Annotated in this window: 53 protein-coding genes (2 of these 53 cut by a window edge); 31 read left to right on the forward strand and 22 right to left on the reverse strand. The window is 57.2% G+C overall.

The window, feature by feature from the left end; translation table 11 throughout:
• From hisD to AC2FLG_RS03350, 9 genes are all read left to right on the forward strand, one after another.
• Positions 1-940 carry the 3' portion of a histidinol dehydrogenase gene (hisD, locus tag AC2FLG_RS03310; RefSeq protein WP_496704988.1) on the forward strand. The gene continues 401 nt to the left of window position 1, outside the view, so the window shows 940 of its 1,341 coding nt (coding positions 402-1,341); the start codon falls outside the window, past its left edge; its stop codon occupies positions 938-940.
• Between the two features lie 79 nt (positions 941-1,019).
• On the forward strand, positions 1,020-2,084 hold the full coding sequence (locus AC2FLG_RS03315) for an ester cyclase (protein WP_496704989.1): 1,065 nt from the start codon (positions 1,020-1,022) through the stop codon (positions 2,082-2,084).
• A gap of 1 nt (position 2,085) precedes the next feature.
• Positions 2,086-2,853: an SDR family NAD(P)-dependent oxidoreductase gene (locus AC2FLG_RS03320; RefSeq protein ID WP_496702207.1), complete on the forward strand. Its 768-nt coding sequence runs from the start codon at positions 2,086-2,088 to the stop codon at positions 2,851-2,853.
• Positions 2,853-3,872 carry a LacI family DNA-binding transcriptional regulator gene (locus tag AC2FLG_RS03325; RefSeq protein WP_496689182.1) on the forward strand — a complete coding sequence of 340 codons (1,020 nt, stop codon included), beginning with the start codon at positions 2,853-2,855 and terminating at the stop codon, positions 3,870-3,872. Before AC2FLG_RS03320 ends, AC2FLG_RS03325 begins: the two co-directional genes overlap by 1 nt.
• Positions 3,869-4,843: a nuclear transport factor 2 family protein gene (locus AC2FLG_RS03330; RefSeq protein ID WP_496704992.1), complete on the forward strand. Its 975-nt coding sequence runs from the start codon at positions 3,869-3,871 to the stop codon at positions 4,841-4,843. The genes AC2FLG_RS03325 and AC2FLG_RS03330 overlap by 4 nt, the downstream gene beginning before the upstream one ends.
• Before the next feature lie 150 nt (positions 4,844-4,993).
• Complete coding sequence (locus AC2FLG_RS03335; RefSeq protein ID WP_496691516.1) at positions 4,994-5,956, forward strand: cupin domain-containing protein; 963 nt, start codon at positions 4,994-4,996, stop codon at positions 5,954-5,956.
• Between the two features lie 58 nt (positions 5,957-6,014).
• Positions 6,015-7,139: a cobalamin-independent methionine synthase II family protein gene (locus tag AC2FLG_RS03340; protein ID WP_496704993.1), complete on the forward strand. Its 1,125-nt coding sequence runs from the start codon at positions 6,015-6,017 to the stop codon at positions 7,137-7,139.
• Positions 7,136-7,831 (forward strand): alpha/beta fold hydrolase, encoded by a 696-nt coding sequence (locus AC2FLG_RS03345; RefSeq protein WP_496704995.1) that lies wholly within the window; start codon positions 7,136-7,138, stop codon positions 7,829-7,831. Before AC2FLG_RS03340 ends, AC2FLG_RS03345 begins: the two co-directional genes overlap by 4 nt.
• Positions 7,828-8,523, forward strand: coding sequence for an RraA family protein (locus tag AC2FLG_RS03350; RefSeq protein ID WP_496702200.1), 696 nt, complete (start codon positions 7,828-7,830; stop codon positions 8,521-8,523). Before AC2FLG_RS03345 ends, AC2FLG_RS03350 begins: the two co-directional genes overlap by 4 nt.
• 110 nt (positions 8,524-8,633) lie before the next feature.
• On the opposite strand, the gene AC2FLG_RS03355 is transcribed toward AC2FLG_RS03350, so the two are convergent.
• The 5 genes from AC2FLG_RS03355 to ugpB are packed head-to-tail and all read right to left on the reverse strand — an operon-like array spanning position 8,634 to position 13,734.
• Positions 8,634-9,569 carry a glycerophosphodiester phosphodiesterase family protein gene (locus AC2FLG_RS03355; protein WP_496702637.1) on the reverse strand — a complete coding sequence of 312 codons (936 nt, stop codon included), beginning with the start codon at positions 9,567-9,569 and terminating at the stop codon, positions 8,634-8,636.
• The gene (gene ugpC, locus AC2FLG_RS03360) at positions 9,569-10,624 is read right to left on the reverse strand and encodes a sn-glycerol-3-phosphate ABC transporter ATP-binding protein UgpC (protein WP_496702639.1); all 1,056 of its coding nucleotides are present in this window, start codon (positions 10,622-10,624) and stop codon (positions 9,569-9,571) included. Before ugpC ends, AC2FLG_RS03355 begins: the two co-directional genes overlap by 1 nt.
• 3 nt (positions 10,625-10,627) lie before the next feature.
• On the reverse strand, positions 10,628-11,464 hold the full coding sequence (ugpE, locus tag AC2FLG_RS03365) for a sn-glycerol-3-phosphate ABC transporter permease UgpE (protein ID WP_496702423.1): 837 nt from the start codon (positions 11,462-11,464) through the stop codon (positions 10,628-10,630).
• Between the two features lie 20 nt (positions 11,465-11,484).
• A complete protein-coding gene (gene ugpA, locus AC2FLG_RS03370; protein ID WP_142639899.1) occupies positions 11,485-12,366 on the reverse strand; it encodes a sn-glycerol-3-phosphate ABC transporter permease UgpA in 882 nt (293 codons plus the stop codon).
• Between the two features lie 57 nt (positions 12,367-12,423).
• A complete protein-coding gene (gene ugpB / locus AC2FLG_RS03375) occupies positions 12,424-13,734 on the reverse strand; it encodes a sn-glycerol-3-phosphate ABC transporter substrate-binding protein UgpB (RefSeq protein WP_271949090.1) in 1,311 nt (436 codons plus the stop codon).
• Positions 13,735-13,915: 181 nt separating this feature from the next.
• Here ugpB and AC2FLG_RS03380 point away from each other — a divergent pair, with 181 nt between their 5' ends.
• Both AC2FLG_RS03380 and AC2FLG_RS03385 read left to right on the forward strand, forming a co-directional pair.
• Positions 13,916-14,821 (forward strand): LysR substrate-binding domain-containing protein, encoded by a 906-nt coding sequence (locus AC2FLG_RS03380; protein ID WP_496704998.1) that lies wholly within the window; start codon positions 13,916-13,918, stop codon positions 14,819-14,821.
• Between the two features lie 239 nt (positions 14,822-15,060).
• On the forward strand, positions 15,061-17,040 hold the full coding sequence (locus AC2FLG_RS03385) for a bifunctional 2',3'-cyclic-nucleotide 2'-phosphodiesterase/3'-nucleotidase (RefSeq protein ID WP_496705000.1): 1,980 nt from the start codon (positions 15,061-15,063) through the stop codon (positions 17,038-17,040).
• A 117-nt stretch (positions 17,041-17,157) separates the two neighbouring features.
• Here AC2FLG_RS03385 and AC2FLG_RS03390 read toward each other — a convergent pair whose 3' ends face one another.
• From AC2FLG_RS03390 to paaG, 4 genes are read right to left on the reverse strand one after another with little or no spacing between them, the layout of a single operon-like run.
• Positions 17,158-17,754 carry a TetR/AcrR family transcriptional regulator gene (locus tag AC2FLG_RS03390; protein ID WP_496698294.1) on the reverse strand — a complete coding sequence of 199 codons (597 nt, stop codon included), beginning with the start codon at positions 17,752-17,754 and terminating at the stop codon, positions 17,158-17,160.
• 3 nt (positions 17,755-17,757) lie between these two features.
• Positions 17,758-19,068 (reverse strand): phenylacetate--CoA ligase PaaK, encoded by a 1,311-nt coding sequence (paaK, locus tag AC2FLG_RS03395; RefSeq protein ID WP_496705002.1) that lies wholly within the window; start codon positions 19,066-19,068, stop codon positions 17,758-17,760.
• Between the two features lie 24 nt (positions 19,069-19,092).
• Positions 19,093-19,518 (reverse strand): hydroxyphenylacetyl-CoA thioesterase PaaI, encoded by a 426-nt coding sequence (paaI, locus tag AC2FLG_RS03400; protein ID WP_496705360.1) that lies wholly within the window; start codon positions 19,516-19,518, stop codon positions 19,093-19,095.
• Between the two features lie 2 nt (positions 19,519-19,520).
• Positions 19,521-20,306, reverse strand: coding sequence for a 2-(1,2-epoxy-1,2-dihydrophenyl)acetyl-CoA isomerase PaaG (gene paaG, locus AC2FLG_RS03405; protein ID WP_496705004.1), 786 nt, complete (start codon positions 20,304-20,306; stop codon positions 19,521-19,523).
• A gap of 103 nt (positions 20,307-20,409) precedes the next feature.
• On the opposite strand from paaG, the gene AC2FLG_RS03410 reads away from it, so the two are divergent.
• The 14 genes from AC2FLG_RS03410 (at position 20,410) to AC2FLG_RS03475 (ending at position 35,429) form a co-directional block, all read left to right on the forward strand.
• A complete protein-coding gene (locus AC2FLG_RS03410; RefSeq protein ID WP_496705006.1) occupies positions 20,410-22,443 on the forward strand; it encodes an FAD-dependent oxidoreductase in 2,034 nt (677 codons plus the stop codon).
• 69 nt (positions 22,444-22,512) lie between these two features.
• Complete coding sequence (locus AC2FLG_RS03415) at positions 22,513-23,532, forward strand: TRAP transporter substrate-binding protein (protein WP_271949076.1); 1,020 nt, start codon at positions 22,513-22,515, stop codon at positions 23,530-23,532.
• 57 nt (positions 23,533-23,589) lie between these two features.
• A complete protein-coding gene (locus AC2FLG_RS03420) occupies positions 23,590-24,096 on the forward strand; it encodes a TRAP transporter small permease (protein WP_496691527.1) in 507 nt (168 codons plus the stop codon).
• On the forward strand, positions 24,093-25,445 hold the full coding sequence (locus AC2FLG_RS03425; RefSeq protein WP_496691528.1) for a TRAP transporter large permease: 1,353 nt from the start codon (positions 24,093-24,095) through the stop codon (positions 25,443-25,445). Before AC2FLG_RS03420 ends, AC2FLG_RS03425 begins: the two co-directional genes overlap by 4 nt.
• Positions 25,445-26,632, forward strand: coding sequence for a cytochrome P450 (locus AC2FLG_RS03430; RefSeq protein ID WP_496705008.1), 1,188 nt, complete (start codon positions 25,445-25,447; stop codon positions 26,630-26,632). The genes AC2FLG_RS03425 and AC2FLG_RS03430 overlap by 1 nt, the downstream gene beginning before the upstream one ends.
• A 107-nt stretch (positions 26,633-26,739) precedes the next feature.
• Positions 26,740-28,770 (forward strand): phenylacetic acid degradation bifunctional protein PaaZ, encoded by a 2,031-nt coding sequence (gene paaZ / locus AC2FLG_RS03435; protein WP_496705011.1) that lies wholly within the window; start codon positions 26,740-26,742, stop codon positions 28,768-28,770.
• A gap of 49 nt (positions 28,771-28,819) precedes the next feature.
• The gene (locus AC2FLG_RS03440; RefSeq protein WP_496705013.1) at positions 28,820-29,635 is read left to right on the forward strand and encodes a PaaX family transcriptional regulator C-terminal domain-containing protein; all 816 of its coding nucleotides are present in this window, start codon (positions 28,820-28,822) and stop codon (positions 29,633-29,635) included.
• A gap of 203 nt (positions 29,636-29,838) precedes the next feature.
• Complete coding sequence (gene pcaF, locus AC2FLG_RS03445; RefSeq protein ID WP_496705014.1) at positions 29,839-31,041, forward strand: 3-oxoadipyl-CoA thiolase; 1,203 nt, start codon at positions 29,839-29,841, stop codon at positions 31,039-31,041.
• A gap of 15 nt (positions 31,042-31,056) precedes the next feature.
• A complete protein-coding gene (paaA, locus tag AC2FLG_RS03450) occupies positions 31,057-32,034 on the forward strand; it encodes a 1,2-phenylacetyl-CoA epoxidase subunit PaaA (RefSeq protein ID WP_496698310.1) in 978 nt (325 codons plus the stop codon).
• A 23-nt stretch (positions 32,035-32,057) separates the two neighbouring features.
• The gene (paaB, locus tag AC2FLG_RS03455) at positions 32,058-32,342 is read left to right on the forward strand and encodes a 1,2-phenylacetyl-CoA epoxidase subunit PaaB (RefSeq protein ID WP_142639870.1); all 285 of its coding nucleotides are present in this window, start codon (positions 32,058-32,060) and stop codon (positions 32,340-32,342) included.
• Entirely contained in the window at positions 32,342-33,100 is a 759-nt protein-coding gene (paaC, locus tag AC2FLG_RS03460; RefSeq protein WP_496705017.1) for a 1,2-phenylacetyl-CoA epoxidase subunit PaaC, read from the forward strand. Before paaB ends, paaC begins: the two co-directional genes overlap by 1 nt.
• Positions 33,101-33,105: 5 nt before the next feature.
• On the forward strand, positions 33,106-33,567 hold the full coding sequence (paaD, locus tag AC2FLG_RS03465; RefSeq protein ID WP_142639942.1) for a 1,2-phenylacetyl-CoA epoxidase subunit PaaD: 462 nt from the start codon (positions 33,106-33,108) through the stop codon (positions 33,565-33,567).
• Positions 33,568-33,580: 13 nt separating this feature from the next.
• The gene (locus AC2FLG_RS03470; RefSeq protein ID WP_496705019.1) at positions 33,581-34,654 is read left to right on the forward strand and encodes a 2Fe-2S iron-sulfur cluster-binding protein; all 1,074 of its coding nucleotides are present in this window, start codon (positions 33,581-33,583) and stop codon (positions 34,652-34,654) included.
• A gap of 13 nt (positions 34,655-34,667) precedes the next feature.
• Complete coding sequence (locus tag AC2FLG_RS03475; RefSeq protein ID WP_496705021.1) at positions 34,668-35,429, forward strand: Phenylacetic acid catabolic protein; 762 nt, start codon at positions 34,668-34,670, stop codon at positions 35,427-35,429.
• A gap of 33 nt (positions 35,430-35,462) precedes the next feature.
• On the opposite strand, the gene AC2FLG_RS03480 is transcribed toward AC2FLG_RS03475, so the two are convergent.
• The 4 genes from AC2FLG_RS03480 to AC2FLG_RS03495 form a co-directional block, all read right to left on the reverse strand.
• The gene (locus AC2FLG_RS03480; RefSeq protein WP_496705022.1) at positions 35,463-36,203 is read right to left on the reverse strand and encodes a maleate cis-trans isomerase family protein; all 741 of its coding nucleotides are present in this window, start codon (positions 36,201-36,203) and stop codon (positions 35,463-35,465) included.
• A gap of 8 nt (positions 36,204-36,211) precedes the next feature.
• Positions 36,212-37,375 (reverse strand): M24 family metallopeptidase, encoded by a 1,164-nt coding sequence (locus AC2FLG_RS03485; RefSeq protein ID WP_496705024.1) that lies wholly within the window; start codon positions 37,373-37,375, stop codon positions 36,212-36,214.
• The gene (locus AC2FLG_RS03490) at positions 37,372-38,526 is read right to left on the reverse strand and encodes an amidohydrolase (RefSeq protein WP_496705026.1); all 1,155 of its coding nucleotides are present in this window, start codon (positions 38,524-38,526) and stop codon (positions 37,372-37,374) included. Before AC2FLG_RS03490 ends, AC2FLG_RS03485 begins: the two co-directional genes overlap by 4 nt.
• 105 nt (positions 38,527-38,631) lie before the next feature.
• Entirely contained in the window at positions 38,632-39,096 is a 465-nt protein-coding gene (locus AC2FLG_RS03495) for an Lrp/AsnC family transcriptional regulator (RefSeq protein WP_271949042.1), read from the reverse strand.
• Between the two features lie 124 nt (positions 39,097-39,220).
• Here AC2FLG_RS03495 and AC2FLG_RS03500 point away from each other — a divergent pair, with 124 nt between their 5' ends.
• From AC2FLG_RS03500 to AC2FLG_RS03515, 4 genes are all read left to right on the forward strand, one after another.
• A complete protein-coding gene (locus AC2FLG_RS03500; protein ID WP_496705028.1) occupies positions 39,221-40,270 on the forward strand; it encodes a pyridoxal-phosphate dependent enzyme in 1,050 nt (349 codons plus the stop codon).
• A gap of 23 nt (positions 40,271-40,293) precedes the next feature.
• Entirely contained in the window at positions 40,294-41,346 is a 1,053-nt protein-coding gene (locus AC2FLG_RS03505; RefSeq protein WP_496698322.1) for a TRAP transporter substrate-binding protein, read from the forward strand.
• A 92-nt stretch (positions 41,347-41,438) separates the two neighbouring features.
• A complete protein-coding gene (locus AC2FLG_RS03510) occupies positions 41,439-41,975 on the forward strand; it encodes a TRAP transporter small permease (RefSeq protein ID WP_496705030.1) in 537 nt (178 codons plus the stop codon).
• 61 nt (positions 41,976-42,036) lie between these two features.
• Positions 42,037-43,320 carry a TRAP transporter large permease gene (locus AC2FLG_RS03515; RefSeq protein WP_416383921.1) on the forward strand — a complete coding sequence of 428 codons (1,284 nt, stop codon included), beginning with the start codon at positions 42,037-42,039 and terminating at the stop codon, positions 43,318-43,320.
• Between the two features lie 59 nt (positions 43,321-43,379).
• On the opposite strand, the gene AC2FLG_RS03520 is transcribed toward AC2FLG_RS03515, so the two are convergent.
• Entirely contained in the window at positions 43,380-44,684 is a 1,305-nt protein-coding gene (locus AC2FLG_RS03520) for a UDP-glucose dehydrogenase family protein (RefSeq protein ID WP_142639848.1), read from the reverse strand.
• A 160-nt stretch (positions 44,685-44,844) separates the two neighbouring features.
• Between AC2FLG_RS03520 and gmd the strand changes: the two genes are divergently transcribed.
• Together gmd and fcl are read left to right on the forward strand one after the other, a co-directional pair.
• Positions 44,845-45,969: a GDP-mannose 4,6-dehydratase gene (gene gmd, locus AC2FLG_RS03525; protein WP_142639846.1), complete on the forward strand. Its 1,125-nt coding sequence runs from the start codon at positions 44,845-44,847 to the stop codon at positions 45,967-45,969.
• Between the two features lie 10 nt (positions 45,970-45,979).
• Complete coding sequence (gene fcl, locus AC2FLG_RS03530; RefSeq protein ID WP_496702161.1) at positions 45,980-46,957, forward strand: GDP-L-fucose synthase; 978 nt, start codon at positions 45,980-45,982, stop codon at positions 46,955-46,957.
• Positions 46,958-46,989: 32 nt separating this feature from the next.
• Here fcl and AC2FLG_RS03535 read toward each other — a convergent pair whose 3' ends face one another.
• From AC2FLG_RS03535 to AC2FLG_RS03570, 8 genes are all read right to left on the reverse strand, one after another.
• Entirely contained in the window at positions 46,990-48,066 is a 1,077-nt protein-coding gene (locus AC2FLG_RS03535) for a DUF2793 domain-containing protein (protein ID WP_496705032.1), read from the reverse strand.
• Positions 48,067-48,273: 207 nt separating this feature from the next.
• Complete coding sequence (locus AC2FLG_RS03540; RefSeq protein ID WP_496691544.1) at positions 48,274-49,710, reverse strand: mannose-1-phosphate guanylyltransferase/mannose-6-phosphate isomerase; 1,437 nt, start codon at positions 49,708-49,710, stop codon at positions 48,274-48,276.
• 66 nt (positions 49,711-49,776) lie between these two features.
• Complete coding sequence (gene galU, locus AC2FLG_RS03545) at positions 49,777-50,670, reverse strand: UTP--glucose-1-phosphate uridylyltransferase GalU (protein WP_281995135.1); 894 nt, start codon at positions 50,668-50,670, stop codon at positions 49,777-49,779.
• Positions 50,671-50,981: 311 nt separating this feature from the next.
• Complete coding sequence (locus AC2FLG_RS03550) at positions 50,982-52,787, reverse strand: ABC transporter ATP-binding protein (protein ID WP_496705033.1); 1,806 nt, start codon at positions 52,785-52,787, stop codon at positions 50,982-50,984.
• A 1-nt stretch (position 52,788) separates the two neighbouring features.
• Positions 52,789-53,718 carry an ABC transporter permease subunit gene (locus AC2FLG_RS03555; RefSeq protein WP_142639834.1) on the reverse strand — a complete coding sequence of 310 codons (930 nt, stop codon included), beginning with the start codon at positions 53,716-53,718 and terminating at the stop codon, positions 52,789-52,791.
• 10 nt (positions 53,719-53,728) lie between these two features.
• Entirely contained in the window at positions 53,729-54,652 is a 924-nt protein-coding gene (oppB, locus tag AC2FLG_RS03560; protein WP_142639832.1) for an oligopeptide ABC transporter permease OppB, read from the reverse strand.
• Between the two features lie 65 nt (positions 54,653-54,717).
• Positions 54,718-56,346 (reverse strand): peptide ABC transporter substrate-binding protein, encoded by a 1,629-nt coding sequence (locus AC2FLG_RS03565; protein WP_496676879.1) that lies wholly within the window; start codon positions 56,344-56,346, stop codon positions 54,718-54,720.
• Between the two features lie 401 nt (positions 56,347-56,747).
• Positions 56,748-57,671 carry the 3' portion of a lytic murein transglycosylase gene (locus AC2FLG_RS03570; protein WP_496705035.1) on the reverse strand. It continues 312 nt past the right edge of the window, so the window shows 924 of its 1,236 coding nt (coding positions 313-1,236); its start codon lies off the right edge, out of view; the stop codon is at positions 56,748-56,750.

Below are 57,671 nucleotides of genomic sequence, written 5' to 3' on the forward strand. Positions count from 1 at the left end.
GCATATGTCGGTTGCGACCGCTAAAGTCGCGGGTGTGCCTCGCATCATCGCCTGCACGCCGCCGTTTCAGGGCAAGCCCAATGCGGCCGTGATCGCTGCCATGTATCTGGGTGGGGCGCATGAGATCTATGTCATGGGTGGTATCCAAGCGATTGGTGCCATGGCGATCGGTACGGAAACCATTGATCCGGTCCACATGCTGGTCGGCCCCGGGAACGCCTTTGTGGCAGAAGCCAAACGGCAGCTCTTTGGTCGCGTTGGCATCGACCTTTTTGCGGGCCCGACCGAGACCATGGTCATTGCCGACGAAACCGCTGCCGATGCCGAACTTTGTGCGACCGACTTGTTGGGGCAGGCCGAGCATGGCTACAACAGCCCGTGTGTTCTGGTCACCAACTCGCGCAAGCTGGCCGAAGAAACGCTGAGCGAGATCGACCGTATCCTCGGTATCCTGCCTACCGCCGGAACCGCAAAAGTCAGCTGGGAGGAGTATGGGGAAGTCATTGTCTGCGACACTTATGACGAAATGCTGCAAGTTGCCGATGATATCGCCTCTGAACATGTGCAGGTGATGACCGACCGTGACGACTGGTTCCTGGAAAACATGACCAGCTATGGCGCGCTGTTTCTTGGGGCGCGGACCAATGTTGCAAACGGTGACAAGGTGATCGGCACGAACCACACGCTGCCGACCAAAAAGGCTGGACGTTATACCGGCGGTTTGTGGGTCGGCAAGTTCCTGAAAACTCACAGCTACCAGAAGGTTGTTACCGACGAGGCTGCGGCAATGATCGGCGAATTCGGCTCACGCCTGTGTATGCTGGAAGGCTTTGTCGGCCATGCCGAGCAATGCAATATTCGCGTCCGGCGTTATGGGGGTATCAACGTACCTTACGGCGAAGGTGCGGCTTATCGCGAGGCTGCAGACGCGTCCTCATAAGAGTGAGGTCATTGCTGCAGAACTTGCGCTTGGGGTTTGCCCGGGCGCCATGGGTTTTGAAAGAAAAGCAGAGAACACAATGCGAGATTTCGCAATGGACACACATTCTACCCATAAGGCCCTGATCGCGCCATTGCGCGAAGCCATGTATAACTTTGACGAAACCGGCGTCCGAGCTGCACTGCAGGCGGTGATTGCGCCCGATGCCGTCATCCACATGCCCCATCCATTCGGCGACCTGACCGGGCCGCAGGAACTCTATGATGCCTGCTACTCACCGCTTTTGAAATCCATGCCTGATCTGGAACGCCGGGATTGGATTGTGATGGGCGGGCCGACGCAACATGGCGATGATTGGGTCTGCTGTGGCGGCCACTACGTAGGCACCTTCGTCGCCCCTTGGTTGGACATCCCGCCGACCGGGCATCTGACCCATATGCGGTTCCACGAATTCTACCGCTTCGAAAATCGCAAAGTTGTCGAAATCCAGGCACTCTGGGACATTCCCGAAGTGATGATGCAGGCGAAGGCCTGGCCGATGGCCCCGTCTTTGGGGCAGGAGTTCTGTATTCCCGGCCCGGCGACGCTGGACGGTATCGTGCGGGGCCCCTGGGATGAGGCAAAATCGAAGGCCTCCTGCGACCATATCGTTTCCATGCTTGAGCATCTGGAAAAGCATCCCAGTCAGGGTGGCCCCGAAGTGATGGAGATGGAAAGGTTCTGGCATCCGCGCATGAACTGGTACGGGCCCGCCGGGATCGGCACCGGGCGCGGCATTGCAGGGTTTCGCAACTGGCACCAGATCCCTTTCCTGGGTGGCATGCCGGACCGAGGCAAATACGCCGACGAGATCACCTTTCATTTCTTTGGTGACGGTGATTATGCAGCTGTTACCGGCTGGCCGGACATGATCCAGACCATCACTCATGACGGCTGGATGGGTATCGCCCCTTCTGGCCAGCGCATCACTATGAGATCGTTGGATTTCTGGCGATTGGAAGATGGCCTGATCCGGGAGAACTGGGTGTTGGTCGACCTGCTGGACGTGTACCGGCAACTGGGCGTAGATGTCTTTGCCCGCCTGCGCGAATTCAACAAAGCGCGTGTCGCAGGTGAAATTCCATACCCAGTCGGCGAGGTCTGATATGCTCAATTTTCCCAGCACCCCCAGTTTCAGTCTAGGCGGCAAACGTGCGCTAGTCGCCGGGGCATCGTCGGGCATAGGTCTGGCCTGCGCCGTAGCGCTGGCAGAGCATGGGGCCGAGGTCACATTGGCGGCGCGCCGCGCAAGTGCGTTACAAGAGATAGCCGATCAGATGACTACCAAGGGATGGTCTGCCAAGGTGCTTGAGATGGATGTCACCGATGTCGCAGGAACTGCCGCGGCTGTCGCCGAAAACGGACCGTTTGACATCCTTTTGAACTCGGCAGGGTTTGCACGTCATAGCAAGGCGGTCGAAACGGTGCCCGAAGATTTTGACTCGGTCATGAACGTCAATGTCCGGGGGGCCTATTTTCTAACCCAAGCCGTTGCCAAAGGGTTGCTTGAGGCCGGGAGTCCCGGATCGCTGATAAATATCTCAAGCCAGATGGGCCATGTCGGCGGGCAGGAACGCGCGGTCTATTGCGCCTCCAAGTTTGCGGTCGAGGGCTTTACCAAGGCGATGGCGCTGGAATTCGGGCCCGCAAAGATCCGTGTCAACACGATTTGCCCGACTTTCATCCTGACGGATTTGTCCCGGCCTACATTCGAGGACCCGACCAAACGGGCCTGGATTTTGGACAAGATCAAGCTGGGCCGCCCGGGAGAGATTGAGGATATTATGGGCGCGGTAGTGTACCTGGCATCAGAGGCGTCGGCTTTGGTTACAGGAACAGCAATGTTGGTGGACGGAGGCTGGACGGCAGACTGATGGTTACTCAGAAAGTTACATCGTTGGACGTTGCCCGGCTGGCCGGGGTCAGCCAATCCGCCGTTAGCCGGGTCTTTACGCCTGGTGCATCGGCCTCACAAAAAACGGTCGCGAAAGTGCGCAAGGCAGCGGATGAACTGGGATATCGGCCAAATTTTCTGGCCCGTGCAGTGGTCTCGGGCAAAAGCCGGATCATTGGACTTGTGGTCGCCTATCTGAACAATCAGTTCTATCCTGAAGCGTTGGAAAAGCTGACAAACAAGTTGCAGGAGCGCGGCTACCACGTGCTGGTCTTCATGGCGTCGCATCAGGCAGGCAACATAGACAACGTGATCGAAGAAATACTGGATTTTCAGGTTGACGGGATTATCGCGGCTTCGGTGGCTTTGTCGTCGGATCTGTCGGATCGTTGTCTGGCTGCCGGTGTGCCGATGGTGCTGTTTAACCGGGTTCAGGACGACCCGGCCATGTCGGCGGTCACCTCGGACAATATCGCGGGTGGGCGCAAGGCTGCCGAATTCCTTTTGGCCGGGGGGCATAAAAAGATCGGGTACATCGCCGGGTGGGAAGGCGCGTCGACCCAGCGCGACCGCGAAGCAGGTTTCAGGGCCGCCTTGCATGATGCGGGGGCGGAACTGCATGCGCGCGGCGTTGGTAACTTCACCAGCGAACAGTCGCGGGCGGCAACGCTGGAGATGTTTGCCTCGGACCCGCCCGACGCCGTTTTTGTGGCCAATGACCACATGGCTATTGCAGTGATGGATACCCTCAGATTCGAGTTGGGCCTAGGGATTCCCGAAGATGTTTCGGTTGTCGGATATGACGATGTGGCCGTTGCAGCATGGCCAACCTATAGCCTGACCACTGTACGACAGCCTGCAAACCGTATGGTTGCCGAAACAGTGGACATTTTGCTGAGCAAAATCGAAGGGCCCGATGTTGGTCCGCACCGGTTGGAAATAGATGGACCGCTGATTGTTCGCGGTTCTGCACGTATACCTGAAGGATGGAAGACATGAAGGGATTTGACCCGAAATTCAAAGATTTTCCTGACTATATTATTGGGATCACAAAAGAAATCTGGGAAGATCGGGGCATTGCCACGCTGCACCATTACTATGCACCCGATATCGTAGTTCGATCCCCGGGGTCAGTTGTCGTTGGCAATCAGGGCGTCATTGCCGCTACCATGGCAACGCTTGCCGAGTTCCCCGACCGCACATTGCTGGGTGAGGATGTGATTTGGTCCGGCACACCGGAAGAGGGCATGCTGTCCTCGCACAGGCTTTTGTCGACTGCGACCCATCTGGGAGACGGTGCCTATGGGAAGGCTACCGGGAAAAAGCTGGTGTATCGTATCCTTGCCGACTGCCACGCCATCGACAACCAGATCAACGATGAATGGCTGATCCGCGACCAGGGCGCGATTGTCCAGCAGATGGGGTGGGATCCGAAAGACTACGCCCGTGATCTGATCGCCCGCGAAGGCGGCCCAGAGGCTTGCGCCCAGCCTTACACCCCGGAAAACGATCAGCACGGGCCTTACAAAGGGCGCGGCAATGACAATGAGTGGGGTCAGAAATACGCTGGCATTCTGACCCGGATCATGAATGCAGACCTGAATGTGATCAGCACTGAATATGACCGCGCCGTGCAGTCGGAATATCCGCGCGGCACGACCGGGCACAGCTGGGCTCCGGTGGATCGCTTTTGGATGGGGCTGCGGGCCTCTTTCCCGAATGCCGAGTTCAGGATTCAGCATCAGATCGGTCGCGATGATCCGATGATGCCGCCCCGCTCTGCGATCCGCTGGTCGCTGCATGGCAAGCATGATGGATGGGGTGTGTTCGGCACGCCGACGGGGGCCGAGGTCTTTGTGCTGGGTATCAGCCACGCCGAATTCGGCCCCTGGGGCCTGCGCCGTGAGTACACTCTGTTTGATGAAACGTCGGTCTGGAAACAGATCCTTTTGAAAACCGGTGATCTGTAAATGTCGCATCGTCTCTCAAATCTGGAGGCTGGGCAGGCCCTGCGGCGTTTTCACGCCCACCGGGCCAGCCTGCGTGCCCGGCGACTGAACAACCGCCCGCCTGGTTTCGGAGTTTGACCGCAGCAAACTCCAACCAAAAGGAAGACAGAAATGAGTACCATCCAAAGCCGCATCGTCCGTTATGGCGAATTGAAACCCTGTAAAACCGCGTTCATCGACGCCCATACACCGGGTTCAGATCAAAAGGAAAACTTCACCATCATCGGCGGGGGCGTATCTGAAAGCCCCGACCAGCATGTCCACATCACCGACAAGATCGGTTTCAACATCGGTGCCGCAGGCCAACCGCCGAGATGCCGGAACTCTCTGCATAGCCACACCACGGCCGAAGTGTTCTTTGTCGCCAAAGGCCGTTGGCGGTTCTTCTGGGGCAGATACGGATCGGCTGGTGAGTTCATTGCCGAAGAAGGAGACATCTTCAACATCCCGACCGGTATCTTCCGCGGGTTTGAAAATGTGGGGCAGGACTATGGGATGATCATGGCAGTCCTTGGCGGCGACGATGCCGGGGGCGGGGTCACTTGGGCGCCACAGGTTATTCAGGATGCGCAGGCCCATGGCTTGATGCTTGGAAACAATGGGGTTCTTTACGACAGCAAAAAAGGGGAAACGCTGCCGCATGACGTACAGCCCATGCCCTTGCTGACTGAAGAGCAGTTGAAAGCCTATCCCGAGGTCCCCGTCGAAAATGTGATTGGCAATTACGTGGCCCGCTATTGGGATTTGATGGCGCTGTCATCAAACAAGCCTGCCGTTGTGATCGGTGAAAACGGCCTGATCAAGGACAAGCCGGGTTTCGAGGTTGATTTCCTTGGTCGCGGCTCGTGCGTGTCTGATCCGGTCAAAGCCGAAAAGCCGGTGGTCTTGATGCCGGCCAGTGGCCACTGGCGGATTACGATTGAGGATGTCGAAACAACCCTGACAAATGGGGATACTGCACTGGTTCTGCCCGGCGAAAGCTATGGCGTCACGCCTTCGATGACCGGTGACGCGGGGCTCTATCGCGTTACCGCAACCGAAGATCCGGCCGGTACAACTTGGACAGGTGCATGAAACAAACTGCGCTGCCTTCCGGGCGGCGCAGATCAGACTTGCAGAGGGAGAAGAAGGAATGACCCGCATTTCAACCACACATGTAGGGAGCCTTCCGCGTAGTCAGGAGGTCGTGGATTTCATCTTTGCGCGCGAGCGTGCAGAGCCATTTGACGCGGATGCGTTTGATGCCTGCATGACCTCGGCAGTGTCCGAGACAGTGCGCAAACAGGTCGAAGCCGGGGTCGATATCGTATCGGATGGCGAGACGTCGAAGATCTCATACGCCACCTATGTCAAAGATCGCTATACTGGTTTTGACGGGGACAGCCCGCGCAACGCGCCAGCAGATCTGAAGATGTTTCCCGGCTTCCTGAAACGCCTGGCTGATGATGGCGGTACGCCACAATATGCGCGCCCAATGTGTGTGGGTGAGGTGCGGTCAAAAGGGCAAGGTGAACTGCAAAAAGACATCGACAACCTCAAGGCCGCCATGGCCGCGCATGGTGTCGAGCGTGGTTTTATGAACGCGGCCAGCCCGGGTGTCATCTCGCTGTTTCTGCAAAATGATTTCTACCCCACGCGTGAAGCCTATCTGGCTGCACTCGCCGATGCGATGAAGCAAGAGTACGAAACCATTGTGGGGGCCGGTCTGGATCTACAGCTGGATTGCCCGGACCTGGCCCTGTCTCGCCATATGCTGTTCTCTGACCTTTCGGACGAAGAATTTGTCAAGATCGCCAATTTGCATGTTGAGGCCCTGAACCACGCATTGCAGGACGTTCCCGCTGACAAGGTGCGCGTCCATATTTGCTGGGGCAATTACGAAGGACCGCATTGTTGCGACATTGGAATGGACAAAGTGTTCGGCACGCTGATGTCGACCAAATCCCGCTATGTCCTGTTCGAAACCTCGAACCCCCGTCATGCGCATGAATGGACGGTGTTCCGTGACCGCAAAGCCGAAATACCTGAGGACAAAGTGCTTGTACCTGGAGTTGTCGACACCACGACAAATTTTGTCGAACATCCGGAACTGGTCGCCCAACGTATTGAACGGTTTTCGAATATTGTCGGCCGCGAAAGAGTGATCGCGGGCTCGGATTGCGGATTTGGCACTTTTGCCGGATTTGGTGCGGTTGATCCCGATATCGCCTTTGCCAAGCTTGGATCTCTGGCCGACGGGGCTGCATTGGTCGCATGAAACCACTTGTAATGTTGCCCGGCATGATGTGCGACGCCCGGCTTTTTGCCCCGCAGGTCGCGGCGCTTTCGAGCAGCAATCCTGTCCTCTACGCGCCGATTGGGGGGCATGACACGGTGCAGGCTTTGGCCGCCGAAGTGTTGTCTTATGCGCCCCCGCGCTTTGTCCTTGCGGGTCTGTCCATGGGTGGCATCGTTGCGATGGAAATAATCCGGCAGCAACCGCAGCGCGTCGTCAGCGTGGCGCTGATGGATACCAACCACTTGGCCGAACGGGATGACGTCAAAGCCAGGCGTGGTCCACAAATCGCTTCTGTGTCCAGTGGGGGCTTGGGCCGGGTCATGGCCGAGGAGATGAAACCAAACTACCTGACCGATGGCCCGAACCGCGAGGCAATTCTGAACCTGTGCATGGATATGGCCTTGGGTCTTGGACCGGATGTTTTTATCAACCAGTCCAAAGCATTGCGAGATCGCCCCGACCAAAGCGATACCTTGCGCGGTTATCCCGGACAGGCCCTGATCCTGTGCGGGAAAGATGATGCTTTGTGCCCGGTTTCGCGACACGCCCTGATGCATGAACTTCTCACGAATAGCCGTTTCGAGGTCATCGAGCAGGCGGGGCATTTGCCTACACTTGAACAACCCGAACTGACGACAGCGGCTCTGTGCCGTTGGCTGGAGGCATTATGAAAAAACCCTTGCTGGACCTTTTGAAATCCGTCGACACCCCCACCGTTTGCAATGCGATAGAAGTGGCGCAAGGCAAGCGTGGGTTCGACAATTTCACGCGGGGCACAATGCTGTGCTCGGATCCCGATGCGGGGGCAATGGTCGGTTATGCCAGAACGGCAAAGATCGCGGCGGTGAACCCTCCCGAAGACCCTCCCGAAGTGATCCGTCAGCGCCGGATGGATTACTACCGGCACATGGCAACGGGCACAGGCCCGGCTGTTACGGTTGTCGAAGATTTGGATTTCCCGGACTGCATCGGTGCTTATTGGGGTGAGATCAATACCACGGTCCACAAAGGGTTTGGCATCAGCGGTGCGTTGACCAACGGCGTGATGCGGGATCTGGGCGATTTGCCGGATGGGTTTCCGGTTGTGTCGGGCTCGGTCGGTCCAAGCCACGGGTTCGTGCATGTCAAAGAGGTTGGCACCCCGGTGACCATCTTCAGCCTCTCGATCAAGGACGGGGACCTGGTGCATGCGGACCGGCACGGCGCTTTGGTGATCCCGCCCGAAGTGGTGGACAGCCTGGAACAGGCGATCCGTAAATTGCTTGAAACCGAAAAGCTTATTCTTGGCCCAGCACGCGCGTCAGAGTTCGATTTTGAAGCCTTTGAACAAGCATGGGCGGCGTTCGAATCCTCGCGCACGTAGTGCAGCAACAACCGCGCGGCCCAGCTATAGACTAACCCGATAGCGAGGCGATGTGATTCTGAATGGTCCCGTCATTAGCGATGGAGATCGTGTCGGAAATCGCGGCTGGATCACACCCATCTCATGCCCAAATCCGACAGATGCCTTTGAACCCGTCCAGGATAGTCCGAGACGATGGCATCAACGCCCAGATCAATCATCCTGCTGATTTCCGCCGGTTCATTGACCGTCCATACGGCTACGCAAAGCCCAAGTTCTTTGGCAACCGCGACGTCCTCAGATATCACATCTGCGAAATACGGACACCAAAGCGCGCCGCCCGCTTGCTTGACCATTTGCGGGATTTTTTCGCTTTGGCCTCGAAAGTCCGGACAAACGGCCTTGGAGGAATCCTCGCCAACGTCATCGGCATTTTCGGGAAGCTGCGTCAGGTAAGATGACGGCATGCCAGGTGCCTGCCGCTGACAGACTTCCAACAGGGTCCAGTCAAAGCTGTGCAGCAACACGCGATCGGATAGGCCAGCGGCCCGAACCTGCTGTACCACGCGTTCGACAAAGCGGTCCAGATAGGCCGCGTCATGGGCCAGATCCGGATCAGATTTCAGTTCGAGCATCAGATTGGCTTTGCTGTATTCCGGCCGATTGATCAGATCCAGAAGGTCCTGCAGCTTTGGCACGCGAACGCCGTCCAGTTGGGCCTGATCGGGGAACCGTCGACCATAATCCGAGTGTCCGTCCAAGCGCCCGATTTCGAACTGTTGAATCTGGTCGAAGGACAGGGATGAGACTTTGGGTTCTTTTCCGGTCAAAAACTGACCGCTGGCATCCCGAAAGGTCGGCGCGTGCAGCCGATGGTTATGGGTTATGACAGGCACATCATCCGCCGTCAGCACCACGTCAAACTCAAGAAGCGGAACCCCGATGGACAGCGTAAAATCGAAACCGATCATGCTGTTTTCGGGCAGGACGCCGCGTGCCCCCCGGTGCCCTACTACACGGATCAGGTTTTTACCGCCGCGAAACGCCTCGACCTGAGGGAAAGGCATCAGCCCTCGAGCCTTATGCCAGAGGCCGGGTCAAACAGATGCATATGCTCTGGCGCAACAGAAAAACGCATATTGGGATGACGGCCTTCGATCGGATGAACACCCGGAAGGCTGATCGTGATTGCCGCGCCAGAGCCTGACACCTGACCGTGCAACAATGTATTCGCCCCCAGTGGTTCAGCTATCTGAACTATGACATCGAAGGGCCCGTTTTCATCAAGGAACAGATGCTCTGGCCGTATGCCCAATTTGAACGGGCCATCGGGCCCGTCCGAGGGGCCAATCTCGGTATCGTTGATCCTGATCTTTCCGCCCTGGCGCTCTGCATCAAAGGTATTCATCGCCGGGCTGCCGATGAATTGCGCAGCGAACAGCGTCCGCGGCGTCTCATAGACCTCAAGCGGAGTGCCGATTTGCTCGGCAATACCACCGTTCATCACGATCATTCTGTCGGCCATGGTCATGGCCTCGACCTGATCATGGGTCACGTATAGCGAGGTGATACCCAGCTTTTCTTGCAGTTCGCGGATTTCCAGGCGCATCTGGACACGCAGCTTTGCATCCAGGTTTGAGAGCGGCTCATCAAACAGGAACACGGCAGGTTCACGGACAATAGCGCGGCCCATGGCAACCCTCTGGCGTTGACCGCCTGAAAGCTGACGGGGCTTGCGGTCAAGCAGCGGCTCAAGCTGCAACAGCTTAGCGGCCTCGGTCACCTTCTGGTCAATCTGAGCCTTGGGCAATCCGGCGATTTTCAAACCATAGCCCATGTTCTGGCGTACCGACATATGGGGGTACAGAGCATAGTTCTGGAACACCATCGCAATGTCCCGGTCCATCGGCTCCTTGTCATTGGCGCGCTCTTCGCCAATCCGGATTTCGCCGGATGTCACAGTCTCAAGCCCGGCCACCATCCGCAGCAAAGTGGATTTGCCGCAGCCGGAGGGGCCCACGATCACGATAAACTCGCCATCCGCGATATCGACGTCGATGCCATGAATGACGTCCGTCGGGCCAAAGCTCTTTTTGACGTTCTCAAGAGATACTGTTGCCATTTCTTATTTCTCGCTATCGACAAGGCCGCGGACAAAAAGCTTTTGCATCGACACCACCACAAGGACCGGTGGGATCATTGCCAGGATCGAGGTTGCCATGATCGTCGGCCAATGGGCAAAATCATCGCCCGAGGGGAACATCTGTTTGATGCCCATCACGATGGTGTTCATTTCGGGGTCGGTCGTGATCAGCAGCGGCCAGAGATATTGGTTCCACCCATAGATGAACAGGATCACGAACAGGGCCGCGATGTTGGTTCGGCTCATCGGGATCACGATATCAATAAAGAACCGCATGGGGCGGGCGCCATCCACCCGCGCGGCCTCGGCCAGTTCGTCCGGGATGGTCAGAAAGAACTGGCGGAACAGGAACGTGGCCGTGGCCGAGGCGATCAGCGGAAAGATCAGCCCCGAATAACTGTTGAGCATACCAAACCCGGCCACCACCTCGAAGGTCGGGACAATCCGCACCTCAACCGGCAGCATCAGGGTCAGGAAGATCAGCCAGAAAAACGTGTTTCTCCCGGGAAAGCGGAAATAGACGATGGCAAAGGCTGACAGCAGCGAGATGACGATCTTGCCCACGGCAATGCCAATCGCCATCACCAGGCTGTTGAACAGCATCGTTGCGACCGGGACGTTCACGCCGGAAAACAGGGCCGCCTTGTAATTCACCCAGAACTGATCACCTGGCACAACCGGCATCGGGGGCGAGATGATATCGGCCTGAGTAACGGTCGAGGCTACAAAGGCCAGCCAGATCGGGAAGAAGATGATCAGAACGCCAAGGATCATAAACGCATGGGTCAGCCACAGGCCCGCGCCACGTTTCTCGACCATACCATGTTGTTGGGCCGCCATCAGTAATGCACCCTCTTCTCAACATATTTGAACTGGATCACTGTCAGCAGGCCGACAACCACCAGCAGGATGACCGACTGGGCCGAAGACGACCCCAGATCTTGGCCCACAAACCCATCGGAAAAGACTTTGTAGACCAGGATGGTTGTGGCTTGTTGCGGACCCCCTCCGGTGATCGTGTGGATCACGCCGAAAGTTTCAAAGAAGGCATAGACAATGTTCACGACCAGCAGGAAGAACGCGGTCGGCGACAAAAGCGGCAGTACGATGGTAAAGAACCGGCGCCAAAAATGGGCCCCATCAATCGCCGCTGCTTCGATGACCGAGCGGGGCACGGATTGCAGCGCCGCAAAGAAGAACAGAAAGTTATAGCTGATGCGTCCCCAGGCCGAGGCGACAACGACCAGCCCCATGGCTTCGGCATCGTTCAGGACGTGGTTCCAGTCATAGCCGAGCTGGCCAAGATACCATGCGACCACACCAACGCGGGTGTTGAACATGAACAGCCACAGCACACCCGCCACCGCTGGGGCAACGGCGTAGGGCCAGATCAACAAGGTCCGATACACGCCCGAGCCCTTGATCAGTCGATCTGCGATGACTGCCAGGAACAAGGCCGGGATCATCGAGCATAGGGTCACAAGCGTAGAAAACACCGCCGTCGTCACGAATGAGGCGCGGTAGTATTTATCGCTCAGCAGGAATTCGAAATTGCCCAAGCCCACGAACTGAGAAGACAACCCGAACGGGTCGGGAATGAACAACGATTGCCAAACGGCCTGACCAGCAGGATAGAAAAAGAAGACGGCGGAAATGATGACCTGCGGGGCGATCAGCGCAAGCGGCAGCAGCCAGCCGCGAAAAATGACGCGTTTTTCCATTCTATTGGCCCACCAGAGTAGAATGCGGGCCCAACGAGGCCCGCATCAGATTACGACTTATTGATTGGCGGATTCGAACCGGCGCAGCAGCGCGTCGCCGCGTTCCTTCGCACTGTCCATCGCCTCTTGGGCGGTCTTTTCACCGGCCCAGATGGCCTCAAGCTCTTCGTCGATGATGCCACGGATCTGGTCGAATGATCCCAGACGCAGACCTTTCGAGTTTGCCGTCGGCTCTTTCGCGGTCATCTGGATGACGGCGATGTCGGTGCCTGGGTTTTCGTCATAGAAACCAGACGCTCGGGTCGCTTCGCCCGCCTCGGTGGTGATCGGCAGATAGCCGGTGTTCTGGTGCCAGGCTGCCTGAACGTCAGACGAGGACAGGAAGCTGAGGAACTCGCCGACGCCTTTGTATTCATCGGCCTCATGACCTTCCATGACCCACAGTGAGGCACCACCGATGATGGTGTTCTGTGGCTCGGCCGTGACAGCTTCCCAATAGGGCAGCGGACGCACGTCGAAATCAAACTCGGCTTCGGCTTTGATCCCGGCGTATCCTGCCGAGCTTTCGGTGAACAGGGCGCATTCGCCGGACCGGAAGTTCGCGCCACCTTCGTTGCGGCGGCCCGTGTAGATGAACTTGCCGTCCTTGGCCCAGTCACCCATCGCGGTCAGGTGTGCAACCTGGGCCGGACCGTTCAGCATCAGCTCGGTATCCAGACCGGCAAAGCCGTTATCCTGCGAGGCGAAGGGGACGTCGTGATAGGCTGACAGGTTCTCAAGATGAATCCAGCTTTGCCATGCAGTGACCAACGGGCAATCTTCACCACCGGCCTTGAGCTGCTCCAGCGTTTCCCCGACCTTTTCCCAGGTCGACAGATCGGTGTCAGGATCAACGCCCGCCGCTTCGAACGCATTGCGGTTGACCCAAAGAACCGGTGTTGACGAGTTGAAGGGCAGGGACAGCATGTCGCCATCCGTGGTCGTATAATACCCTTTGACCGAGCCGATATAGGCGTCCGGATCAAATGACGCACCGCTTTCGGCCATCACCTCATAGACCGGTTTGATCGCGCCCTGGGCCGACATCATAGTTGCGGTGCCAACCTCGAATACCATCAGGATCTGCGGTTGTTCACCGGCGCGGAAGGCGGCGATGCCTGCATTCAGGGTTTCCGAATAGTTGCCCTTGTGGCTTTCAACCACGACATATTCATCCTGGCTGGCGTTGAATTCTTCAACCTGAGCTTTCACAAGCTCACCCAGGCGGCCGGTAAAGGCATGCCAGAACTGAACTTCGGTTTGCGCCATTGCCGCGATCGGGGACAAGGCTGTTGATACGGCAAGAGCGCCAAGCAATTTCGTTTTCATGATTCCTCCCATGCATCAAAGGCGATGCTTCGTTGAATACCGAGCGCTACGCGTAATCGGCACACATGACGATTTCACGACGTTAACGTTACAGAAATATAATTCAAGCCTGATTTTCTGGCAAAAAATATAATACGATGTTATGAGCTGACCGAGGTTTGCAGCAAAAACAGGACGCTCCATGAGCCAGACCCTGAGAATTAGGCAGCTTGAGGCACTTATGGCGGTGACCGTCAATGGCTCGGTCACGGCTGCCGCATCCGATCTGGGTGTCAGCCAGCCTGCGGTCAGCAGGTTGCTTTCAGATTTGGAAAAATCGCTGGGGTTTCAACTGTTCGACCGCCGCGAAGGTCGGTTGGTTCCGACGCAGGAAGTTCGCTATCTGCAACCCAGCGTAGAGCGCGTGTTGGAATTGATGCGGCAGATCTCGGATGTCAGTCAGGACATCACGCAACGCAAAGCCGGGCATATTCGCGTCGCCTGCCTTCCTGGCTTCGCCACCAGTCACTTACCAGACGTTGTTGCTGGATTTCTGAGCGACCGGCCTGGTGTCACCATGACGATAGAGCCGGATAGGCCCGAGCGTATCCTGGAGTGGATGATCGGCGAGCAATATGATTTCGGAATCACAGATGGGTTTAATGGCCACCCGGCTGTCGAAAGCACCCATATTGATATCCGCACAGTTTGCGTCTTTCCCGCAGGCCATGCGCTGGAAGACCTTTCGACCGTGACACCGGCAGATATTGCCGATCAGAAGATCATCCACACCCGGCGCGACAGCGACTTTTTCGTGCGCCTGTCGCGTGCATTTCAAAACTCGAATGTCGAACTGAACTCGCATATCGAGGTTCGGCAATTCACAGCCGCTTGCGAATTGGTGGTGAAGGGCGTTGGGGTGTCTGTCGTTAGCGAACTGGACGCAGTACAATATCAGAACAGAGGGTTGAGCTATCGGCCTTTCAGGCCATTTCTGCCTCATACGCTGTCGCTGGTGCGACCGGTTTTGAAGCAACCATCGCTGGTCACGCTGGAATTCATAGAACAGTTCAGCGACAGCCTTGGACCTTTCATCGCCGATCCTTAGCTGGATACAGCCGAAAGCGTTGCCCGATTGATTGCCTGAACGCGGCTTTGAGCATTGGCAAGATTTTACAAAAATCGAATTGAGACCCCGGGATTGCTTTACGCGCCCTGAAACTTGTGGGCAAACTGACTTGGTTCATGCCCAGTTCGACGCGTGGCAGGACCTGCCAGCCAGTGTCACACCACTGTTTCGCAGGGCTTGCACAAGTCGCGTCGACAAACGAAAATGAAAGGTGTCACATGCCATTTTCCAACCCCAGCTTGATGTCCCGCCGTCGGTTCCTTGCGACCACTACCGCCAGCGCCGCGGCCATTACACTTCATCCTTTTTCTGCGGCGGCTGCCAATAATCAGGCGCATTTACGGATAATGGAGACGACGGACATTCATGTGCATGTCTTCCCTTATGATTATTACGCCGACAAGCCTCGCGACACGGTAGGCCTGTCCCGCACCGCTTCGATCATCAACGGCATCCGGTCCGAGGCGACGAATTCTCTGCTGGTCGATAACGGAGACTTTCTGCAGGGCAACCCAATGGGCGATTACATCGCCTATGAGCGCGGGATGAAAGAGGGCGACAGCCACCCGATTATCACCGCCTTCAACACAGTCGGTTATGACGCCGCCACATTGGGCAATCACGAATTCAACTACGGTTTGGACTTTTTGGAAAAGGCGCTTGCTGGCGCGGATTTCCCGGTTGTTCTGGCCAATGTAGCAAAGGAACAGAGGGCAAACCCGCGTGAGGATAAAACGCTGGTCAAACCCTATGCGATTCTCGACCGCGAGATTGAAATGGGCGATGGCAGCAAACACCCGATCAAGGTCGGCGTCATTGGGTTTACGCCGCCGCAAGTCATGAACTGGGACCGCAAGCATCTCGAAGGCAACGTGCAGGCCCGCGACATTGTCGAGACAGCGCAAGCCTATGTGCCTGAGATGAAAGAGCAGGGTTGCGACTTGATCATCGCGCTTTCGCATTCGGGGATTGGCGATGCCGACCATTCCGATGGTATGGAAAACGCCTCGGTTGTGCTGGCTGGCGTTGACGGGATTGACGCGCTGGTGACCGGTCACAACCACCTTGTTTTCCCGTCCGAGACATTTGCCGACCGTCCCGGTATTGACGTTGTAAAAGGGACGTTGATGGGCAAACCCGCCGTCATGGGCGGGTTCTGGGGATCACATCTTGGCCTTCTGGACCTGCTGCTGGAGCGCGATGGGAACGAGTGGCGTGTGGTGACCACAACATCTGAGGCGCGCCCGATTTCGGTTCGCAACGAAGATCGCTCGATCACGGCGCTGGTCGAGGACGATCAGGCCGTGCTGGCCTCGGTCGCGAAAGACCACGACGAAACACTAGCCTATGTGCGCCGAGCGGTCGGCAAGACGTCGGCCCCGCTGCACAGCTATTTCGCGCTGGTTGCGGATGATCCATCTGTACAGATCGTGTCGATAGCGCAGAAATGGTACGTCGAAGAGATGATGAAGGGCACGGAACACGAAGGCCTGCCCATTCTGTCAGCCGCGGCGCCTTTCAAAGCCGGCGGTCGTGGTGGCCCGGAGTATTACACCGATGTCCCGGTGGGTGACGTGGCAATCAAGAACGTGGCCGACCTTTACCTTTATCCCAACACCCTGCGCGCAGTACGGGTGAACGGAGCGCAGGTCCGAGGTTGGCTGGAGCGGTCTGCCGGAATGTTTAATCAGGTCGAACCGGGCGCAAGCGACGCGGTCCTGCTGAACCCAGAGTTTCCGTCCTATAATTTCGACGTGATGGACGGCGTCACCTATCAGATCGACCTGTCCCAGCCATCGCGGTTTGGACCCAAGGGTGAAGAGGTCAACCCTGGCGCGGCCCGGATCGTGGACCTTGCCTTCAATGGTTCTCCGGTCACGGATGACATGGAGTTCATTATCGCCACCAACAATTACCGAGCGTCCGGTGGCGGATCTTTCCCCGGCGCGATGGGCGACACGGTTGTGTTCGAGGCGCCGGACACCAACCGCGACGTGATTGTCCGCTATATCGTCGAACAGGGCACGATTGACCCCAAAGCAGATGCCAACTGGTCGTTTGCGCCGCTGGACGGCACCACGGTCCTGTTCGAAACAGGCCCGAAGGCGCGTGACTATATGAGTGACGTCAAAGGTGTTTCGATCGAGGATGCCGGTGAGGGCGCAGATGGCTTTGCGGCCTTCCGCATCCAGCTGTAACAGATTGAAAGCAGGCTTATCCCCCTAATTTCTGACCCAATGGTATGGATCGGAATTGGGGGGTGAGCCTAAATTATTCTGTCAGGCAACTGTCCTGCGAAGCGGACCGTCTTGGGTCTAGAGTTTGCGTATTCCGTGAACGGTGAGCGTGCTGACCAGATCAGCGTAATCCTCACGTGCTTTGGTGCCTGCGCCGGTGTTCCACATGTAATACCAGTTCAGCATGCCAAAAACTGACATCGTCGCACCGCGCAGCTTGTCCTTGTCATCGCCAAACGAGTCCGGAGACAGGTCTTTCAGGATATCCCGGACGAAATTCACTAGATCCAGCTGATACCCTCGTAAGAGCTTTTGCTGATCGTCGCGCAGGGCGTTCATGCCGCTGATCTGCACTCGGTGTTCATCATCCGCACCCTGATAAGCGAACAGGATCTCACGAACGGTCTTTCGCAGCTTTTGCTCGGGTGTAAGACCCGTCAGATCAACCTCGCAGATGCGGTCGCGCAGCTCACGCAGATAGGTTTCGAGGATGTCATACAGGATGGCATCCTTACTGTCGTAATAGTGGTAGATGTTCGCCTTGGAGATTCCGCACTCATTGGCCAAAAGGGTCATCGAGGCGCGATCAAACCCCTGATCGGCAAACACTTTGGCTGCCGTTTTCAGGATTTGTTCCCGCTTTTGGTCGTGGTCTTTTGCGATTGTCCGGGCCAAGGCTTAATCCTTATCGCGGTTGTCGATGACGCGCTTCGCCTTGCCCTGAGAGCGTTCGACGTCGCCCGGCTCACCTACAACAATTTCAGTTGAAACTCCAACGATGTCCTTGATGCGTTTGGTCAGCATCCGGGCGGCCGCCGTCTTGGACATTTCATCGGTAGATCCCTGAGAGGCTTCGACAAAGACCCGCATGGCATCCATCCGGCCGGATTTATACAGCTCGACCTGGTAATAAGGCGCAAGGCCTCCGGTCGCCATGACCTGTTCCTCGATCTGGCTGGGAAAAACATTGACGCCGCGCAGGATCATCATGTCGTCGCTGCGGCCGGTGATCTTGGCCATGCGACGCATGGAGCGGGCCGTTCCGGGCAGCAGGCAGGTCAGGTCGCGCGTGCGATAGCGGATCATGGGCAGCCCTTCTTTGGTCAGGGTAGTAAAGACCAGCTCACCAGTTTCACCGTCGGGCAGTACTTCGCCGGTGGCGGGGTCGATGATTTCTGGCAGAAAGTGATCTTCCCAGATCACTGGGCCATCCTTGGTTTCGACGCATTCGCTGGCAACGCCGGGCCCCATGATCTCCGACAGGCCATAGATGTCGACCGCATGCATGTCGAATGCAGCCTCGATTTCCGAGCGCATCGCGTCGGTCCAGGGCTCGGCGCCGAAGATACCAACCTTCAGAGAGCTTTCGCGCGGATCAAGGCCCACCTTATGGAATTGTTCGAGGATGTTGAGCATGTAGGATGGGGTCACCATGATCCCATCGGGTTGAAAATCTGTGATCAGTCCAACCTGCTTTTCGGTTTGCCCGCCACCCATCGGAACCACGGTCGCCTCTAGACGTTCGATGCCGTAATGCGCGCCCAGACCCCCGGTGAACAAGCCATAGCCATAAGCGTTATGCACGATATCGCCCTTGCGCAGACCTGCGGCCCGCAGCGACCGAGCACCCAGATCGGCCCAGTTGTCGATATCGCCTTTGGTATAGCCCACAACAGTTGGCTTGCCGGTTGTCCCGGATGAGGCATGCAGCCGAACCAGTTGGCTGCGCGGCACGGCGAACATGCCGAACGGGTAGTTGTCACGCAGGTCGTTCTTGTAGGTGAAGGGAAATTTCGAAAGGTCAGATAACTGTTGCAGGTCATCTGGATGCACGCCGGCATCGTCGAAGCGCTGGGTGTATATCGGCACGTTTTCGTAAGCGTGACGCAGGGACCATTTCAGACGCTCCAACTGGGTGGTGCGGATTTCGTCAACCGAGGCGATCTCGATCGGGTCCAGGTCAGCTTTGTTAGGGGACAGGTCCTCCATCGCGTTACTCCTTCGGTCGCGAAGCTATTCTTGAAAATTCGTGCCACCAATCGCGCGGGACATGCCGCGGAATTCGGCGACCACGTTGCTGTCTTGATTGGTGACGCGCACGTCATAGATGCCGCTGCGGCCCGTAACCGAGACCTCGGTCGCGGTGGCCGTCAGGCGATCCCCCAGCTTGCCGGGGGCGAGATAGCTCATCATCGTGTGCTGGCCAACCGTCGCGTGATTACGGCTGTTGCAGGCAAAGGCGAAGGCGCTGTCGGCCAGGGCATGGGTCACGCCGCCATGGCACATGCCGTGCCCATTACAGTGATGCGCAACGACGGTCAGCGCCAGAACTGCGCAGCCTTCGTCCACCTCGACAAGCTCCATGCCAAACCATTTGCTGGCTTCGTCACTCGCCCACATTGCAGCGGCTGATTTTCTGGCACGTTCCTTTGGTGTCATCGTCATTTACCCTGAAAATTAGGCGCGCGCTTTTCAAGAAAGCTGGACACGCCCTCGGCATAATCCGCGCTTTCGCCGCAGATTTTCATTGCATCAGCCTCGAGTTCCAGATGATCAGACAAAGAGGTCGTCGCCGCTGCTTGGATACAGTGTTTGGTCTTGCCCAACCCAAGGGTCGGGCCATTGGCCAGTTGATCAGCCAGCGTACGAGCCTCTGCCAATAGCTGATCGTCGGGTATGGCTTTCCAGATCAGGCCCCAGTCTTCGGCCTGTTTGGCGGGCAGCGGCTGTGCGGTAAAGGCCAGCCCTTTGGCGCGCGCCTCGCCCAAAAGGCGGGGCAGGTGCCAGCTGCCGCCAGTGTCTGGGATCAGGCCGACCTTGGAAAAGCTCTGGATGAATTTCGCGCTTTCCGCTGCCAGAACCATGTCGCAGGCCAGTGCCAGATTGGCCCCGGCGCCGGCAGCGACACCATTCACCGCGCAGATGACAGGGCAGTCCAACGACCGGATCAGCCGCACGAGGGGGGCATAGAAACTGCGGACGGTCTTGCCCAGATCCGGCGGCCCGTCCATTTTCGACGGATCGCGGTCACCAAGGTCCTGGCCGGCACAAAAGCCACGCCCGGCGCCCGTCAGCAGCACTGCCCGCGCGCCTGTATCGCGCGCGGAATTCAAGGCAGCCTGAAGCGCGTGATGCATGTCTTCGTTGAACGAATTCAGCTTGTCTGGACGGTTCAACGTAATCTCGACCCAGTTCCCGTGATTTTCTACAAGAATCGTATCGCTCATCACTGCCTCGGCCGGTATCGTTTCAACTTTATGATTGCATTAACCGAACGGTTGGTCAATATATAAACGCAAGCCGAATCTGAGCAAATCAAAGGGATGGGTTATGGCAAAATCGCCGGTGGTGAGCGTTGAGCGGAAGGGTGACGTTGCCTGGGTAACGATCAACAATCCGCCAGTGAACGCGACATCCGCTGCGGTGCGTCAGGGGTTGGCCGACGCGGTAGGTGCCATCAAAGGCGCGCGCGTGGCTGTCCTGCGATGTGCGGGCAAAACCTTTGTTGCCGGTGGCGATATGTCAGAGTTCGACGCCCCACCGGTTGAGCCACATCTGCCTGACGTAGTACAGATGATCGAAGACAGTGAAGTTCCCTTTATCGCCTGCATGCACGGTACTGTTCTGGGCGGCGGGTTCGAGATTGCCATGGCTTGCGCTTGGCGCATTGCCGCGCCGGGCACCAGATTTGGTCTGCCAGAGGTCAATGTGGGTCTGATCCCCGGGGCAGGGGGCACCCAGCGTATTCCCCGTCTTGTGGGGATGGAGGCAGCGATTGACATGGCCTGCTGGGGCAAAATCCTGACTGCAGAAACGTTACTAGGGCTGGGTGGCCTTGATCTTGTCACTGAACAGCCTGAGGCTGCCGTTCAGGCCTTTGTGGCCAACCTGCCGCAGCGACCAGTGCCAGTCAGTCAGCGTAGCCTCACCAGCTTTGCACCGAACCTGATAGAGGTTTCGCGCGCGGAACTTTTGAAACGGTCAAAGGGTCAGCAGTCTCCGCTGGAAAATCTGACGGCATTGGGGTGGGCGACCGAACCCTTTGCCGATGCCTTGCCAAAAGAGCGCGTCCGCCATTTGGCCCTGCGCCAAGGTGCCGAAAGCCGAGCCCTTCGCCATGCTTTCTTTGCCGAACGGAGCGTGTCCAAACCTTCTTTGATCAGAGGCGTAACCCCGCGCGACATCAGCCGTATCGCGGTGGTCGGCGGCGGTCTGATGGGTGCCGGGATTGCAACCGCCGCCCTGAATGGGGGGTTTTCTGTCACGTTGATTGAGCAGAACGCCGAAGCCGCCGCGGCGGCCTTGGGGCGTGTTAAGGGCCTGCTCGAAGGCGCTGCCAAACGGGGAAAGCTGACTGAGGCGCAGATGCAGAGCCGCCTGAGCGCCTTTCGCGCCGTTGACAGCTATGCCGACGCACGGGATGCGCAACTGGCCATTGAGGCGGTGTTCGAGGACATATCTGTCAAACAGCAGGTTTTCGCGGAACTCGCCCGGCATATGGACACAAACGCAATTCTTGCCACCAACACATCTTATCTGGATCCAAACCAGATTTTCGCCGGTATCGACAGTCCGGCCCGCTGTATAGGTCTACATTTCTTCAGCCCAGCCCATGTCATGAAACTGCTTGAAATCGTACATACCGGGCATTCGGACCCAGAGGTCATCGCCACCGGATTTGCGTTTGGCAAAAAGCTGGGCAAAGTGGCGGTCCTATCGGGCATTTGCGATGGCTTTATCGGCAATCGCATGCTGGCCGCCTATCGGCGCGAGGCTGATTATCTTCTGGCAGATGGTGCGCTGCCTTATCAAGTGGATCAGGCCATGCGCGACTTTGGTATGCCCATGGGTCCGTACGAATTGCAGGATCTGACCGGTCTTCAGATCTCATGGGCCAATCGCAAGCGCAATGCTGCAACACGCCCACCGGATGAGCGCTATGTTTCTGTGGCCGACCAGCTTTGCGAGATGGAGCGTTTCGGGCAGCGGTCCAGAAAAGGCTGGTATCGTTATGATGACGGCGACCGTACGCCGATCCGTGATACACAGGTCGAGGCTTTGATCGAAGCCAACTCGGCTGAACTTGGCATCACCCGGCGCGCGTTTACGAGTACCGAGATTTCGTCCCGTTTGATGGCGGTACTTGCGAATGAGGGCGCATTGATCATCGAAGAGGGTATCGCCGAAAACGCGATGGCCGTGGATATGGTCCAGATCCATGGCTACGGATTCCCGCGCTGGCGCGGGGGGCCGATGAACTATCGGGATGAAATTGGGGCGCAGCTGTCGCGGGGAATAATGGAGACCGTCGCCTCTGAAAGCCCCGGGTCTTGGAGGATTGCGGGGCAGACCACATCACCATGACTATTGATGGTTACAAAACGGACTATTAACGCAGATTCAATGTATGTTTCAGAGGGAGGAGACAAAACCATGAAATTCAACAGTTTGAGCACGCTATTGGCCTCAGCCGCCTTGGCCGTTTCGGGCACCGTGGCGCTGGCCGCAGATTATACGCTGACCATATCCAGCTGGGCGCCGCCGACCCACGGTATCAACGCGAAGATGTGGCCAAAATTCGTGGAAATGGTTGAAGAGGCCACAGACGGTCAGGTCACCGCCGAACTGAAGTTGGGCATCGCGCCGCCACCAGCACAGATGGATCTGATCATGGATGGCGCGGCGGATGCCTCGATCATTTTCCACGGCTACCAGCCGGGGCGCTTTGTCACCACAAAGATGATAGAACTGCCCGGATATGAAGGCTCGGCAGAGGCCGCATCGGTTGCATATTGGCGCACCTATGACGCGCATCTCAAGGCCGCGGACGAGCATCGCGGCGTGAAAGTGATCGCCCTGCATACCCATGGTCCGGCGCAGCTGCATTCCAGCAGCGCGGTGACCACGCTGGATGAAGTGTCGGGCCTCAAGGTCCGTATCCCGGGTGGGGTTGGCGGTGACGTCGGCACAGCGCTTGGCGCGACCGGCATCCAGGTGCCTGCACCGAAAGTCTATGAGACCCTTGCTTCGAAAGCAGCCGATGGCGTTGTCATGCCGTTTGAATCCCGCAAGGGTTTTAAGCTGACCGAGGTTGCCCAGAACGTTTACGAGGTTCCGGGCGGCCTGTATCGCGGGTCGTTCGCCTTTATCATGAACGAAGAAACGTTTGCCGACCTGCCCCCTGAGCTGCAGCAGGCGCTGGAGGAGAATGTGTTCGGTGAACCGCTGAGCCGCGAAATCGGCAAGATCTGGGACGAGATCGACGGGATCGGCCGCGAGGCGACCGAAGCCACTGAGGGCAACGCAATCAACGCGGCCTCGGCGGAAGATCTGGAAAAATTCAACGCGATCGCCGTTGATGTCCGCGCCAAGGTGATTGACGAGGTCAACGGCACCGGTGTTGACGCACAGGCGGCCTATGACATGATCGTAAATGAAATGGCTGCCCAGTAACGCAGTCCGGCTGGCGGGGTCTCTTCGCCAGCCAAATTCACCAGCCGGGACCCAATCATGCAATCTCTCGTGACTTTTGCGCGTCGCGTCAGCATCGCTCCGACGCTGCTGGCCTGTATCGCGCTGTTCATCCTGATGGTGATGACCTTTTTTGACGTCATCCTGCGGTCTGTCTTCAACGCCCCGATTGAGGCGGCGACAGAGCTGACACGTATTCTCATGGCGATCATGGTGTTTTCGGTTCTGCCGATGATCTCAGCCGGAAAGGGTCAGATCGCCGTCGACCTGACGGACGGAGTATTTTCCCGCTTGCGGCTGAGCCGAGCGCGTGACGCTGTTGTATATATTGTGTCGGGCGTGATGCTCATCTGGCCGATCAAACGCGTCTGGATTCTTGCCGAGCGCGCACGGGATTATGGCGATGTGACTGAATACCTGTCGATCCCGGTATTCTATGTCGGCTGGTTCATCGCCGGGTTCACTGCGATCACGGCCATGGCGATGATTGTCACGGGCCTAATTACTATCTTCTCCCCCCAATCCTTGTCGGAGACCTCTCAATGACCGCCGCACTTATCGGTTTTGCCCTTGTTCTGGTGCTTGTACTGGTGCGTCTGCCTATCGTCTTCGCGATGGGTCTGGTTGGTACGCTTGGGTTCGCCTACGAACGTGGCGGCAGCATCTTTTCGGAGCGCGGCTTGAAGGCGGCGATGTCGATGGTGGGTCGGCAGATCACCGATACGGCACAGGATTACGGATTGTCGGTGGTGCCTCTGTTCATCCTGATGGGCCTGTTCGTGAACAAAGGCGGGCTCGCGCGCGAGCTCTATGCGGTATCCAACGCATTTCTTGGCCATTTCCGGGGCGGCATCGCCATGGCGACTGTCGCAGCCTGCGGCGGGTTCTCGGCAATTTGCGGGTCGTCTCTGGCGACAGCGGCCACCATGTCCAAGGTCGCGATGCCGGAAATGCGCCGGTATGGTTATGCGGATGAGCTTTCGACTGCGTCGATTGCAGCGGGTGGCACGCTTGGCATCCTGATCCCGCCCTCGGTGATCCTGGTCATATATGGCCTGCTGACGGAAACCTCGATTGGCAAACTGTTTGTTGCGGGCATTATCCCCGGTGTGCTTGGCATTCTGTTTTATCTTTTCGCGGTGCGCTGGACCGTCTGGCGCAAACCAGAGGCGGGACCGGCAGGCGAACGCCACGGTTGGGTCGAGCGCCTGAGGGCCTTGCGCTCAGTCTGGGCCGTGTTGCTGCTGTTCTTTCTGGTCATTGGCGGGCTTTATGGTGCCTTCGATTTTCAACCGCTGAACCTGACCTTCAGCCCGACCGAGGCGGCGGGGATGGGGGCCATGGGCGCCTTTTTGATTGCCTTGTCGCGCGGCGGGCTTAGCCTGGGTTCAACATTCGAGGTTTTGAAGGAAACCACCGCGACCTCTGCGGCCCTGTTCTCGGTCCTGATCGGGGCGCAGATATTTTCGAACTTCATCAACCTCGCCGGTTTGCCCGAAGCGCTGATCGCCATGGTCACAGCGTATGACGTTGCGCCCTTTGTGGTGATCCTGATGATCCTGGGCATCTACATCATTTTGGGGTGTGTTTTTGAATCCCTGTCGATGCTGCTGCTGACCGTGCCGATCTTTTTTCCTCTGGTCACATCGCTGGGATATGACCCGATCTGGTTCGGCATTGTAGTGGTCGTCGTCACCGAAATCAGCCTGATCACCCCGCCCGTGGGGCTGAACGTGTTCATTCTGAAGGGTGTGGTCGGGGATGTGTCGACCGGGACGATCTTCAGAGGCGTCACGCCGTTTTGGATCGCCGATATCTTCCGGCTGGCCCTGATCGTTCTGGTGCCCTGGCTTGTGCTGGTTCTGCCGGAACAGATGGGGGCGATGGGCCACTGATGTTTGCGCTGACCAAGCTGCCTGACGGGTTCCACGATGATCCCTATCCTACCTATAGGGCGCTGCGTGAAGATACGCCCGTCTGCCTGCAACCCGATGGGTCGGCGATCCTGTCACGACATCAGGATCTGGACATCATCTATCGGGACACAACGCGGTTCATTTCGGACAAGAAGGCCGTGTTTGGCCCCAAATACGGGGTGGATAGCCCATTGTTTGAACATCACACCACCAGTCTTGTGTTCAATGATCCGCCCCTGCACTCGCGTGTCCGCAAGGTGATGGTGGGCGCGATGAACCCGCGCGCTTTGGCGCGGATGGAGCCGGGTCTGATCGAACTTGTCGACGGGCTGTTGGATCAAATGCAGGCCAAGGGCACAGTTGAGTTGATCGAGGATTTTGCCGGGGCGATCCCGATCGAGATCATCGGCAACCTGCTGGGCATCCCTCGGTCCGAGCGTGAGCCGTTGCGTGAGTGGTCCTTGGCCATTCTCGGGGCGTTGGAACCGCAGCTGACGCCCGAGCAGGAAGATTGGGGCAACCGCGCAGTCCGCGAGTTCAAAGCCTTTCTGCGCGATATCATCGACGACCGCAGGGCCAACCCGGGGAACCCGGAGACCGATGTTTTGACCAGGTTGATACAGGATGACACCGAGGGCGGCCTGACCGAGGTTGAACTGTACCAGAACTGCATCTTCATTCTGAATGCCGGGCATGAGACCACGACAAACCTGATTGGCAACGCTTTGGATCTGTTGGACCGCCACAGGGATAAGCGGACCGAGCTGTTGGTTAATCCAGACCTGATTTTCACCGCAGTTGACGAGTTTCTGCGTCTGGAAAGCCCGAACCAGTTCGGCAATCGCCTGACCACTGAAGAGGTGGAATTTCACGGACATGTCATTCCAGCAGGAACCGATCTGCATCTTTGCATCGGCGCGGCCAACCGCGATCCGCGACAGTTTGATTGCCCCGACGACATGATGTTGGATCGCCGTCCCAACAAGCACCACGCGTTTGCGGGCGGACCGCATACTTGTGTTGGTCTGACCTTGGCCCGGATGGAAGGACGGGTTGCCATTAGCCGGTTTTTGAACCGGTTCCCTGATTACCAGATCACGGAAAGTGCTCAGCGTGGGGGGCGTATCCGGTTTCGGGGGTTCGCCCACCTGCCCGCGCAGGTTTGAACTAGCCGCGCTGCTTGTTCTGAAATTTATTGACCGACCGTACGGTTAATAATAAGATATCGCAAACGCCCCCGCGCGCTAGCCCTGCCGCGAGTAAGGAGAGACCTATGACGATCCAACAGATTTCAAGTTTTGCTGCGGGCGAGTGGATAGCGCCGGGGGCAGGTGCTCGCAACATCGCAAGCGCGGTGACGGGAGAGGTGATCGCAACAGCCGGAAACAACGCCTTGGACGTTCAGGGAATGCTGGATCATGCGCGCAATGTTGGTGGTCCTGCGCTGCGCAAGATGACGTTTCACCAGCGGGCCAAGATGCTCAAGGCGCTGTCTGTTCATCTGGGCAAGCACAAGCAGGCGATGTACGATCTGTCCTTCAATACCGGCGCAACCCAGGCGGATCATCTGATCGACATTGACGGCGGTATTGGCACGATGTTCGTCTTTGCCTCAAAAGGGCGGCGCGAGATGCCGGACGGGCATGTCTATCTCGACGGCGAGGTCGAACAGCTTTCGCGCAATGGCACCTTTCTGGGGCAGCATATCTGCACCCCGTTGAAAGGTGTTGCGATCCATATCAACGCTTTCAACTTTCCGGTCTGGGGCATGCTGGAAAAGCTGGCTCCGACTCTTCTGGCGGGGGTTCCGGCCATCGTCAAACCGGCCACAAATTCCTGCTATGTGACTGAGCTGTGCGTTCGGCTGATGCTCGAGTCGGGCATATTGCCCAACGGTGCATTGCAACTGGTGTCAGGCGGTCTGGGCGACATGCTTGATCGCCTGACCATGCAGGATGTGGTCAGCTTTACCGGCTCGGCAGATACGGCGCTGAAGCTGCGCGCGAACCCCGTAATCCTGAAAAATTCGATCCGGTTCGTGGCGGAACAGGACAGCTTGAACTGCTCGGTCCTGGGCCCTGATGCCGCGCCGGGAACGCCCGAATTCGATCTGTTCGTCAAAGAGGTTCAGCGCGAGATGACCACCAAGGCGGGTCAGAAATGCACTGCCATCCGCAGGATCATCGCGCCCGAGCCGCATGTGCAAGCCGTGATTGAGGCGCTGTCCGCGCGTTTGGCAAAGACCACCATCGGGGATCCGAAACTGGAAACCACCCGAATGGGTGCGCTGGTCTCAGCCAGTCAGAAGCGCGATGTTTTAGAGAAGGCCGCGATTATAGGGCACGAGGCCGAGTGCGTCTTTGGCAACCCGGACGACTTCGTGGTCGATGGGGCCGATGCAGATAAGGGCGCCTTTATGCCACCGATGCTGTTCCATTGCAGCGATCCCGATGCCTCGCAACGTGTGCATGATACCGAAGCCTTTGGGCCCGTCAGTACAATCATGGGCTATCGCGATACCGACCACGCGATTGAGCTGGCGAACCGAGGGCAGGGGTCTCTGGTGGCCTCAGTCATCACACATGATGCTGATGTTGCCCGCAAATTTGTTATGGGGGCAGGGGCCTATCATGGGCGGCTCTATTTCAACAACCGAGACTCGATGAAAGAATCCACAGGCCATGGCTCTCCTTTGCCGCATATGGTCCATGGCGGTCCCGGCCGTGCTGGCGGTGGCGAGGAAATGGGCGGTGTGCGCGGTGTGATGCATTATATGCAACGTACGGCGATTCAAGGATCGCCGGACATATTGACAGCTATTGGCGAGAGATGGGTGCCGGGTGCAGCCGAAGTCAATGCGCCAGCCCATCCATTTACACGCCGCTATCACGATCTGGCCATTGGTGAGACGATCCACACCGCACCGCGGACCGTGACCATGGAAGACATTGAACATTTCGCCGAATTCACCGGCGACACCTTCTATGCCCATATGGATCAGGCCGCAGCTGAGCGTAACCCGTTCTTTCCGGGCCGGGTCGCGCATGGATATCTTTTGCTGTCTTTCGCGGCGGGTCTTTTTGTGGAACCGAACGAGGGGCCGGTCCTGGCCAATACTGGGCTCGATAACCTGCGCTTTATGAAACCGGTAGAGGCAGGCGACAGCATCAAGGTGCGCCTGACAGTCAAAAAGAAAACCCGCCGCAATGATGAATATGGCGAGGTGCGCTGGCATGTCACCCTGACCCAACAAGATGATGAGCCTGTGGCCGAATATGAGCTGCTGACCATGGTGGCCTACTAAGATTCTTGGGCCGGATGGTAATTCGATCTGGCCCGATTATACTTGCCGTATGAAAGATTCAGCCCCCGATTGGTTTGAAACCTGCGTTAGCCATCTGACCTCTGAGGGTACGCAACGAGTGTGGTCCGTGCTGGTGACGATATTCGGTGATCTGGCGCAGGAAGAAACAGATCAAATAAGTGGTGCGGTGATCACCGCACTGACCAGCCTTGCCGGGATCAAGGCCGAAGCCACGCGTGTTGCCCTGCATCGGCTGCGCAAGGATGGCTGGATCGAAAGCACCCGCAAAGGGCGCAGCAGCTTTCACCGCCTGACCGCGTTTGGCCGTCATCAGAGTGTGACCGCCGCACCGCGTATCTATGCCAAGGAAGCGCCGGAACCCGGCCTCTGGCATGTACTTATCGCCAGCAATTCGGACTCATCGCGCAAAGAATTGGCTGACCTGATGCTGACTGGGGACTACATCTCTCTCAATCCCGCAACGTCGATGGCTCCGGGTCAGGTTCCGGCGGGTCTTGAAGAGCTGATGGGCGTGGAAAGCAGCGCTATCTCTGTTCCTGGCTGGCTTCGGGATCTCTGCGGGCCAGAGGCGTTGAAAACCGCCTATGATCAGTTCTTGAGATCGACACAGATCATCGACCAAGAGATGCCGCCCGAGGGGGCGGGCGACCCGATGAAGGCGGCCATTCTGCGTGTCCTGATCGTGCATAATTGGCGTCGTATTGTTCTGCGCCATCCCGCCTTTCCTGCAGCGTTTCTGCCCGCTGACTGGAAAGGCGCTACATGCCGGGCGGCTGTATCTCAGTTGTTGGAAAAACTGCCGCGCCCGGATTTAACATCCTTGGAAGCCGAGCTGGACAGCTAGGTTTTCTTTAGCGTCACCTATCTGATCCGCCCGATGCTGGTCATTCGGCGATCAATGCGGGCGTTTCTCTCTCGCTTAATGTTACAGAAAAGCTAAAAAGTAAAAAGAATTCGTAACATAAAGCTTGCCTCGAATCGATGGACGCCCTAAAAACCGACCATGCGGTCAATGATACGGATCAGCACCTACAGGAGAACTAAGTGATGGACGCATTCATTTGCGACGCGACGCGCACTCCGATTGGGCGATATGGGGGGGCTTTGTCGTCAGTCAGGACAGATGATCTGGCCGCGATTCCATTGGCCGCCCTGAAAGAGCGCAACCCGCAGGTTGATTGGGCTAGCGTTGATGATGTGATCTATGGCGATGCCAATCAGGCGGGTGAAAGCAACCGCAATGTGGCGCGGATGGCGGCCTTGTTGGCTGGATTGCCGGTTGATGTGCCCGGAACAACAGTGAACCGATTGTGCGCCAGTGGAATGGATGCGGTTGGAATGGCAGCGCGGGGCATCAAGGCGGGCGATTATGATCTAGCTGTGGCCGGCGGTGTCGAAAGCATGTCGCGCGCGCCCTTTGTGATGCCCAAGGCGACCTCGGCCTTTATCCGCAGCAATGCGGTCTATGACACCACAATCGGTTGGCGCTTTGTGAACCCGAAGATGAAACAGGCCTATGGCATCGACTCGATGCCGCAAACGGCCGACAATGTGGCCGAAGACTTTGGTATCAGCCGCGATGACCAAGATGCTTTTGCGGCGCGCAGTCAGGCCCGATGGGCCGCCGCGCACGAGGCAGGTCTGTTCCGGGATGAAATCACCCCGGTCACGATCCCGCAACGCAAGGGCGATCCGATCATTGTCGATACGGATGAACATCCGCGCTCGGATGTGACCGTGGACAAACTGTCTGGTCTCAAAGGTGTCAACGGGTCGGACAAGACGGTGACCGCTGGCAACGCCTCGGGCGTCAATGATGGCGCTGCAGCCATTTTGATGGCCAATGAGGCGGCAGCGTCAAAGAACGGCCTGACCCCGATGGCCCGGGTCGTGGGCATGTCTGTCGCCGGGGTTGAGCCGCGTGTCATGGGCATTGGCCCGGTTCCGGCTAGCCGCAAAGTTTTGGCTCGCGCCGGGCTGAGCATCGAGCAAATGGACGTGATAGAGTTGAATGAGGCCTTCGCGTCCCAGGGTCTGGCGACACTGCGCGAACTGGGCCTGCCAGACGACGCGCCACAGGTGAACCCGAATGGGGGCGCGATTGCCATTGGCCACCCGTTGGGCATGTCCGGCGCAAGGTTGGTTATGACGGCGGCCTATCAGTTGCGGCGTACGGGCGGGCGATACGCACTGTGCACCATGTGTGTCGGCGTCGGTCAGGGCGCAGCGCTTATTCTTGAACGCGTATAGGGGAGATGACGGGACATGTATGCTCAGATGGTTAAGTCCGAGGCGACACAGGAAGATCCTGCAAAGCTTGCTGCCTTTCAGGCGCGCATAGACGCTGACGAAAAGATCGAACCCAAGGATTGGATGCCCGAAGGCTATCGCAAGACGCTGATCCGCCAGATCGGCCAGCACGCCCATTCCGAAATCGTTGGGCAACTGCCCGAGGCGAACTGGATCACGCGGGCACCCACACTGGAACGCAAGGCGATCCTGTTGGCAAAAGTTCAGGACGAGGCCGGGCATGGTCTGTACCTCTACTGCGCCGCCGAAACACTGGGTGTCAGCCGGGATGAGATCACGGAAATGCTGCTGGACGGGCGCATGAAATACTCGTCCATCTTCAACTACCCCACCCTGAACTGGGCTGATGTTGGTGCCGTTGGCTGGCTGGTGGATGGCGCCGCGATCATGAACCAGGTGCCGTTGCAGCGCACGTCTTACGGTCCCTATTCACGCGCCATGATCCGCATCTGCAAAGAAGAGAGCTTTCATCAGCGTCAGGGCTATGACGCCATCCGCAAGATGGCCGAAGGCACGCCGGACCAGAAACGAATGGCGCAGGACGCTTTGAACCGCTTTTGGTACCCATCGCTGATGATGTTTGGACCGTCCGACAAGGACTCGGTGCATTCGACGCAGTCGATGAAATGGAAGATCAAGATGAACACCAATGACGAGCTGCGTCAGAAATTCGTCGATCAGACTGTGCCACAGGCCGAGTATCTGGGCCTGACCATCCCTGACCCAAAGCTGAATTGGAACGACGATCGCGGCCATTATGATTTCTCAGAACCCGACTGGTCCGAGTTCTTCGATGTCATCAGTGGCAATGGCCCCTGCAACACCGACCGGCTGGCCGCCCGAAACCAAGCCTGGGACGACGGCAAATGGGTGCGCGACGGGCTGATGGCCCATGCCGAAAAGAAACGCTCTGGCACAGTGGCTGCCGAATAAGTCGACCCTAAGGAGGAAACCCGATGAAAAACGAATGGCCCCTGTGGGAAGTCTTTATCCGCGGTCAGCATGGTATGAGCCACCGTCACGTCGGCTCGTTGCATGCCCCGGACGCGGAGATGGCCATCAAGAACGCGCGCGATGTCTATACCCGCCGCAACGAAGGTGTGTCGATCTGGGTGGTCGAGGCGAATAATATCTCGGCCTCCTCGCCCAGCGACAAGGGCCCATTATACGAGCCCAGCGAAAGCAAGGTCTATCGTCACCCGACCTTTTTCGACATCCCCGATGAAGTGGGGGCCATGTGATGGACCGGAACACGGCATTTGTACAATTCCTTCTACGGATGGGCGACAACGACCTGGTCCTTGGCCATCGCGTCAGTGAATGGTGCGGCCATGCGCCGGTGCTGGAAGAGGATATCGCACTGGCCAACACGGCCTTGGACCTGATCGGGCAGACTCAGATGTGGTTGGGTCTGGCGGGGGAAATCCAAGGCGGCAAAACCGCTGACGATCTGGCCTTCCTGCGCGATGCCTGGGATTTCCGCAATGTGCTGCTGGTCGAGGTTCCAAATGGGGATTTTGGCCGGACCCTGATGCGCCAGTTCCTGTTCGATGCATGGCATTCCATCATGCTGGGACGCTTGCTCAACTCTACGGATGACCGTGTCGCGGCCATTGCCGCGAAAACCAGCAAAGAGGTGGCATATCACCTGGAACGCTCGGGTGACACGGTGGTTGGTCTGGGGGACGGAACAGCGGAAAGCCACGCCCGGATGCAGTCGGCTCTGGACTACCTGTGGCCGTATGTCGGTGAGATGTTCACCAGCGACGAAGTTGACGCCGAGATGGTCGCGGCGGGCATTGCGCCGAACCCCGCAGATCTGCGCGCGGAGTTTGACGCTTTGGTGCAGCGGATCCTGTCCGAGGCGACCTTGACGATCCCGGAAGGCGCGTTTGCCCATAAAGGTGGGCGTGACGGGCGGATGCATACGGAACATCTGGGTCATCTGTTGACACAGATGCAGTGGCTGCAACGCGCCTATCCCGAAGCAAGCTGGTAACGCCGATGGATCGGGCATCGACCAAACAAATCTGGGAATGGCTGGATGCTGTTCCTGACCCTGAAATTCCGGTGATTTCAGTGGTCGATCTTGGCATTGTGCGCGACGTGCAGTGGCAGGACGAGACGTTGAAGGTGACGGTCACTCCAACCTATTCCGGCTGTCCGGCAACATCCATTATCAGCCTGGATATCGAAACCGCCTTGCACGATCGCGGGATCAGTGACGTGCAGATTGAAACCAGCATCGCCCCGGCCTGGACCACCGACTGGCTCAGCGAAAAGGGCCGGGCACGGCTGGAAGACTATGGCATTGCCCCACCACAACCGGCGGGCGGCCCGGATCGCTGTCCACGCTGCGGCAGCAAAGCGGTCGAGAAGGTCAGCCAGTTCGGTTCGACCCCTTGCAAGGCGCATTGGCGATGCACCGACTGCCTGGAACCATTTGACTATTTCAAGTGCATCTGAGGAGGACCACCGGATGGCACGTTTCCACGACCTGAAAGTCACAGATATCCACAAAACCATTCGCGATGCGGTGGTGGTGACACTGGAACCTGTAAACGGCGCTGCGGATCAGTTCGATTTCACCGCCGGTCAGTACCTGACATTCCGCCGCAACTTTGACGGAGAAGAGCTGCGCCGGTCCTACTCGATCTGCGCGGGCAAGGACGAAGGCGTGCTGCAGGTTGGCATCAAACGGGTTGAGGGCGGCGCTTTTTCCGGCTGGGCGAATACTGAACTGAATATCGGCGATGTTGTCGAGGCCATGCCGCCGATGGGCAGCTTTCATACGCCGATGGATGCGGCTGCGCAAAAGCAATATCTGGGCTTTGCAGGGGGCTCGGGGATTACTCCGGTGCTGTCGATCCTCAAGACGACCCTCGCGCGGGAACCGCAATCGCGCTTTACCCTGATCTATGCCAACAAGGGTATCAACACGATCATGTTCCGCGAGGATCTCGAAGACCTCAAGAACCTCTATATGGGCCGCCTCAACGTGATCCACATTCTTGAGACGGACTCTCAAGAGATCGAGCTGTTCACAGGTCTGGTGACCCAGGAAAAATGCGCGCAGCTGTTCAAACATTGGGTCGATATCGACCATGTTGACACCGCGTTCATCTGCGGCCCGGAACCGATGATGCTGGGCATTGCCGCCGCATTGCGCGAACACGGACTGGATGACAGCCAGATCAAGTTTGAACTGTTCGCCAGCGCCCAGCCCGGACGGGCCAAGGCTAAGCCCGTTTCGGCAGAAACGGGTACGCAGGGCAATCAAAGCAGCGCGTCGATCACGCTGGATGGATCCACCCAGACCGTGACCATACCCAAGGACCAATCCATTCTTGAGGCGGCCCTGGCAAACGCTATGGATGCCCCGTTTGCCTGCAAGGCGGGTGTCTGTTCGACCTGCCGCTGCAAGGTGCTTGAGGGTGAGGTCGAGATGCTCGCCAATCACGCGCTGGAAGATTACGAAGTGGAAAAAGGCTATGTGCTAAGCTGCCAGGCCTATCCGGTAACAGACCGCGTGGTCGTCGATTACGACCGGTAGAAAGGGGGCAGATATGTCCGATTCAATGACACTCGACAGCTATCTGGCCGCAGGCGGTGTTCTGACCAACCCATCGAATGTGCCGCCTCGCTATCGGGCCGAACTGATGAAGCTGATGGCGACTTTTGTCGACAGCGAACTGGCCGGGGCCGCCGGGTTCGCCGACATCATCAATCAGGGGCCGGGGATCAAGGAGCGGATCGCCGCCGCAAAGATCGTGTTGGAAAAGTCAGACCACGCAAATTGTGTTCTCAGCATCATGGGCGAATTTGGCGCAGATACCGAACGCTATGCCAATCACCATCCTTGGACCATGCGCTTGTCGCGGGATGCGGATATCGGGGCCACCCGGTCCGAGCATGACATGCGTCTGGCGGTGTTCAACTATCCGCTGTCCGGCTGGACAGACGCTGTGGTCATGAACCTGCTGATGAGCCGCGCGGTGGCCGAACAACTGGCCGAGTATTCCACCATCTCGTATCAGCCTCTGGCCGAAGCCTTCCGATCCATCGCCCCGGTCGAGGCGCATCATGGCGAGCTGGCATTGGAAGGGGCGGTCAAACTGATCGAGAACGGCGCGGCGGACGACATGCAGAACTCGGTCACCTACTGGTGGCCTCGGGTTGCGGTGTCCTTCGGCGGCGATGACCCGAAACGGTTCGAGCTGTTGAAATCGCTGGGCCTGCGTCGCAACACAAACAGCGCATTGCAGGACCGTTGGGTCCAGACAATGGCTGCAACTCTGGCAACGCTTGGCCTCAAATCGCCTGCTTAAACGATAGCGCCCTAGGCGGACACCCTTCTCGCTTTATCCAAAGAGCCGCCCGAACCGAGGGTTGGGGTCCTCAATGCCGGCCAATCGAAGCATATGCCAGGCAAGCGCTTGATTGCTGGAAATGACTGGAATCCCGATCTTTTCTTCTGCCTGAACAATGACGTCAAGGCATCGCAGGTTCGTGCAAGAGACAATAACAGCATCGCAGGGCGCTTGAGCCGCGACCTTTTCAATAGCGCCAAGGATCGACCCTTCTGTGATCCGCGCAACAACGCGATCATTTCCTTCCTCGAACGATCCGAAACCTGCGACTTCGAAGCCGGCCTGTTCCAGCTTTGTGCGCATCCCAGCGGAAACTTCGGGAATATAGGGGGTGACGAAGCCCAATCGTCGGGCTCCTAAATGCTGACCGGCAGCGATGATTGCCGCCAACGGATCGGTCACACGTGCATCCGGGCAGACCGTCTTTATCACCTTGGCTACATTCTCGGACCCGATCACGGTCGAGGCCGAGGTACAGCCAAATCCGATTGCATCAAAGCTGAGCGATGGTGGCAAAAGCCGTGCCGTCGCAGGCAGGTCCTGTTCCATCCGCGCCAGAGTGTCGGGTCGGATTTCGGGCACCATCGGAATCCGGCTGTGATAGAGCGCGACACCAGCTAGGCACATGATCCGAGAGAATTCGTTTTCTAACGTCTCGTCAGTCTCAAGAACAATCACACCCAGATTGGCGCGGGTGCCAATGCCTTCGTCTGTTTCGAAATCAAGCTTCATGATTGGCCTCAGATGATTGGTAGTTCAGGCGCGGCGCGTTTGGTCAAAAGCTCCGCCCCACTTGCACGTATGACGATGTTCTCTTCGTGCACCATGACCCGACCGTCTCCATAACCAAGCGATGGTTCAAGGGTCAGTACCATATTTTCGGTGATCTCAGTTGTATCCCAACTGGTGTGTGAGGGCCATTCGGTCAGCTGCATGCCAAGCCCATGACCTAGCCTGCCGACGTCACCACCCTGATCGTCGAGCTCAGCGATCACCTTCTGCATCGCTAGAAACAATTCTCGGCAAGTAGCTCCGGGGCGAGCTGCGGCGATTCCGGCCTCAGTCGCGCGCCAAAGAACATCATATGCACCGCGTGAGGCGTCATCGGCGCGGCCAATGGCCCAATTCCGATCGAAGTCGCAAAAATACCCGTCCCAGTTGGAACCGGTGTCGAGCATCAGCACATCGCCGCGCGCCAGTGGTCGGCGGGACGGGGGCGAGATGACGTCGTGATAGCCGCCCGCATCCGCACCGCCGACCAAATACGGAACATCATCGGCACCCTGCGCCAGACCTTCGCGCCGAAAGGAGCGGAAAACATCCTCAAGCGGCTGCCCTTCGCGGGCGATTTCGGGCACCCGCTCAAATGTGCGCGACCCGATGGCGCAGATATAGGAGAGTTTTTCGATCTCGGCATCGGATTTCACCATTCGCAAGCCCCGGACGATCTCGGTCGCGTCAGTGATCTTTAGCCCATTCAGGCCCACCAACAGCCGCTCATAATCGCCAAGCGGCATCCGTAAATGGGTTTCGTGGCCCTTCATCAGGCCGACAGTCTCGCCGCGGCTGGCAAGCGGCGCCAGCAGATCGGTCAACAGCCCGATACCGTCATCCTTTGGTGCAGGTGCGCCCCAGGTGCGGATATCTGTGACCCAGGTTCGCCGCATAAGGTCTGCGCCGATCTCAGGGATGATTGCGATGGGCTTGCCGGATGCCGGGATGAACAGGAACCATGGGCGGGTCGGGCTTTGCCAAAACAGCGTGTGGAACCCGCTGAAATAGCGCACATCCGGTTCAGTTGTCAGCAATATGCCCGCCATACCGGTTTCGGCCATCTTTGTCTGCGCCGCTGCGGTACGCGTTGCGAATTCTTGTTGGTCAAAACCGCGTCGTGGGGCGTTCATGACTTTTGATCCTTTCGCAGGGGCAACCGGTCCTGAACCAATCGGGCCCAGAATTCAGCTCCGATCGGCAGCAGTTCATCATTGAAATCATAGTCAGAAGCATGGAGCGGTTGGCCATGTGGCCCGGTCTCGCCATTGCCCAGCAACAGGAAACATCCTGGCACGGCGGCCGAAAACTGGGCGAAATCCTCAGAAAAACTCATCGGTGCCCGATCTTTGATCAGGTCACAACCGGCGGCTTCGGCGGCGCGATATACCGCAAGGGCCGGGGTGGCAGCGTTGATGGTCTCAACGAACTGCGTGTCAAAGCTGACCGAGGCCTGAATGCCATGTGCTGCCGCAATCCCTTCGGCGATCTGGCGCATGAACCCTTCGATGGCGCTGCGGTCCTCGGGCGATCTGGCGCGGAAATCTCCTTTGAGAGAGGCGTTGCCCGGCAAGACATTTCGCTGGCCGTCCGTCAAGAATTCGGTCACGGACACTACCGCGCCAGAGGCGGGCGCAAGCTTTCGTGCCACCACGGTCTGCAATGCCACCACAATCTCGGACCCTACGGTAATTGCATCAACGCCGGTTTGTGGCATCGAGGCATGACCGCCCTGGCCTTTAACCGTGATCTCAAACAGGGTTTCACTGTTACAGATAATACCGGCGCGGGTCGAAATCTGACCGGTTGGAGCCCCTGGCAAATTGTGGATTGCATAGATTTCTTCGACCGGAAATTGCTCTAGCACACCGTCGTCGATCATCGCGCGCGCGCCCAGGCCGTGCTCTTCGTTTGGCTGGAATAGAAAAACAACCGTACCGTCAAAGGTAGGTTCTTTCGCCAGACGCTCTGCCGCCCCAAGCAGCATGGTTGTATGTCCATCGTGGCCACAAGCATGCATCACACCGGGTGAGGTCGAGACATAGTCATGGGACGAGGTTTCGGTGATTGGAAGCGCATCCAAGTCAGCACGCAGGCCAATGGCTTTGTTGCCAACGCCGGATCGAAGCACACCGACAACGCCTGCGCCTTCGTGCACTTCGATCCCAAGGGCGCGCAGCCGTTCAGCGACAACCGACTTGGTTCGCGTCTCTTGAAAGCCCAGTTCCGGGTGCCTGTGCAAATCCCGCCGAAGCGCGATCATACGGTTTTCTAAATCGCTCATTTCTTCATCCGCGTGTGAGTTGCATCGGTTCTACAGGATAGGGCTGCGTGTTTCGCATCAAATTTCCGACCCTAAAGCAGAAAAAATTGCACAAAAGCGCCAAGTTCAGATCGGAAGTTCCAGACCAATCTTTGTACGGTCCATCGCGACGGATGTGCGAAATCTGCGGACATTCGAGTTATCGAAAAACAAGCGATGGGTCAGGTCCTCGAAATCCTCCATGTCCTGCGCGACGCAGATAAGAACAAAATCGGCATCACCGGTCACATAATAGCATTGCTGAACTTGCGGCTCGTTCCTGGCGCGTTTGCGGAACAGATCGAGTTGCTGAAGCGATTCCCGGTCAAGTTCGACCAGAACGATGAAGGTCATCTTATAGTCAAAGCGCGACGGGTTGAGCACCGCGACCTCTTTCAGGATCAGACCGGAATCTCGCAACCGCTTGAGCCGCCGCTGCACCGAGGGAACTGAAAGACTGCATTCTTGCGCCAGCTGTTCCAGCCCGATTCGACAATCCCTTTGCAGGGTTCTGAGGATTATCGTGTCTGCATCATCAAGTTGTTGGTTCATGAAAAATCCTCGCGATGGAAGAGGCAGGTTTGAAACATATTATCGAGATTAGGGTCAAATACGATAAATAGAAATAGGTCGGTCATGCACAATCTCTGCACATGGAAAAAGCGGATGAAAATACATGACAGCGACCGACGACCTAAGCTTCGCCCCGGATTTCGTCCGTGCGCAGGAGTTTTTTCAGGGGCAAGAGACCTATGCTGTATCGCCGCTGATTGAAATCACGGGGCCGGATGGTCAGAGCATTCTGGCCAAGAACGAGACAGAGCGTATGGGGCTTGGCGCATTCAAAGCTTTGGGGGCACCCTATGCGGTTGCACGCCTTCTCGAGGAGGCATGGCACGAGAATACCGGTGAAACGCTCTCCTTTACGCGGATGAAGGATGCCGATTTTCGAGAATTCGCATCTGGCCACACATTCGTCTGCGCAAGTGCAGGCAACCACGGAATGGGCGTTGCGGCTGGGGCGCGGGCGATGGGTGCAAAGGCGCGAATTCATCTGGCGCAGACCGTACCGCAAGGGTTCGGCGACCGTCTTAGAACCTTCGGTGCCGAGGTTGTCCGTTCGGGCGATGTTTATGACGAAAGCGTCGCCGCCGCTATTGCTGACGCCAAAACCACCGGTGCCACGCTTTTGGCCGACGGAACCTGGCCTGGTTACACCGAGATTCCGAAACTGGTGATGGAGGGCTATTGCGTCATCGCCGAAGAGTTGCGCGCGCGGTTCGAGGCCTCGGGGCAGTGGCCTACGCATGTCTATCTGCAGGCCGGTGTCGGTGGGTTGGCCGCCGCAATGTCGCATATGATCCGTCTGAACTGGGCGGAACAACCTGAACTGATCGTTGTCGAACCCGGCGCTGCGTCCTGTTTGCGGGCCAGTCACTTGGCCGGACGGGCCACCCGCAGCGATGGGCCGGATTCGAATATGGGTCGGCTTGACTGCAAGGCACCGTCGATCGTGGCCTGGGATGTGCTCGAGCGCTGCGGCGTGAGCTACGAAACCCTTTCCGAAGAAGAAGGCCAGGCAGCCGCAGAAGCTGTCACAGCACTTGGAATCGCGACCACGCCGTCAGGCGCGGCCGGTTACGGCGCCCTGTGCAAGAGAACCAACCAACAGGCGAGGACGCAGGAAATACGTCCTCTTGTCATCATCTCAGAAGGGCTCGCATGAGCGGGCAAGAAAGGACTAACAGAATGACATCCATCTTTAGCAAGCTGATTACCTCGGCGGTTTTCGCGGCAGGTCTGTCGACTGCTGCCTTTGCGGACACCTGGAAATTCGCCTCGGAAGAGGACAAAGGCGACGTACAGGATATCTTTGCACAGGCCTTCGCCGAAAGTGTCAAAGAGCAGTCCAATGGCGACATCAAAGTGCGTATCTACTACTACGGTCAGTTGGGTACCGAGAACGATATTGTCGAGCTGACATCTAAGGGTACGGTCCAGTTCGTATCGGTGGGCACCGGTCACCTGGGGTCTTATGTGCCCGAGGCGCAGGTTCTTGATCTTCCCTATGTTCTGGGCGGTGATATCGACGTGATCCGCGAAGTTCTGACCACCAGCCCGACCATCTATGAAGACCTCAGCGAGAAATTCGAGAAGGTGAACCTAAAGCTGCTCACTATGATCTCGGAAGGCGACATGGCCTGGGGTGCCAACAAGGCGATCCGCAGCCCCGCTGATTTCGAAGGTCAAAAGATCCGTACCTTCACCTCGACCATTCCGGTGGAAACATTCAAGGCGTTTGGCGCCAACCCGACTCCTTTGTCCTGGGGCGAGGTCTATGGCGCGCTGCAGTTGAAGACCGTCGATGGCATGGTGAACCCGATCTATTTCATCTACAACGCCAAGTGGCATGAGGTTCAGGATTACCTGATCTTCCCGGGCCAGCTTCCTTACGTCGGCACCGTTTCCACCAACAGTGAATGGTTCAACGGTCTGCCCGCGGATCAGCAAGAGATGGTCAAGAACGCCATCGCCGAGGGCGAGCAGGCTGCGCATGATTATCAGATCAAGATCAATCTGGAAAACATGGACAAGATCAAGGCCGAGCGCCCCGATCTGCAGGTCATTGTCCTGACCGAGGACGAGCGCGCTGTCTTTGAAGCCCAAAGCGCCACATTGCATGAAACATTCTTCGATGTGGTCGAAAACGCCTATGACGACGCCGAGAAACCTGCGGCCCGCGCGCAAGCCCAGAAGATCCTCGACGGCCTGCTTAACGAGGTGAGCAATGCGTCGCAATAAAAGCTGACATCACTGAAAGGCGCGGCGTCTCATTCAGGCGTCGCGTCTTTCATTTACGGAACGCTGACTGGCGGGCCGAGGGAGGGAAAAACATGAAAAGCGCATTGGTCGCCCTGAGTAGGGGCACCGAGTTCATCGAGAAATTCGTTATCATTCTGGCCATATTGTTGATGATGGTGAATTCGACCGCTAACGCCATTGGCCGCTACGCCTTTGGCAAAAGCCTGTTCTTCTCGGAAGAGCTGAACCAGTTTCTGATTGTCAGCGTGACCTTTTTTGGATTTGCCTATGCGGTTCGGAAAGGTCGGAACATTCGGATGACGGCGGTTTATGACACGCTGTCCCGTCGGTCCAAGAAAGTGATCCTGACGCTGATTTCGATCACGACCAGCATGCTGCTGGCCTTTTTGGCCTATAAGTCCGTGTTCTACGTGCTTGAGATCAAAGAGCTGAACCGTCTGAGCCCGGCGCTGCAGTTTCCGGTCTATATCATCTACTCGGTGATCCCGGTCGGCCTGTTTATGGCCAGCCTGCAATATCTGATCGCATTCATCATGAATGTCACTCATGTCGGCATCTGGCACTCGTACGAGATCGAGGACAATGACGCAGTGGATGTAGGAGTCTGAGATGCCCGGATTCCTTGATTTCCTTGGCGATGTCATAGCTGGTGAGCTGGATATCTATGTCATCACTTTTGCTCTGGTCGTGGCGATGGTGGTTCTGCTGTTCCTCAGCTACCCGATGGTTGTTCCGCTAGCGGTTGCCACGCTGATTGGCCTTGTTCATTTCTCGCAAAGCGATACGGGCGTCATCATCCAGCAGATGGTCACCGGCATTTCGCCAAACGCGCTGATCGCTGTGCCGATGTTCATATTCGCCGCCGATATCATGGCGAGAGGTCATACGGCCAACAATCTGCTGGGGCTGATCGAAGCCTTTGTCGGTCACCGCCGGGCCGGATTGCCGATCACGGCCTGCATCAGTTGCACATTGTTCGGCTCGGTTTCGGGTTCGACTCAGGCGACCGTGGTTTCGATTGGTCAGATCATGCGGCCGAAGCTGCTGAAGGCCGGTTACAAGGACAGTTTTGTCATGGCGTTGATCATCAATGCCAGCGACATCGCCTTCCTTATCCCTCCAAGCATCGGGATGATCCTATATGGCACGCTGGCCAATACCAGCGTGGGCGAACTGTTCATTGCAGGAATTGGTCCGGGCGTTGTTCTGGCGCTGATGTTTTCGGTCTATTGCTATTTCTACAGCGTCCTGCAGGGCGATCTGATCGCGCGGGTGCCAAAGAAATCCGGGGCCGAGCGGCGCGCAGCGTTTCGCAAGGCCATACTGCCGCTTGGTTTCCCGGTCCTGATCGTCGGCGGTATCTACACCGGCGCAGTGACCCCGACCGAAGCAGCCTCGTTTTCGGTGCTTTATGCGCTGATCGTCGAATGCGTGATTTATCGGGAACTGAAACTCAACGACGTTTTGGATTCCGCTCTCAGCACAGGATTGATTACGGCGGTTGTGTTCATCCTTGTCGGGATCGGTCAGGCGTTCTCCTGGTATATTTCCTTCGAACAGATCCCACAGGGCTTGTTAGAGCCGCTGAACCTGGAAGGCGCGTCGCAGGAATACATCCTGTTCATCATCGCGCTGTGCTTCTTCGTGGGATGTATGTTCGTCGACTCGCTGGTCGTGCTTGTCATCCTTACGCCAATCTTCGTTCCGATCGTGGATGCCTCGGGGATTGATCCGGTTCTTGTCGGGGTTATGGTGACGCTGCAGATGGCCATCGGATCAGCAACACCGCCGTTTGGCTGCGATATCTTCACCGCAATCGCGATTTTCAACAGACCTTATCTTGAGGTGATCCGGGGCACTTTGCCGTTCTTCGCGATCCTGGCGCTGATGACGGCTATGCTGATCTACTTCCCGGGTATCGCGCTGTTCCTCAGGGATCTGGCGGCGTTTTGACAAAATGAATGACGGATGGCCGGTTGTTTTGAATCGGCCATCCAAACTTGATCCGAAGATCAGCGCCCAATACCGACGTAACTATCGAAGCCGGATTTCTTGACGGCGGGTTCGGAATAGATATTGCGCAGATCGACCATTCGGGGGGATTTCATCGTGCCAGCTAGTTCGCTCAGATTGAGCGCACGGAACTCGTTCCATTCGGTCAACAGCACAACGACATCCGCATCTGCAGCAGCAGCATAGGGGTCTTCGCACCATTCGACGCCGGGCAGCAGGGCCTCACCTTCGGAACGCCCCTGAGGGTCGACAACCCGCACCGTTGCCCCACCACCGATCAGTGCAGGCACGATAGTTAACGAGGGCGCATCACGCATATCGTCGGTATTGGGTTTGAAGGTCACGCCCAGAACAGCGATCGTTTTTCCATTGAAACTGTCGTCGCAGACATCTCGGATTTTCTGGATCATCCGTTTCTTGACCTCGTCATTCACCCGGATGACGGTTTCGGTGATCTGCATCGGGTGGGCATGTTCCTGACCGATCCGGGCCAGAGCGGCGGTGTCTTTTGGAAAGCACGATCCGCCATATCCCGGACCTGCATGTAGGAATTTATTGCCAATGCGCCCATCCAGACCGATGCCTCGGGCGACCTCTTTCACGTCGCCGCCAACACGTTCGCACAGGCCTGCGATCTCATTTATAAAGGTGATCTTGGTCGCAAGAAACGCGTTAGCGGCGTATTTGATCATCTCTGCGCTTTCCAGATCGGTGGTCAGGATCGGGAAGTCCCGCAGGTAAAGCGGGCGGTATATTTCCGCCATTACATCGGCGGCGCGGTCTGATTCAACGCCGACAACCACACGATCCGGGCGCATGAAATCATCAATGGCGGCCCCTTCGCGCAGGAATTCAGGGTTCGAGGCGACGTCGAATTCGGCCTTCGGGTTGGCGGCAGAAATGACCTGATGCACCTTGCGATTGGTGCCAACTGGAACGGTCGATTTGGTTACCACCACAGTGTAGCCCGTAATCGCATGCGCAATTTCTTCTGCGGCGGCCATCACATAAGTCAGATCGGCGTGACCGTCCCCGCGACGTGTGGGCGTGCCCACGGCAATAAAAACAGCATCCGCACCATCCACTGCTGCGGCCAGGTCCGTGGAAAAGCTGAGCCGACCAGCGGCTACGTTTTTGGCCATCAGGACGTCAAGCCCGGGCTCATATATCGGGACTTCGCCAGCCTGCAGCATCTCAATTTTCTGTTCGGCCTTGTCGACGCAAATGACATCATGGCCGAAATCGGAAAAACATACCCCGGACACCAAACCTACATAGCCGGTTCCGATCATCGCAATACGCATACTAAAATACCCTTCTTAACAAATACCGCCTTTGGCGCGCACACATTCGAAGAAAGTTCCGCCGGTTTCAATGCCTGTCAGCGTGCTTGGGTTGCATTCCGGGGATTCTTGCTGTTTTTGGGTCGGCAATCATACACATTTGTTTTCGTAGGGCGGAACTATGACAAAAACGGCATTAATCACCGGGATTACCGGACAAGACGGATCGTATCTGGCCGAGTTTTTGTTGGAAAAAGGTTATGAAGTTCACGGCATTAAGCGTAGGGCGTCCTCATTCAACACGCAACGCATCGATCACATCTATCAGGATCCACACGTTCCCAATCCCAAACTGCACCTGCACTATGGAGATCTGAGCGATACGTCTAACCTGACGCGAATCATTCGCGAAGTGCAGCCGGACGAGGTCTATAACCTAGGCGCACAGTCCCATGTGGCCGTCAGTTTTGAATCCCCGGAATACACTGCGGATGTGGATGCCATTGGTACTTTGCGTTTGCTGGAAGCGATACGTTTTCTCGGGCTCGAGAAAAAGACACGCTTCTATCAGGCCTCGACCTCGGAACTCTACGGTCTGGTGCAAGAGACCCCGCAACGCGAAACCACCCCGTTCCACCCACGGTCACCTTATGCGGTTGCCAAACTTTATTCGTACTGGATCACGGTCAATTACCGTGAGGCCTATGGCATGTATGCCTGTAACGGGATCCTGTTTAACCACGAAAGCCCGCGCCGGGGCGAAACTTTTGTTACCCGCAAGATCACACGCGGTTTGGCAAATATTGCGCAAGGGCTGGAAAGCTGCCTGTACATGGGCAATATCGACAGTCTGCGGGATTGGGGCCACGCGAAGGACTATGTGCGGATGCAATGGCTGATGCTGCAGCAGGACAATCCTGAGGATTTCGTGATTGCGACCGGGGTTCAGTATTCGGTACGTCAGTTCATTGAATGGTCGGCAGCCGAGCTTGGCGTTTCACTGGAATTCACCGGGTCAGGCGTTGACGAAACCGCGACTGTCGTCTCGATCGAGGGGGACAAAGCCCCGGGATTGAAACCCGGTGACGTCGTGATGCGGATAGACCCGCAATATTTTCGCCCGGCCGAGGTCGAGACCCTTCTGGGCGATCCTTCAAACGCCAAGAACAAACTGGGTTGGGTACCAGAACTGACCGTGCAGGAAATGTGCGCTGAGATGGTGACCGAAGACCTGAAGACGGCCAAACGTCACGCGCTTTTGAAAGAGCACGGGTTTGAGCTGCCAATGAGCCTGGAAAACGGCTGAGGAGGCCCTCATGCGTAAGATTTATGTTGCCGGGCATCGTGGTATGGTTGGCGGCGCAATCCTGCGCCGTTTGCAAAACCGCAAGGACGAAGGCGAAGCGCTGGAGTTGATCACGCGCAGGCATTCCGAACTGGATCTGACCGACCAACCCGCCGTGCGTGATTTTATGCAGACTGAGCGTCCGGATATGGTGATCCTAGCCGCGGCCAAGGTTGGTGGGATTCACGCAAATAACACCTACCCCGCAGATTTCATTTACGAAAACCTGATGATTGAATGCAACGTGATCCATCAGGCTTTTGCAGCGGGGGTAAAGCATTTGCTGCAACTGGGCAGCTCGTGCATTTACCCACGGGCTGTGCCTCAGCCCATGCGTGAAGACGCTTTGCTGACCGGCGTGCTGGAACCCACCAACGAACCCTATGCCGTTGCAAAGATCGCCGGGATCAAGCTGTGTGAAAGCTATAATCGCCAACATGGCGTCGATTACCGGTCGGTTATGCCAACCAATCTTTACGGACCCGGAGACAATTTTCACCCCGAAAACAGCCATGTCCTGCCGGCCCTGATCCGCAGATTCCACGAGGCACAGCGCGACGGGCTGGAAGAAGTGGTGATCTGGGGCACAGGAAAACCGCGGCGCGAGTTTTTGCATGTCGATGATATGGCCGAGGCGTCCTTGTTTGTGCTCGACTTACCGCGCGATATCTACGATGCGAATACCCAGCCGATGCTGAGCCATATCAATGTGGGATGCGGCGAAGATATCTCAATCGCTGAGCTGGCGGCCCTGGTGGCCGGAACAACCGGATTCACGGGTAAGATCACTCAGGATGTCAGCAAGCCTGACGGGACACTGCGCAAGTTGATGGATGTGTCCCGACTGGCCGATATGGGGTGGCGAGCACGCGTTGGACTCGAAGATGGTATCCGGGAGACCTATGCGTGGTTTCTGGAGCAGGCAGACACCGATTTGCGCGCCAAATGACCGCCTGGGCATAGCTCCGGACGGTCTAAAGCTCAGAACCAGCGACCGGTTGCGATTACCGTTGGGGACAGGCTGCTTGTGTCCGAGGATGCCGATAGAACCTTAAAGGGCACTTCTGTTTCAGTGGCCGCGCCCAAACCTATAAACCGGCTTGTCGCGCCGCCACTGCCACCGACCGAGGGTGAGGTTCCGGACGCAAAGGCTGCGGGAAAGCTCCAGGTGGTCTCGGCGCTGGAATACAGCGATCCTTCGGCGTTCACGCAATCGGTGGGCGTCAGAACGCCCGTGCAGATTTGTGTACCATCCGCAAACCGGACGTATTCGCCAATGGCGGTTGATCCGCGTTCGACGACCGCGCCGGTTGGCACCCCGGCGGTTTCTGACACAGAGCCCAGCAGGTTTCCGGGGCAGTAGCCATAGTCGGCCCGCATCAGGCGACCTGCGGTGATGTCTTCGGCATCGTTTTGAATGGCAGAGCCAGAGGCTATTCCGGTGGCGGGGTCAAAGCTCAGCGCCTCGGTCCAGGATCCGCCATCAGCCGAGACTTTGATGGAAAAACCGGTATTGCCAGACAATCCCATTTCCGCATGGCCAACCCAGTTTGACTGGAACAAAAGCGAGGCGGTATCCCCGGCCGCTGCCTTGTTGATCTTCAACTGGTGACCCGCCCCGTCATGGCTGAGCAACGTCGCAGGCGACCGGATCGAAAGCCGATTGGTGCTGTCATACCCTGTCGCGATACCGACACCGTCCAGGTTCTGGGTTGCGACCTGAGGCTCAGACCAGTCTGCGCCGTCCCAGATCTTCAACCGGTTGGCCTGTTCATCCCAGGCCAGCCAGCCGATTCCCGGGGTCACAAAATGCCAGGCGTCATCCAACCAGGCCGCAAGGGCGCCCGGCTGCGCGGCCCAATCCCCGGTAGGGTTGGCGCCAAGCGCGTGAATCTCGCCCTGTTCCGGCACCGCAGGCGGGACCGAGGCGTTTGTCGACGCTACGCTCAGCTGGACAATCAGGTCCAGAGCACGCAGCGCCTCGTTATGGGTGACGTGTTTCTGGGCCTGCGAAGGTTGCAGGAAAGGTAAATCCAATCTGGGTGAGTTTTGTGACACGGGTGGCGTCCTCCTGTAGCTGTCGGTCCGACTATTGCATTGCGCGCTACATTGCCGTGCCCAGGATGAATCCGTTCTGATCTGACCGAACGTTCGAATAATCATTTGCTAACGTTTGGAGGATTCCATGGGGCGTAGCCAAAGGTCTGGATTCAACGAAAAAGGACAGCCGAAGCTGCCCTTAAGTTTACCAATCGCCGCTAAAGGTTAGCTGCGGGCGTACACATCCTCGTACCGGATGATGTCGTCCTCACCCAGATAAGACCCGGTCTGGACCTCGATCAGAACCATCGGCACCTTGCCCGGATTCTCCATCCGATGAACGGCGCCGAGCGGGATGTAGACAGATTGGTTTTCAGAGATCAGGCGCACATCTTCGTCGATCGTAACTTTTGCCGTGCCCTGTACAACGATCCAGTGTTCAGACCGGTGGTGATGAGATTGCAGGCTTAGTGAGGCGCCGGGGTGAACGTGTATGCGTTTGACCTGGAACCGATCCCCGATGACCAGGCTTTCGAACCAGCCCCAAGGGCGATGATCGACCGGCAGCGATTCCGCTTGTTTGGCGCCTTTGGCCTTCAGGGCCGCAACCGCCTGTTTGACGTCCTGAGCCTTGTCCATGCTGGCCACCAAAACCGCATCGGGCATGGCGACCGCAATCATGTTTTCCAGACCCATCGCAACAACTTCTTGCGTGGGGGTTTCTGAACGCACCAATACGTTCCGGCAGTCAATGGTGGTAACCTGGCCCGTAGTGGCAACGCCATCGGCGTCTGGATTGCTCAGCTCTTGAACTGCCGACCAGCTGCCGACATCCGACCAGCCAGAGGCGTAAGGAACAACGCTCAGATTGCGGGCTTTCTCCATGACCGCGTAGTCGATCGAGATATCCTCGACCGTGCCCCAGGCTTGGGGATCGAGGCGCAGAAACCCGAGGTCGGCCTTTGCCTCACGGACGGCCTTGCCGACCGGGTCCAGCAGTGCGGACGCATGTTCTTTGAATGCAGCAATTATGTCTTTGACCGCGAACAGAAATATCCCCGAATTCCAAAGATAGCTGCCATCGGCGATCATGGCTTGGGCATTCTGCAGATCAGGCTTTTCGACAAAACGGTCCAGCGCAATGGCGGTGTTGCCCGTATCTGGGGCATGGCTGAGCTTGAGATATCCATAGCCGGTTTCCGGCCGGTCCGGAGTGATCCCGAAAGTGACGAGATCCCCACTATCCGAAATCGCGCGCGCGCCTTCGGTAACTGCCTGATGAAAAGCAGCTTTGTCCGGGATGACATGGTCCGATGGGGCGACAAGCATGATCGCATCCGGGTTGCTGGCGGCCAGATACAACGCGGCGGCCAGAACCGCTGGTGCTGTGTTGCGCCCTTCGGGTTCGATCAGAATGGGGCCCGGATCTATGCCAATCGCGCCCAGTTGTTCCGGAACCACAAAACGGAATGCATCATTGGTAAGGATCAGCGGCTTGGCATAAGGCGCGTCCTTGGGTCCCTGCATTCGTTCAGCACAATCCTGAAGCAGGCTTGAATCACCGATCAGAGGGACGAACTGCTTGGGGTAACTTTTGCGCGACAGGGGCCACAGTCGGGTGCCGGACCCTCCGCAGAGTATGATGGGATGGATGGTGGTCATTGCGGCTTGCCTCGAAGGTTCTTGGACTTTGTCACTTTAGAAACGACATGCTGAAGGTTGCGGGCGCTATTGAGCGGCCTTCCCGGCGGCGACTATCTCGTTCAGATATTGGCTCAGGTCATCACGCAGATCGCTACGGGCCAGCGCAAAGGCAACAGTTGCCTGGAGGAACCCGGCTTTCGAGCCGCAATCAAATCGCTGGCCGTCGAATTTATAGCCAAACACGGGCACACCGTTACAGATGTCTTCTGCGATAGCATCGGTCAGCTGAATCTCACCGCCACTGCCCGTTTTCTTTTGGTTGAGATTGTACAGCACTGACGGCCCCAGAATATACCGACCGATAACGGCTAGGTTCGAGGGGGCTTCTTCCGGCTTGGGCTTTTCAACCATTCCTCTGGCGCGAACCACTGAGCCGACGTTTTCGCCTACATCCAGAACGCCATAGGAACTGGTTTTTTCGTTTGGCACTTCCATCGTTGCGACCATATTGCCGCCGGTTTCCTCATAGGCTTCGACCATCTGTTGCAGACAGGGTTTATCAGCAGCAATGACGTCATCAGGCAACATTACGGCAAATGGCTCGTCGCCGATCAGACGGCGGGCACACCAGACTGCGTGGCCCAGACCAAGCGCCTTGTGCTGGCGGATATAGGCGATGGCGCCGCTTTCCATATTCGTTGCATTCAGCGCTTCAAGCAGGTCATCCTTGCCCTTGGCCTTGAGCTCCTGTTCCAGAACGAGGTTGTGATCAAAGTAATCTTCCAGCGCAGATTTGCCACGCGAAGTTACAAAGATGAATTCGGTAATACCTGCGGCGCGGGCTTCGTCGATTGCGTATTGAACCAAAGGACGGTCAACCAGTGTCATGATCTCTTTGGGGACGGATTTTGTCGCTGGGAGAAAACGCGTGCCCAATCCCGCAACGGGGAAAATCGCCTTGGTGACCTTGCGTACCATGTTACCTCTCAAATTCAATTCTTGCCCGACCGCGTAGGGCAGGCCGGGGTTTCCTATTAGGCTGCGCAGTCAGAACAATCAATGACATCGCGGCCGCAGTCTAAAATCTGACAGGAAGGTGCCATCGGGGGTAGGGGAAGTCAAAACGAACCGCCGTTTGATGCCTTTGAAACCCGTCATTTACCGGTGTTTTGTTGTACAATCCGGCCCTTCGCCCATTCATTGGCAAGAATACGCCAAGAATCGTCATGAAGTCGTGCAAAGCCGAACCTGTCCCCGAGGCTGTTCATGCGGCCTCGGGGAAAGGGGATTTATGTATTCGCCAGGATTGTCTCAAGCGGATCATGCTCGGCCACGAAATGGTTCGGTGCGACCTCGTTGAGCTGTGGAACATAATCGTTCTGACCGGCCGATAGCCGGCTGGGCAAAAACCTGAGCGCCGCTTTCGGGTCCATCGGCGAAGGCAGCTCTCCCGGCAATTTGAGGCGCTGGCGTTGCCGTTCCACATCCGGATCGGGGATCGGGACGGCCGAGATCAGCGATTTGGTATAGGGGTGTAGAGGCTGCGAACAGATCACCTCTCCATCTCCCAATTCGACGATGCGCCCCAGATACAGTACCATGATCCGGTTTGACACTGTCCGTACCACGGACAAGTCGTGGCTGATGAAAATCATAGACAGCCCGAATTCCTGCTGCAGCTCTTTCAAAAGCTCTACGATCTGGGCCTGGATCGACACGTCCAAAGCCGAGACCGCCTCGTCACAAATGATCAGCTTGGGCTTGTTGATCATCGCCCGCGCGATCCCGACCCGCTGGTTCTGCCCACCGGACAGCTCGTGCGGATAGCGGTTGATCATGTTGGCCTGCAGGCCGACCCGCTCCATCATTTCGCCGACCATTTTCTTGCGCTCACGCTCTGTCAGATCCGGGCGATAGGTTTTCAGCGGTTCGGCGATAGAGGCCGAGATGGTCATTCGCGGATCGAGGCTGGCCAGCGGATCCTGGAACACAATCTGCAGGTCCTTGCGGTACTTGTTCAGCTCGGCCCGCTTTAGCCCGACAATCGGATGGCCCAACCAGCTGACATTGCCACCGCTGGGTTCGATCAGCTGCAGAACCGCCCGCGCCAGCGTGGATTTGCCACAGCCGGATTCACCCACAACGCCCAGCGTCTCGCCCTTACGGATGTCAAAGCTGACGCCGTCCACAGCTTTCAGCGGTACCTTGCGCCCGAACAACCCGCCCGACACGTGGATCGGGAAATGCACTTTCACGTCATCGACCCTAAGCAAAGGTGCGTCGGTTTCTTCCAGTGCTTTTGGCGCGTCACCGGCATCAATGCGCGGCATCGCTTCAAGCAGGGTGCGGGTGTATTCATGATGCGGCGCGCGGAAGATCTCGCGTGTGTCCCCGGCCTCAACAAACTGACCCAGACGCATGACCTGAATGCGGTCACACATCCGTGCCACCACGCCCATGTCATGCGTGATCAGCGCAATGGCAGTGCCTTCGTCTTTTTGCAGGTGCACCATCAAGTCCAGAATGTCGGCCTGGACCGTCACATCCAGCGCCGTGGTCGGTTCATCGGCGATCAGCAGCTTTGGGCTGCACAACATCGACATGGCGATCATGACACGCTGGCGCATGCCCCCCGACAATTCGTGCGGGTATTGATCCAGACGACGGTTTGCCTCGGGGATGCGGACCCGATCCAACCACTCCAGACAGCGCGCCCGAGCGGCCGAACCCTGCAACCCTTCGTGAACCTGCAGAACCTCACGCATTTGCTGCCCGACGCGCAGGTGCGGGGTCAGGGCGGTCAGCGGATCCTGAAAGATCATGCCGACGTCATCGCCCCGGATCTGGTTCAGCTTGTTGATCGGCAGATTCAGGATTTCCTTGCCGTTCAGCGTGGCCGATCCGATTGCACGACCCGCTGAAGGCAACAGCCCCATTGCGGCCATGAAAGTCTGGCTTTTGCCGGACCCACTTTCGCCCACAATACCAAGGCATTCGCCCGGATTAATGTCAAAGCTGATGCCTTTGACGGCCTCGACCACACCATCGGGGGTGTCGAACTGGACGCTTAGGTCCTTAACAGAGAACAGGCTCATATCAGCGATCCTTTGGGTCCAGAGCGTCACGCAGCCCATCGCCGATGAAGAACATCGTGATGATAATGGCGACATAGAATGTCAGAGGGAACATCAGCTGCCAGAGGGTTCCGTACCCCATTGTGCCTGCCCCTTCAGCGATCAGACGGCCTAGCGAGGTATAGGGCTCCGAGATGCCAAGTCCGAGGAACGAGATAAAGCTTTCGGTCAGGATCATCTCGGGCACCAGAAGCGAAGCATAGACGATTACCACGCCCAGCAGGTTGGGCAGGATATGGCGATACATGATGGTGAATTCGCTGACACCGGCGGCACGCGCGGCCTCGATGAATTCGCGGTTTTTCAGGGCCAGAGTCTGCCCTCTGACGATCCGTGACATGGTCAGCCAACCAACCGCGCCCAATGCGATGAACAGGGTAAAGAACGACCGACCGGCCACTACAAGCAACAGAATGATGATCAGAGTTGTCGGAATGGCCAGAAGGATATCGACGAACCGCATCATCGCGCCGTCAAGGCGCCCGCCAATATACCCGGCGGCGATGCCATAGCAGGTGCCAACAATCAACGCGGTGGCCGCCCCGACGAGCCCCACCAACAACGATGTTGTTGTGGCCTGAATGACCCGGCTGTAAAGGTCGCGCCCCAGATCGTCGACGCCAAAGAAGTGCCCGGTCTCGATCGACGGCATTCCCATGCCACGGATGTCACCCATCACGTTCCAGTCGATTTCCTCATTGCTCCAAACGGCGAAATATGGGCCGAAGATTGTGAACAGAACGATCATCAGCAAGATGAATACGCTCGCCATTGCGGCTTTGTTGCGGACAAACCGCATCCGCGCATCCTGCCAGAGGGAACGCCCCTGAACGGCCGTGAAATCGGTGATGTCCTCGGCCAGATGGGCGGCTTTTTGTGATTTTCCTAGCATTTTGTGCCCCTCAGTACCGGATTTTCGGATCGAACCAGGCATATGCCAGGTCGGTCAGCAGGTTCACGATCACTGTCAGCGTGCCGTACAGGATCGTGACCCCCAGCAGCACCGCATAGTCACGCGACAGGGCCGAGCCGACATAAGCCTGCCCCAGACCACCGGTCGAGAAATAGATGTCGACGAAAACCGATCCGGTCAGAACATAGACAAAGACCGGCCCCAGATAGGACACTACCGGCAGCAGCGTGGGCTTCAACGCATGGCGCCAGATTACGGTCCTGGTAGGCAAACCCTTGGCCCGGGCCGTGCGGATGAAGTTCGAGTTCAGAACTTCCAGCATCGACGAACGGGTAATCCGCGCGATCGACCCCATATAGGAGGTGGCCAATGCGATGACAGGCATGATCAGGTATTGCCACTGACCGCCGTTCCAGCCACCACCCGGCAACCATCCCAGCCACAAAGTGAAGGTCAGGATCAGGATCGGGCCCATGATGAAGTTCGGCAGAGCCTGCGCAGCGATACCCAGACCTACGGCAAAATAGTCGATCCAGCTGTTGTGTCGGATGGCTGCGGCGATCCCAAGGCCAATACCTACGACACTTGCCAGCAGGAATGACAATGACCCGTAAGTCAGCGAGATCGGGAAGCCTTGCGAAATGATATCATTGACGTCCCGGTCCTTGAACTTGAAGGACGGGCCGAAATCGAAATGCACGACAATGTTGTACAGATAGTCCCAAAGCTGTTTCCACAGCGGCTGGTCCAGACCATAGCGCGCCTCAATATTGGCCAGTACCTGCGGCGGCAATGGCCGTTCCGAGGTAAACGGCCCGCCGGGCGCGTAGTGCATCAGAAAGAAACAGGCAACGATCAGCAACAGGATCGTTGGAACGGCGATCAGCAATCGCCGGATGATATAGGCAAGCATTTCATGCCCCCATTATTGGCTTTGCCCCGGGGTGATCCTCGGGGCAAAGCGTGGTCTAAGGAAGGTTATTCGGCGATCTTGTAGAGGTTCTTGGAGTACCAGTTCTGCTCTACGTTCTTGACCGGCCAGTTGCCGACATCGCTGTCCATCATGTAGACGCCAGCATAGTGATAGATCGGGATAACCGGAGTCTCTTGTGCAATGATCCGCTCAACCTCGGTATACAGTGGTGCTGCGTCATCTGCTGTCTTGGCCTGGGTCAGCAAATCGTCAACCTTGGAGTTGTTGTACTTGCCGTCGTTATAGCCGGAATCCGATTGCAACAGGTCCAGGAAGGTCGAGGCTTCGTTATAGTCGCCACACCAGGCGCCACGGGCCAGATCGAAGTTCTGGTTGCCGCGCTCTTCCAGGAACACTTTCCATTCCATATTGGCCAACTCGACCTGTACGCCCAGTTTCTGTTTCCACATCTGGCTCAGTGCCACTGCGACTTTCTTATGGGCCTCTGATGTGTTGTAGACCATGTCAAAGCTCAGCGGGTTGTCGGGGCCAAATCCGGCCTCGGCCAGCAGCTCCTTGGCCAGCTCGTCACGCTCGGCTTGCGTCATCGAAGCCATTTCGACTTCAGGGACGGTGAACCCGGCGGTTGCTTCGGGTGCGAACGTATATGCGGGCGGCTCACCACCGGCTTTGACGTTCTTGGTGATGATGTCGCGGTCAACTGCAAGAGACAGGGCTTGACGTACATTTGGGTTCTTGAATTCTTCCGGTCCGCTGTCAGACAGGTTGAATGTATAGTAATAGTTGCACAGGCGCGGGAAGCTGATGGCCTCTTCGGGGTGCTCTTTCTGTAGGCGCGGGAACTGACCAGCAGGTACTTCGGTTCGGTCCAGCTCGCCTGCGAGGTAACGGGTCAGGGCTACGTTTTCGTCGTTGATGACAAGGGCCACGACTTTTTCGACAATCGTATTGTCGTTATCCCAATACATCTCGTTGCGCTCACGGACCGAGCGTTCCTGTGGCAGGTGTTCGGTCAGAACATAGGCGCCATTCGAGACGATGTTTTCCGGCTTAGTCCAGGCGTCGCCGAACTCTTCGATCACCTTCTGCGGGGCAGGGAAGGTGGTGGAATGGGTGGTCATTTGCGCGAAATAAGGCAGTGCTGCGCTCAGCTTGACCTCAAGTGTGTGGTCGTCGATGGCGGTTACGCCCAGTTCGTCCACCGGCTTCTCACCAGCAATGATTTCGGCCGCATTTTCGATCGACATCAGCTCCATGAACCACGCATAAGGCGAGGACAGAGCGGGATCGACCGCACGTTTCCATGCAAAGACGAAATCGCCTGCCGTGACCGGATCACCATTGGACCATTTGGCGTTATCACGCAGTGTAAATGTGTAAACGTCCTTGGTATCGTTTGTGGTATAGCCGGTTGCGACACCGGGCACCAAATTGCCGTCTTCGTCTTGGTTCATCAGGCCTTCGAACAGGTCGCGGACAATTTCCGCACCGGTAACGTCTTCAACAACCTGCGGGTCAACCGAACTGTGCTCATCCAGAACGCGATAGGTGAAGGTTTGATCATCCGCCAGCGCCTCGCCGGTTTCGGGATGGGTGCCGGCGGCAAATGCAGCGCCGGTGATCATGGTCGAGGTCAGTAGCCCCGCCAGAGATGTCCGAATGTATTTGTTCATATCTTTCTACTCCCATTTGTGTGGTGGCAAGGTACGCACATCCGTTCAGGATGGTCGCTGACCACCATGATTGTCCGACTCAGATAGACCGGGACTTGTTCGAATTTTGCTTTTTCAGATCGCAATGAACACCGCGTCGCAGTCTTTCGGTTTGCTGTCGGAAACGTAGTTGCGAAAGTCGCCTTTCACTGATGCAGAACGTGGCACTATTTCAAAAAAGGTTAAAGCCTTTGCGTGCAAAATGGCCAGGTGCGGCCGAAATCTAAAAAATTCCACGTGAGAATGGAAATATTATAATGATACGCGATGGTTTCTTGACATTTTTATGAAGCTCTTGAGTAAGCGGTTGAGCGTTGACGCAAGGTCCGCTTTTGCGGCTTTCCAAAAATTGGCGCGAATCGCTATTGGGTCAGTGCCCGGACCATATGGGTCTGAGGAAAGCATGTGGCGGACTGATTAGTGGCCTCTTGCCAGCGCCCGATAGAACGGCGTGTTCGAAAGCCCGGCAGGCCGTCAGCGCCGCCGACGTCATGGCCCATCTGTTCCAATGCGCGCTGCATGGCTGCTATATCCGATCGGTAAAGACCGCCGACTTTGTCCCACTGGCCGCGGAAATCCTGGACGCCATATTCTATCCTATCCCCAACATGGCCGACGAACAGGGCGTAGAGATCGCTTTTGTTGTATTCCTTCAGGACATAAAAATTAGGGGTGACAATGAAGGCCGGGCCATTGCGCCCGGCGGGCATCATCAAAAACCCTTGCCCCTGCATTTCTTGTTTTGGAAACGGCTTGCCAGATACACGGGTGATCCCTAACCCGGCCCAGTCGCGAATAGGACGGCCCTGATCCGGCCCTTCAAGGGTGCAGGAAACCGAAGACGGGACAGTTACTTCGAACCCCCAATCACGACCCGAGACCCAGCCATGTTGGTCGAGGTAGTTTCCGATCGATGAAATTGTGTCCTCGGCCGAGGTCCAGATATCCGCGCGCCCGTCGCCATTTCCATCGGCCGCATAAGTCAGGTAGTTCGATGGCATGAACTGCGGTTGCCCAAGCGCACCGGCCCAACTGCTTTTCATTTGATCCGGCGGTATGTGGCCAGCCTCGGCAATCTTGAGCGCGGCGATAAGCTCTGACGTGAAATATTCTGAGCGGGTGCTCATGAAACCTTTGGTGCCCAGAACCTGAAACGCATTATGCCGGATAGCCACCTGCCCATATCCGCTTTCGCGGCCCCAGATCGCCAGAATGACGCGCGCTGGTACACCGGTATCGGATTCTACCTGTTTCAGTGTCGTGTGATAGCGCCGGGCCATCTTGCG

It is taken from the genome of Ruegeria sp. CDSA193, from assembly GCF_059611885.1.

Bases quoted from the DNA above. Each gene is read 5' to 3' on its own strand.
- paaZ (WP_496705011.1), top strand. From the start codon at position 26,740: ATGACGATCCAACAGATTTCAAGTTTTGCTGCGGGCGAGTGGATAGCG.
- AC2FLG_RS03440 (WP_496705013.1), top strand. From the start codon at position 28,820: ATGAAAGATTCAGCCCCCGATTGGTTTGAAACCTGCGTTAGCCATCTG.
- AC2FLG_RS03495 (WP_271949042.1), bottom strand. From the start codon at position 39,096: ATGAACCAACAACTTGATGATGCAGACACGATAATCCTCAGAACCCTG.
- AC2FLG_RS03320 (WP_496702207.1), top strand. From the start codon at position 2,086: ATGCTCAATTTTCCCAGCACCCCCAGTTTCAGTCTAGGCGGCAAACGT.
- AC2FLG_RS03350 (WP_496702200.1), top strand. From the start codon at position 7,828: ATGAAAAAACCCTTGCTGGACCTTTTGAAATCCGTCGACACCCCCACC.
- paaA (WP_496698310.1), top strand. From the start codon at position 31,057: ATGTATGCTCAGATGGTTAAGTCCGAGGCGACACAGGAAGATCCTGCA.
- AC2FLG_RS03550 (WP_496705033.1), bottom strand. From the start codon at position 52,787: ATGAGCCTGTTCTCTGTTAAGGACCTAAGCGTCCAGTTCGACACCCCC.
- paaB (WP_142639870.1), top strand. From the start codon at position 32,058: ATGAAAAACGAATGGCCCCTGTGGGAAGTCTTTATCCGCGGTCAGCAT.
- AC2FLG_RS03380 (WP_496704998.1), top strand. From the start codon at position 13,916: ATGAGCCAGACCCTGAGAATTAGGCAGCTTGAGGCACTTATGGCGGTG.
- fcl (WP_496702161.1), top strand. From the start codon at position 45,980: ATGCGTAAGATTTATGTTGCCGGGCATCGTGGTATGGTTGGCGGCGCA.
- AC2FLG_RS03410 (WP_496705006.1), top strand. From the start codon at position 20,410: ATGGCAAAATCGCCGGTGGTGAGCGTTGAGCGGAAGGGTGACGTTGCC.
- AC2FLG_RS03415 (WP_271949076.1), top strand. From the start codon at position 22,513: ATGAAATTCAACAGTTTGAGCACGCTATTGGCCTCAGCCGCCTTGGCC.
- AC2FLG_RS03335 (WP_496691516.1), top strand. From the start codon at position 4,994: ATGAGTACCATCCAAAGCCGCATCGTCCGTTATGGCGAATTGAAACCC.
- AC2FLG_RS03510 (WP_496705030.1), top strand. From the start codon at position 41,439: ATGAAAAGCGCATTGGTCGCCCTGAGTAGGGGCACCGAGTTCATCGAG.
- AC2FLG_RS03520 (WP_142639848.1), bottom strand. From the start codon at position 44,684: ATGCGTATTGCGATGATCGGAACCGGCTATGTAGGTTTGGTGTCCGGG.
- AC2FLG_RS03505 (WP_496698322.1), top strand. From the start codon at position 40,294: ATGACATCCATCTTTAGCAAGCTGATTACCTCGGCGGTTTTCGCGGCA.
- oppB (WP_142639832.1), bottom strand. From the start codon at position 54,652: ATGCTTGCCTATATCATCCGGCGATTGCTGATCGCCGTTCCAACGATC.
- gmd (WP_142639846.1), top strand. From the start codon at position 44,845: ATGACAAAAACGGCATTAATCACCGGGATTACCGGACAAGACGGATCG.
- paaI (WP_496705360.1), bottom strand. From the start codon at position 19,518: ATGACACCAAAGGAACGTGCCAGAAAATCAGCCGCTGCAATGTGGGCG.
- pcaF (WP_496705014.1), top strand. From the start codon at position 29,839: ATGGACGCATTCATTTGCGACGCGACGCGCACTCCGATTGGGCGATAT.
- AC2FLG_RS03355 (WP_496702637.1), bottom strand. From the start codon at position 9,569: ATGCCTTTCCCTCAGGTCGAGGCGTTTCGCGGCGGTAAAAACCTGATC.
- AC2FLG_RS03385 (WP_496705000.1), top strand. From the start codon at position 15,061: ATGCCATTTTCCAACCCCAGCTTGATGTCCCGCCGTCGGTTCCTTGCG.
- AC2FLG_RS03330 (WP_496704992.1), top strand. From the start codon at position 3,869: ATGAAGGGATTTGACCCGAAATTCAAAGATTTTCCTGACTATATTATT.
- AC2FLG_RS03345 (WP_496704995.1), top strand. From the start codon at position 7,136: ATGAAACCACTTGTAATGTTGCCCGGCATGATGTGCGACGCCCGGCTT.
- ugpB (WP_271949090.1), bottom strand. From the start codon at position 13,734: ATGAAAACGAAATTGCTTGGCGCTCTTGCCGTATCAACAGCCTTGTCC.
- AC2FLG_RS03340 (WP_496704993.1), top strand. From the start codon at position 6,015: ATGACCCGCATTTCAACCACACATGTAGGGAGCCTTCCGCGTAGTCAG.
- ugpC (WP_496702639.1), bottom strand. From the start codon at position 10,624: ATGGCAACAGTATCTCTTGAGAACGTCAAAAAGAGCTTTGGCCCGACG.
- ugpE (WP_496702423.1), bottom strand. From the start codon at position 11,464: ATGGTCGAGAAACGTGGCGCGGGCCTGTGGCTGACCCATGCGTTTATG.
- paaK (WP_496705002.1), bottom strand. From the start codon at position 19,068: ATGGAGGACCTGTCCCCTAACAAAGCTGACCTGGACCCGATCGAGATC.
- AC2FLG_RS03540 (WP_496691544.1), bottom strand. From the start codon at position 49,710: ATGACCACCATCCATCCCATCATACTCTGCGGAGGGTCCGGCACCCGA.
- AC2FLG_RS03555 (WP_142639834.1), bottom strand. From the start codon at position 53,718: ATGCTAGGAAAATCACAAAAAGCCGCCCATCTGGCCGAGGACATCACC.
- AC2FLG_RS03480 (WP_496705022.1), bottom strand. From the start codon at position 36,203: ATGAAGCTTGATTTCGAAACAGACGAAGGCATTGGCACCCGCGCCAAT.
- AC2FLG_RS03470 (WP_496705019.1), top strand. From the start codon at position 33,581: ATGGCACGTTTCCACGACCTGAAAGTCACAGATATCCACAAAACCATT.
- AC2FLG_RS03315 (WP_496704989.1), top strand. From the start codon at position 1,020: ATGCGAGATTTCGCAATGGACACACATTCTACCCATAAGGCCCTGATC.
- AC2FLG_RS03565 (WP_496676879.1), bottom strand. From the start codon at position 56,346: ATGAACAAATACATTCGGACATCTCTGGCGGGGCTACTGACCTCGACC.
- ugpA (WP_142639899.1), bottom strand. From the start codon at position 12,366: ATGGAAAAACGCGTCATTTTTCGCGGCTGGCTGCTGCCGCTTGCGCTG.
- AC2FLG_RS03475 (WP_496705021.1), top strand. From the start codon at position 34,668: ATGTCCGATTCAATGACACTCGACAGCTATCTGGCCGCAGGCGGTGTT.
- paaC (WP_496705017.1), top strand. From the start codon at position 32,342: ATGGACCGGAACACGGCATTTGTACAATTCCTTCTACGGATGGGCGAC.
- AC2FLG_RS03500 (WP_496705028.1), top strand. From the start codon at position 39,221: ATGACAGCGACCGACGACCTAAGCTTCGCCCCGGATTTCGTCCGTGCG.
- galU (WP_281995135.1), bottom strand. From the start codon at position 50,670: ATGGTACGCAAGGTCACCAAGGCGATTTTCCCCGTTGCGGGATTGGGC.
- AC2FLG_RS03485 (WP_496705024.1), bottom strand. From the start codon at position 37,375: ATGAACGCCCCACGACGCGGTTTTGACCAACAAGAATTCGCAACGCGT.
- AC2FLG_RS03325 (WP_496689182.1), top strand. From the start codon at position 2,853: ATGGTTACTCAGAAAGTTACATCGTTGGACGTTGCCCGGCTGGCCGGG.
- paaD (WP_142639942.1), top strand. From the start codon at position 33,106: ATGGATCGGGCATCGACCAAACAAATCTGGGAATGGCTGGATGCTGTT.
- AC2FLG_RS03425 (WP_496691528.1), top strand. From the start codon at position 24,093: ATGACCGCCGCACTTATCGGTTTTGCCCTTGTTCTGGTGCTTGTACTG.
- paaG (WP_496705004.1), bottom strand. From the start codon at position 20,306: ATGAGCGATACGATTCTTGTAGAAAATCACGGGAACTGGGTCGAGATT.
- AC2FLG_RS03490 (WP_496705026.1), bottom strand. From the start codon at position 38,526: ATGAGCGATTTAGAAAACCGTATGATCGCGCTTCGGCGGGATTTGCAC.
- AC2FLG_RS03420 (WP_496691527.1), top strand. From the start codon at position 23,590: ATGCAATCTCTCGTGACTTTTGCGCGTCGCGTCAGCATCGCTCCGACG.
- AC2FLG_RS03430 (WP_496705008.1), top strand. From the start codon at position 25,445: ATGTTTGCGCTGACCAAGCTGCCTGACGGGTTCCACGATGATCCCTAT.